The sequence below is a fragment of the Amycolatopsis sp. NPDC004079 genome (genome assembly GCF_040610415.1).
GTDB lineage: Bacteria > Actinomycetota > Actinomycetes > Mycobacteriales > Pseudonocardiaceae > Amycolatopsis > Amycolatopsis halotolerans.
This window is the reverse complement of record NZ_JBEXMH010000064.1, coordinates 1-48,410: the sequence shown is the minus strand read 5'-3', so window position 1 is coordinate 48,410 and position 48,410 is coordinate 1. Positions and strand designations below refer to the sequence as shown.

Here is a 48,410-nt window from a genome sequence, read left to right as displayed (position 1 = left end):
GATACGACGCCCCCCTGCGGTCTGGGGGTGCTTGTCAAGGCATCTTTCCCGCCTTGACAAGCACCCCCAGACCGTCAGCACAATCAAGCTTCGGGGTGCCCCACGCACGCCAGGACCGATGTCGCCGCCAGGCGACGAGCATCAAGCGTCAAAATCAACAGTAACCCGCTCAGAAACCGGATGAGACTGACAAGTCAGCACAAACCCAGCATCCACCTCAGCCTTCTCCAACGCGAAATTCCGCCGCATGTCAACAGAACCCTCAGTCACCCGCGCCCGGCAAGTCCCGCACACCCCGCCCTTGCAAGCAAACGGCAAATCCGGCCGAAACCGCTGCGCCCCATCCAACACCGAAGACTCACGCGGCAAGTTCATCGTCGTAGACCGACCATCCAGCACCAACGTGACCTCAGACGAAGCACCAGCCACCGAGGGATCGACATGCTTAACCGGCTCCGGCGGCACATCGTCCACATAGAACAGTTCCTGATGAATCCGCTCCCCAGGAACCCCCAGCGAGCCAAGAAGATCCTGCGCCGAAGTCACCATCCCAAACGGCCCGCAAAGCCAAAAATGATCAACATCCTCCACCGGCACGATCGACCCGAACAACGCACTCAGCTTGTCCGCATCCAGCCGCCCAGTGAACAACTCGGCCTCGCGGGGTTCACGGGACAATACGTGCACCAGCTCAAGCCGCGCCGGATACCGATCCTTCAAATCAGCCAGATCATCGGCGAACATCACCGTGTCAGTACGCCGATTCCCGTACAGCACAGTCACCGAAGCATCCGGCGTGGCCAGCAGCGAGGCCGCAATGGACAACACCGGCGTGATTCCGGAACCGGCGGCGATCAGGACATGGTGCCCACCAGCAGCAAGATCAGGAGTAAACGACCCGGTCGGCGCGGAAACCTCAACAGTGTCCCCAGAACGAACCTCATTGACCAGCCACGACGAGAAGACGCCGTCCGGCACGAGACGCACCCCAACCCGAGGCCGCGCCCCGGCCGGTGCGCAGATGGAGTACGACCGCCGCTCATCCCGCCCGTCCACCATCCGCCGCAGCGTGAGCGACTGCCCAGGCGCGAAGGCATAAACCGACGCAAGCTCGGAAGGCACGTCGAAGGTGACGGCCACGGCATCGTCACAAAGCCGCTCAACCTCAGCCACCCGCAACGGATGGAACCCGGTACGACGGGAAACGGTGGCAGTCACTCAAATCTCCTTGACGTGTTCGAACGGCTCCCAGCAAGACCGGCACCGCCGCAACGCTTTGCACGCAGTAGCACTGAACCGAGACTGCTCTTCCGTATCCAAAGACCCGCAATGCGGACAGGCAACCCGCCGCACAGAAGGCCCGAGCGTCAACGGAATCGGCCCCGCAACCCGCTGAGGCGCAGACCCAGGCGGGGCGATCCCAGCCTCAGCAAGCTTCCGCCGCCCGTCCGCACTGATCCAATCCGAGGTCCAAGCCGGTTCCAGCACAGTACGAATATCAATCTCGACATACCCAGCACCACGCAACGCGTGCTCCAGGTCGTCCCGCATGGTGTCCATAGCCGGACAACCGGTATAAGTCGGCGTAATAGAAACCGTAACCCGACCGTCCTCTTCGGACACCTCGCGCAACACCCCGAGATCCGCGAGCGTCAGCATCGGCAACTCGGGATCAGTGACCGTGGAAGCCACCGCAATGGCGGTCACCACGACGCCCCAGGCATAGCCCGAGCCACACTCTGCAACTCAGCCAGCAGGAAGCCCATCTGCTCTGTATGCACCCCGTCGCGCCCAGTACGACCGGAAACCCCGGCAATAGCCCCGATCTCCGGCCGGTCCAAGGTTGCCGCGGCCAACGCCTGATCCACCACAGCATCGAACTCCGGCCGCAGCAAAGCGACATCCGCCAACTCGACCGGATGCGTCGAGAACAACTCCTCGACATACGGCCACACCGCGGCCAGCCCCTCAGCCATCCGCTCCCGCGACAACGGCGTCCCATCCCCCAACCGCACGAGCCACTGCGCGGAATAATCCCGGTGATAGGCCAATTCCTTGACACCCTTGGCAGCGATAGCCGCCAGCACCGGATCCACACTGGACTCCAGCTGCTGGAACAACGCGAGCCGCCAAGTCGAAAACACGAACAGCTGCGCGATCAGATGTCCGAAGTGCCCGCCGCCCAGCTCAGCCAACCGAACGTTCCGGAACTCGTTCTCCGCCCGCAAGAACGCGAACGTGTCCTCAGACCGATCAGTACCGTCAGCCTTGCCGGACCGAGCAAGCAACAACCGCGCCTGACCCAGCAGATCGAGGCCGATGTTGGCGATCGCGACCTCATCCTCGAGCTCCGGCGCGTTGCTGACCCACTCCTGCAACCGATGCGAGAAGATCAACGCGTCATCGCCCAGCATCAGGCAATACGCGGCCAGTTGCGCACCGTCCACTCCGGACGGCACCGAGGTGTCCACACCGGACAGCGGATCAGCGAATCCAGTGCCGAAAGCCCACCGGGCGTCGTTGTCCTCGGTGATGGCTTCGTAGACGTTATCGAAGGACACAGCAAGACATCCCTTACATGTGGGGAACGTTGTCGGGAATGTCGTAGAACGTCGGGTGCCGGTACACCTTGTCCCCGCTGGGCGCGAAGAACGGATCCTTCTCGTCCGGCGACGACGCGGTGATGTCCGAGGCGCGAACGACCCAGATCGACACACCCTCGTTGCGGCGCGTGTAGAGATCGCGCGCGTGGTGCAGCGCCATCTCGTCGTCCGCCGCGTGCAGCGAACCCACGTGCACGTGGTTCAGCCCCCGCTTACCGCGGACGAAGACCTCGTACAACGGCCAGTCGTGCTTCATGCCGAAACCTCTTTCTTGGCCGCGTGCGCCGCAGCGGCTTCCCTAACCCAGGCACCGTCGTCGTGCGCCCGCCGACGGTGCGCGATGCGCTCCGCGTTGCACGGGCCGTTGCCCTTGAGCACGTTCTTGAACTCGTCCCAGTCGACCGCGCCGAAGTCGTAGTGCTCACGCGAGGCGTTCCACTTCAGCTCCGGGTCCGGGAAGGTCACGCCGAGCGCCTCGGCCTGCGGAACGGACATGTCGACAAAGCGCTGCCGCAGCTCGTCGTTGGTGTGCCGCTTGACCTTCCACGCCATCGACTGCGCGGTGTTGGGCGAATCCGCGTCCGGCGGGCCGAACATCATCAGCGACGGCCACCACCAGCGGTTCACCGCCTCCTGCACCATCTCTTGCTGCTGAGAGGTGCCCCGCATCATGGTCATCAGCAGCTCGTAGCCCTGCCGCTGGTGGAAGGACTCCTCCTTGCAGATCCGGATCATCGCCCGCGCGTACGGCCCGTACGACGACCGGCACAGCGGCACCTGGTTGCAGATCGCCGCGCCGTCCACCAGCCAGCCGATCACGCCGACGTCAGCGAAGGTCAGCGTCGGGTAGTTGAAGATCGACGAGTACTTCTGCCGACCGGTGATGAGCTTGTCGGTGAGGTCCGCGCGGTCCGCGCCGAGCGTCGCTGCCGCGGAGTACAGGTACAGCCCGTGGCCCGCCTCGTCCTGCACCTTCGCGAGCAGAATCGCCTTGCGCCGCAACGAAGGCGCGCGCGTGATCCAGTTGCCCTCCGGCTGCATGCCGATGATCTCCGAATGCGCGTGCTGCGCGATCTGGCGGATCATCGTCTTGCGGTAGCCCTCGGGAATCCAGTCGCGCGGTTCGATGCGCTGGTCCCGTTCGATGGTGTGCTCGAAAAGGGCTTCCAGTTCGGGCTCTGCCACAGCGGTCACGGCTGCTCCTTCGAGACAAGGGTGAGCACGTCGTACTTCGCGACCGAGTCGCCGTCCTGGTTGGTGACGTCGGCGTCCCAGCGGACTTCGCCGTACTCCTGGTCGATCCGCGGCGTGATCTGCTTGGCCGTCAGGGTGACCGTCAGCGCGTCGTCGACCTTCACCGGCGTGAGGAAGCGCAGGTTCTCCAGGCCGTAGTTCGCCAGCACCGGGCCCGGCTCAGGCGACACGAACAGGCCCGCGGCGAACGAGACGACCAGGTAGCCGTGGGCCACGATGCCGCCGAACAGCGGGTTCGCCGCAGCGGCCACTTCGTCGGTGTGCGCATAGAAGGTGTCGCCGGTGAAGTCGGCGAAGTGGTCGATGTCGGCGCGCGTGACGGTGCGCGGACCTGCCACCACCGAGTCGCCGACCTTCAGCTCAGCCAACGACTTCCGGAACGGGTGCACGTCGTCCTCGGTCCGCGGACCGCCCTCGACCCACCGGCCGGTGACGGCACCGAGCACCGTCGGGCTGCCCTGCACCGCCGTGCGCTGCATGTGGTGCAGCACGCCGCGGATACCGCCCATTTCCTCGCCGCCGCCCGCGCGACCGGGGCCGCCGTGGACCAGTTGCGGCATCGGCGAACCGTGTCCGGTGGATTCCTTCGCGTCTTCGCTGTCGAGCACGAGCAGCCGGCCGTGGTACGGCGCGACGCCCAGCACGATCTCGCGGGCGAACACCGGGTCGCCGGTCACGACCGACCCGGCCAGGCTGCCGCCGCCGCGCGCCGCGAACTCGATGACCTGTTTGACCGACGTGTACGGCATCAGCGTGGACACCGGGCCGAACGCCTCGACCTCGTGCGGCTCCGCCCGTTCCGGGTCGGCCTTGAGCAGGATCGGCGAGATGAACGCGCCGGTCGCCTCGTCGCCGTCCACGACGTCGACGTGCTCCGGGTCGCCGAAGACGATGCTGCCCGCGTCGAGCAGCGCCTTCAGCGAACGGCGTACCTCTTCACGCTGCTCCAGGCTGGCCAGCGCGCCCATCCGGACACCCTCGGCGTTCGGATTGCCGACAGTCACCTTCGCGAGCCGAGCGCTGACGGCTTCGGCGACGTCATCGAGCATTTCCGCCGGGACGAACGCGCGGCGGATCGCGGTGCACTTCTGGCCCGCCTTCACCGTCATCTCGGTGGTCAGCTGCTTGACGAAGAGGTCGAACTCCGGCGTCGACGGCCGGGCGTCCGGGGCGAGGATCGAGCAGTTCAGCGAGTCGGCCTCGGCGTTGAACCGCACGGAGTTCCGCACGATCGCCGGGTGCGCGCGCAGCTTCTGCGCGGTGGACGCGGAACCGGTGAACGACACCAGGTCCTGCGCGGTGACGTGGTCGAGCAGGTCGCCGACGCTGCCCGCGACGAACTGCACCGCGGCATCGGGCAGAATTCCGGATTCGACGATCAGCTCCACGAGCCGCGCGGTCAGGTACGCGGTCTGGCTGGCCGGCTTGATCAGGCTCGGCACCCCGGCGAGGAACGCGGGCGCGAACTTCTCCAGCGGACCCCACACCGGGAAGTTGAAGGCGTTGATCTGGACCGCGACGCCCTGCAGCGGCGTGGCGATGTGCTGCGCGACGAACGTGCCGCCGCGGCTCAGCGGCTCGACCGCGCCGTCGACGTACACCGTGTCGTTCGGCAGCTCGCGCTTGCCCTTCGAGCCGTAGCTGAACAGGACGCCGATGCCGCCGTCGATGTCGAACTTCGAGTCGCCGAGTGTCGAACCTGTGCGCGCCGACAGCGCGTACAGCTCTTCGCGGTGCTCGCGCATGTGCGAGGCGAGCGCCTTCAGCAGCGCGGCCCGCTGATGGAACGTCAGCTTCCGCAGCGCCGGACCGCCGACAGTGCGGCCGTAGTCGAGCGCCGCGGCGAAGTCGATCCCCTCCGACGAAATCCGGGCCACTTCCTCCCCGGTCGCCGCGTCGTGCAGCGGGGCGCCCTCGCCCGGCGCCGTGTGCCATCCCCCGGAGACGTAGCTGCGGAGCAGAACCATGCCGACCCTCTCGCCGAATTACCAACCGGACGTTCAGTAATTCGCAGGATAGCCGTTCTCCCCGCTGATCGGAACCCCCGCATTGCTTGACACCGCCGGAGTCGCGGCCTTTACTGGGCTCCAGCCACGATTACCGGCCGTTCGGTCAGTAAGTCACCATTCCGGAGGGCGAACTCGTGACCCGCAACGCCGCGCACACCATGTTCGACACCGACGAGGCGTCCCGTTCGCTCGGCATCGAACTCGTCGAGGCGGCCGACGGCCGCGCGGTGGCCACGATGAAGGTCACCGAGACGATGGTCAACGGCCACGACATCGCCCACGGCGGTTACGTGTTCCTGCTAGCCGACACCACTTTCGCCCTCGCCTGCAACACGTACGGACCGGTCACCGTCGCCGCGGGCGCGGAGATCTCGTTCGTCGCCGCCGGAAAACTGGGCGACCACCTCGTCGCGACGGCCGCCGAGCGCACCCGCTACGGCCGCAACGGCATCTACGACGTCACGGTGCACCGGGAGACCCCCGGCGGGCCCGAGGTCGTCGCCGAATTCCGCGGCCGCAGCCGCGTCATCGAGAAGACCCGGGAAGCACAGTGACCCCCACCCTCGCCGAAAACGTCAGCGCCGACGAGCTGGCCTCGCTCCAGCTGGAACGGCTGCAGTGGACCCTGCGGCACGCGTACGAGAACGTCCCGCTGTACCGCAAGAAGTTCGCCGAGGCGGGCGTGCATCCCGACGACTGCCGCGAGCTCGGCGACCTGGCGAAGTTCCCCTTCACCACCAAGGCCGACCTGCGCGACAACTACCCGTTCGGCATGTTCGCCGTGCCGCAGGACCGGATCCGCCGGCTGCACGCGTCGAGCGGCACCACCGGGAAGCCGACCGTCGTCGGCTACACCGAGGACGACCTCGACACCTGGGCCACCGTGATGGCGCGCTCGATCCACGCGGCGGGCGGACGGCCGGGGCACAAGGTGCACGTGGCGTACGGCTACGGCCTGTTCACCGGCGGGCTCGGCGCGCACTACGGCGCGGAAAAGCTCGGCTGCACAGTGATTCCGGCGTCCGGCGGGATGACCGCCCGGCAGGTCCAGCTGATCTCCGACTTCAAGCCGGAGATCATCATGATCACGCCGTCGTACATGCTGACGCTGCTCGACGAATTCGAGCGCCAAGGCGTGGATCCGCGGGCCAGCTCGCTGAAGGTGGGCATTTTCGGCGCGGAGCCGTGGACCGAGCAGATGCGGTCCGAGATCGAAGAACGGTTCGCCCTCGACGCGGTCGACATCTACGGCCTGTCCGAGGTGATGGGCCCCGGCGTCGCGCAGGAATGCGCGGAGACCAAGGACGGCCTGCACATCTGGGAGGACCACTTCTTCCCCGAGGTGATCGATCCGTTCACCGAGCAGGTGCTGCCCGAGGGCGAACGCGGCGAACTGCTGTTCACGTCGCTGACCAAGCAGGCGCTGCCGATCATCCGCTACCGCACCCGCGACCTGACCCGCCTGCTGCCCGGCACCGCGCGTCCCGCCTTCCGCCGGATGGAGAAGGTGACCGGCCGCAGCGACGACCTCATCATTTTGCGCGGCGTCAACGTTTTCCCCACGCAGATCGAGGAAATCGTCCTGCGCACCGAGGGATTGAGCCCGCACTTCCAGCTGGTCCGCTCGACCCGCGGCCGCCTGGACCACCTCACCGTGCGCGTCGAAGCCCGCGCCGACACGACGGCCGAGGGCCGGTCTTCGGCGGCATCCGCAGTGGCCGCCGGAGTGAAGGACGGTGTCGGCGTAAGCGTTTCGGTGGAGGTTGTGGACCCGGACACGCTGGAGCGCTCGCTCGGCAAGATGCGCCGCGTACTGGACGAACGCTCGTGACGACCCCCGCCCGCCGCGGCCGGCCCGGCTACGACCTGGAGTCGCTGCTCCAGGTCGCGGTCAAGCTGTTCAACGACCGCGGCTACGACGGGACCAGCATGGAGGACCTGTCGCGCAAGCTCGGCATCACGAAATCCGCGATCTACCACCACGTGCCGAGCAAGGAGGAACTCCTGCGGCTGGCGGTGGACCGGGCTTTGGACGGGCTGTTCGAGGTCGCGGAGTCCACCGAGGCAGTGGACGGTCGTGCCATTGACCGCTTGGAGCATCTGGTGCGCGGAAGTGTGTTGGTGCTGGCGGATCGGCTGCCGTTCGTGACGTTGCTGCTTCGGGTGCGGGGCAATACGAAGGCCGAGCGGGCGGCGTTGGCGCGGCGGCGCGAGTTCGATCATCTGGTGACGGACCTGGTGAAGCAGGCCGAGGCGGAGGGAGACGTCCGGCCGGACATCGACCCGGCGATCGCGGCGCGACTGCTGTTCGGCACGGTGAACTCGCTGATCGAGTGGTACCGGCCGCGGCGGGGGTCGTCTCCGGAGGAACTGGCGGACTCGGTGTGCAAGATGGCGTTCGACGGGTTGCGCGCTTGATCCGATTTCGTGCTGTGCGTAAGGATTTCTCGCTACGCTGGCGGCATGGATCTGGGGGAGATCGGGCGGACGTTGGCGGAACGGCTCCGAGACTGGGCAGGCGACGGCTGGTCCGAAGCGGTGTTGCAGATTTCGATGGGCGCCTGGGGGTCCGTCGAGGCGTGGACTGACGGATCGGATCGAGGCAATGGGCGCGATCTCCTCGATGCGATGCACGGGGCCTACCCGCGAGACCATCCTCCGGCAGTGTATGAGGTGCGGCTGCGCGCCGACGGCGCCTACCAATTCACGACCAGCCCCGACGTCGACCGTCTGTCCCCGGCCCGGCGCGTGTTCGATCCGGATTTCCGCTGCCCGCAGCGCCCGTCGCCGGGGATGCCGCGACCGGCGGGAGCCGAACCGACCAGTACGCCGACCGACCCGGCGGTGCTGCGGGAAGTCAGCGCGCTCGTCGCGGAATTCGCCGAGCGGTACACCGCGATCACCGGCCACGCGCCGGACTGGGAACCGGGGCGGAGCGAGGAGGAGATCGCGGCCGCCGAGGCGCGGATCCAAGCGCGGCTGCCGGAAGACCTGCGAGCGCTCTACCGGCTGATCGGCCGGGACTCCGGCGAAACCGGGCTGCTCGGCTACTTCGCCCACGACTCCCTCGACACGGTGGTCGAGGACTACCACTACAGCTTGCCCGGCGCCTACCGCGGAGCCGCCTGCGACGAACCGCAGTACAGAGCGGGCGTGGTGTTCGAGGCGATGCCACCGGGGCGGATCAAACGCGTCTCCCGCAACGACTGGTGGGTTTCTTTCGGCGGGAATCACAGCGACCAGTGGATCGCGGTCGATCTCGATCCCGCCGAGGGCGGCCGGTCCGGGCAAGTGATCGAACACGGCGAGGAGGTGGCTCAGCTGATCGCGTCGTCGGTCACCGAAATGCTCACCGACGTCGTGACCGCCCTTCGCGCGGGCAGATTCACCCGGCACGAAGGCGATCCCCGGCTCGAAGTCCAAGCGGCATTCCACGACGTCCCCTACAAGAACCACGTGCTTCTCGTCCGCGATGTCGCGAAACTGGACCTGACCGCCGAGATCGGCGCCGAGGATCCGGAAGTGATCCAATCCTGCCATCTCAGCGACGGCATCGACGTCGATCTGGCCGTGCTCGAACGGCTGGACGGGCTGCGCGAGGTAGGCGCCCATCGCATGAAAACCGTCGTCCCGAACGTCGCCGGGCTGCCGCTCCTGGAATCCCTCACCATCACCGCCGAGCAAACCGACCTCAACGCGCTCTCCGGGCATCCGACCCTGTGGGACCTCACCCTCAGCGGTCTCACCCACCCCGTCGACCTAACCCCGCTGGCCACTCTCCCGAACCTCACCCGGCTCACCATCGACGGCCTGAACATCCCGGCAATCGACCAACTGGCGCACCTAAAAGCCCTACGCATCCTCACCCTCGACGCCAGCCAGCTCACCCGTCTCCTGGCCTCCGGCAACCGCCTCCCCCAGCTGGCCGCACTCACCATCTCCGGCCGCGTCCTGCTGCCCGAAGCGGTCGGATTCCTCCGTCAGCTCCGCGGCACCGACGTCCATCTCGAAGAGTTCACCGGCTCGCTCAGCCCGTCCGTTTGACCCGTTTATCGCCACACGGCAGTGAAATCGGCGTCCGGTATCGCCGTCAGAAAGTCGGCAGCGTCGAACACCTCGCCCGGTGCCAGCGCGCCCGGGCCGCGGTACCTGCCGTCGAGGAGCCGGACTGTGGCTTCGGCCAAGATCGGTGCGGTCGTGGCGTAGATGTCGCGCCCGGTCGCGGTGGCGCGGCGAGTCTCCGTACCAAAGCCGACGGTGACTTCGACGGCGAAGCGTTGCGCCGAGCGTCCGTGCTCGTCGTGGGCTTGCGGGGCCGGGGTGTCCGGGTCGCGGAGGTCGTCGAGCGGGGCGGTGTTCAGCCAGGAGCGCAGGGTTCCCACCTTGAGATGCCGGTCGATGGTGACCGCCTCCGAGAACGGAAGCTCCACAGTGGACTGTGCGCCGATCGGCTCCGGGAAGTCCCATTCGCCGGTCGCCGGGTCGAAGATCGGGACGAGGACGCCGTCGCGGATGACCAGCCGGGGCGCGGTGTTGCGGGCGCCGGTGACCCGGGTTCCCTCCGTGGGCCACCACCGGTCGAGTCCGATGGCGATCTCGACCTCGTCAGCGGTCGTCTCGGGACCGAGTACGGCGGTGAGCAGCAAATCGGCCAGCCCGCCGTAGAACGCCATGGCGGGCATGACGACGGTCCCGGCCGAGCGGGCAGATGCGTCGAGTTCGCGGTAGAGCTGCTGGACGGCGGGCTGCTCAGCGGTGACGTCCAGGTAGTGGGTGCCGGTTTCGACGGCTGCCGTCGCGAGCGGGAGCGCGGTGTCCAGGAACGGGCCGGCGCAGTTGATCACCACCGCGACGTCGTTGAGGAGCGCACGTAAACCGGGGCCGTCGTCGATGCTTGCCGCGCGCCGGTCAAGATCCGCGAACTGCTGCAGCCGCGAGAGACTGCGCCCCGCGACGATCGGCTGAAGACCGCGTCGCAGCAACTCGTCGACCACGAACTTTCCGGTGTGGCCGCTGGCGCCGTAGACCAGGACACGCTGGGAATCTGTCATAAAGCTGATTCTGGACACTCTCGCGCGCCACTCGTGAGTGTCTGAAAGGACGAGTTGCGTACAGTATCGGACATGCCTCGACTGGTGCTCGTCCTGCACGAGCACGCGATGCTGTACGAGGTCGCGATCGCGGCCGAGGTCTTCGGCGTCGACCGTTCGGACCTCTCCCCCAGCGGCGCCTGGTACGACGTCGTCGTGGCGTGCCCGGAGCGGTCGCCGCGGCACTGGTTGCCCCATCTGCCCGCGATCGGCGTCTCGGAGATCGGCGTAGCCGCCGACCTGATCGTGGTCCCCTCCACGGATTCGCCCGGCGAGGAGATCGATCCGGCGCTCGCGGCCGCGCTCCGGGAGGCGCACGCGAACGGCGTCCGGATCGCGGCCCTGTGCACCGGCTCGTTCGTCCTGGCCGAGGCCGGACTGCTGGACGGCCGGATCGCGACCACGCACTGGATGCACGCCGACGACCTGGCCCGCCGCTATCCGCGCGTGAAGGTGCGCTCCGACGTGCTCTACGTCGACGAGGGCGACATCCTGACCTCCGCGGGCAAAACGGCCGCCCTGGACCTGTGCTTGCACCTGGTGCGCCGCGACCTTGGCGCCGCGGTCGCCAACGACCTCGGCCGCCGCCTGGTCGTCCCGCCGCACCGGCACGGCGGTCAGGCGCAATTCGTGTCCCCGCCGCCGTCCCCGGAAGGTTCCGCCCTGGCGCGCACCGCGGAGTGGGCACGGTCCCGGCTGGACCGACCGCTCACGGTCGCCGACCTCGCGCGCCACGCCGGTCTCAGCTCCCGGCAACTCGCCCGCCGGATGCGCGCCGAATTCGGGTCCGCCCCGCTGAACTGGCTGCACCGGCAACGCCTCGCCCGCGCACAGGAACTGCTCGAACGCACCGACTCCCCAGTCGAGCAGATCGCCGCGAGCTGCGGGATGGGCAGCGCCGCCACCCTCCGCCGCCACTTCCGCGACGCACTCGGCGTCTCGCCCTCCGAATACCGCGCGACGTTCCGGTTGACCTAAGGCGCTTCCCTCCGAGCCGGCGCAGGCATAGTCACCACGAACCCCGTACTCCGCCCCAAATCGTCCAGCAGCCAGCCCATCCGCTTGACCGTCCGCAGGATCAGCGCCGAATCCACCACCGACAGCGGCGCCAGATCCTGCTCCAGATGCTCCTGCATCCGCATCGACTCCTCGATCGAGCGCATCCACGTGGTCACCAACAGGTTCGCCGGACCGGGCAAACTCGCCATCTGCCGCACAGTCGGGTTGGCCCGCAACCGATCCACGCACGTCGACACGTGCGCCACCGGCACCTGGCACCACCAGTTCACGACAATCGGCGACGGCGTCAGCCCCTGCGCGATCTCGCAGCGGAACGTCAACGCGTCGGCGCTCAACAGGTGTCCGAGCTGTCGGCGGACAGTCGACACGGGGCGTCCGGTGATCCGCGCAAGGTCGGCCGCGCTGCGTCGGCCGTCCTCACCAAGGGCGACGGTCAGCGGGGCGTAAGGCTCTTCCCACGGCTGCAGCTTGGCCAGCCGCCCGCCGCCGATAGAGGGCAGTTGCGACAGGGCTTGCACGCGACGTCGGTCCAGCGCGCCGACTCGCCATGAGCTGCCTTCGACGTGCAGCCGCGACGCGAGGTGCGAGCGCGTGTTGAGCACGCCGGGCAGGCTGGGGATCGCGTCCAGCAGCAGGGCGGACAGGTCACGCAGGCCGAGACCGAAGACCGTCAGCACCAGGCTGTACTCGCGGGAAGCCTCCTCGATGCTGGCCACCGAAGGCCACGTCGACAGCTCCCGGATCAGCTCGCGCACCTGGCCGCTCGCGCAGCGGATTTCCACGTACGCCGCCTGCACCTGATAAAGCCCGGGCACGTGCGGATACGCCGTCACCCAGGCCGCTCCCCCGTCGCGCAGCCGCTCCCAGCGCCGCGCCAGCGTCACCGGGGAGGAGTCGAGGGCCACGGCCAGTTGCGTCCAGGTGGCACGGGGGCGCAGTTGCAGTGCGTGGATGAGCGAAAAGTCTTCCTCCTCCAGTGAGTCGATCATTGTTTCTTCTCCAGCGGGCCATCCTGCGAGCGATTCCGACAACTCTAACCCGATATCGGGCGTCGGTTCGCACACTCGACCACCAAGACGCCCGTTCCCCGACGAAGAGGAGCCGAGCCGGTGGACCTCCACGAAGACGCCCGCAGCCAGCAGGACGACCTGGCCCGGCTGCGCCGCGACCTGCACCGCGAACCCGAGATCGGTCTCGACCTCCCGCGCACCCAGGAACGGGTGCTGCGCGAACTCGACGGGCTCGGCCTGGAGGTCTCCACCGGCACCGATACGACGTCGGTGACCGCAGTGCTTCGCGGCAAAGGCTCCGCCCGCGATTCGGCTCAGCCGCGCACGGTCCTGCTGCGCGCCGACATGGACGCGCTCCCGGTGCAGGAGGCGACGGGCCTCGACTTCGCCGCTACCAACGGCGCGATGCACGCGTGCGGCCACGACCTGCACACGACGTCGCTGGTCGGCGCGGCGCGGCTGCTGCACACGCATCGCGACCGGATCAACGGCGACGTCGTCCTGATGTTCCAGCCGGGTGAGGAAGGCTGGGACGGCGCGGGCGTAATGCTGAAGGAAGGCGTGCTCGACGCCGCTGGCCGACGCGTCGACGCCGCGTACGGGCTGCATGTTTTCTCGTCGATGCTGCCCAGCGGCCAGTTCGCGAGCCGTCCCGGGACGCTGATGTCCGCTTCGCACAAGCTGCTCGTCACCGTGCACGGCGAAGGCGGCCACGGCTCGATGCCGCACCGCGCCAAGGACCCGATCTCCGCTGCGGCAGCGATGATTACCGCGCTGCAGACCATGATCACGAGGCGGCTGGACATCTTCGACCCGGCTGTGCTCACCGTCGGCGTCATCCGCGGCGGCACCAAGCGCAACGTCATCCCCGCGACCGCCGAGTTCGAAGCCACCGTCCGCTGCTTCTCCGACGACACCGCCGCCCTGCTGGACACCACGATCCGCGAGACGATCGACGGTGTCGCGCGGGCGAACGGCGTCACCGCGGACGTCGTGTTCGAGAACGAATATCCCGTGACCGTAACGGATGTCGACGAGACGGCGTTCGGAGCCGAGGTCGTCCGCGAGACGATCGGCGAGCAGTACTACACCGAATTGCCCAATCCGGTCGCCGGTTCCGAGGACTTCTCCCGCGTGCTCGCCGCGGTGCCGGGCACGTTCCTCGGCCTCGGCGCGCTGATGCCGGGCCTCGAACCGCACACCGCGCCCAACAACCACAGCCCGTACGCCGATTTCGACCCGTCCGTGCTGTCCCGTGCCGCCACCGTCTACGCAGAACTCGCCGTCCGCCGTCTCGACCGTTTCGCCGAAGGAGCAATGCGATGACTTCTGTGGTCTCAGACCGTCGCCGCACCCTCTTCGGGCTCGGTGCCGGCAACGCGATGGAATGGTTCGACTGGAACGTCTACGCCACCTTCGCATCCTTCTTCGCCGCACAGTTCTTCAATGCCCACAGCGCGGTTTCGGCCCTGCTGAGCACGCTGGCGGTGTTCGCGGTCGGGTTCGCCGCACGGCCGGTCGGCGGTTGGGTGTTCGGCTGGATCGCCGACCGCAAGGGCCGTCAGCTGGCGATGTCGCTGACGGTCGCGATCGCCGCCGCCGGCAGCCTGGTCATCGGCCTTTCCCCGACGTACGGCCAAATCGGCGTGTGGGCATCGGTGATCCTCGTGGTCGCGCGGCTGGCCCAGGGCCTCGCGCACGGCGGCGAGCTGCCGTCCGCGCAGACCTACATCGCCGAGGTCGCGCCGCCGGCCCGCCGCGGGTTGTGGTCGAGCCTGATCTACTTCTCCGGCACCTGCGGCGTCCTCGTCGGCACGCTGCTGGGCGCGGTTCTCTCCGGCGTCTTGACCCACGAGCAGATGCTGTCCTACGGCTGGCGCATCCCGTTCATCCTCGGCGGCGTCTTCGGGATTTACTCCCTCTACGTGCGGCTTCGCATGCGCGAGACCGAGGTGTTCCAGGCTTCGAAGAAGGACGCGGCGAAGGACAAGGGCCAGATCTGGCAGACGATCAAGCAGAACCCGAAACTGCTCGCACAGGTCGTCGGGCTGACGGTAGGCGCGACGGTCATCTACTACATGTGGGCCGTCGCCGCGCCGTCGTACGCGATCACCGTGCGCGGCGTCGCCCCGACCGGCGCGCTGTGGGCGGGCGTGTTCGCGAACGTCGTGTTCCTGATCGCCTTGCCATTGTGGGGAATGCTGTCCGACCGCATCGGCCGCAAACCGGTGCTGTTCATCGCGATCGCGGGCCTGCTCGTGCTGAGCTTCCCGCTGAACGCGATGGTCGGGCACGAGGCGTGGCAGCTGTTCGTGGCGATGTCGATCGCGCTGGTGTTCATGGCCGGGTTCTCCTCCATCGGCCCGGCCGTCTACGCGGAGATCTTCCCGACCCGCATCCGCGCGGTCGGCGTCGGCGTGCCGTACTCGATCGCGGTCGCGGCGTTCGGCGGCACGGCCCCGTACTTGCAGACGCTGTTCGCCGGGAACGGGCACCCGTCGCTGTTCGTCATTTACGGGATCGTGCTGATGGTGATCAGCGCGCTGGTCGTGTTCACGCTTCCGGAGACCCGGGGCGTCGATCTGCGGGAGAAGGCGGAGACGGCCGACCGGGCGGTCACCGGATCAGGAGCGTAAGGCCGGGTAGGGCTTCAGCGTGATGGCGTTCGCCGAGCGCTGAAGCCCGCCCAGCATCCGTTGCCGGCCTGGCAGGTGCGGCAATGCGCGCATGATCGCGTTGCGCACCCGGATGCCGTTCCGGGTCCGCGGGGCGAAACCCCTGGCCCCGCCGGGCGGGCGTTTCCGGTTCGCGGCCACGTAGTCCCGCATCTCGTCGGCGTAGCGGGCGAAGGCCGCTCGCGGGTCGTCCATAGTGGACAGTTCACCGGCGAGGACGTACGCGCCGACGACAGCCAGGCTGGTCCCCATGCCGAGCGAACCGCCGAAGGCCGAATCGCCGAGCAGGACCGTGCGGCCGCGGTGCCATTCCGTTAGCTGGACCTCCCTGGTGCGGGCGAAGTACAGGTCGTCCGGCAGTTGGTCGAGCAGGGCGGGAATCTCCCACCCGGCACCAGCGAACACCTCGGCCAGCGCGGCGGCCGGGTCTTCCCTCGACGAAAGCGGTTCCGGCGAAACGAAACCGAGCATGGCGCAGCATTCGCCAGCCGTGCCCAGCGGGTACAGCATGACGGCGCGGCCGCCGACCCCGTTGCCCGCGGGCAGGTTGTAAATCACCTCCCAGCCGGCCAGGTCGAGCTGGGTTCGGGCAGTGAAGTACGCGACGTCATAACCGAGGTCGCGCACTGATTTCGGACCGAAAACCATGGCCCGCACGCTGGATCCGATGCCGTCCGCGCCGACCACGACGTCGAACGTCCGCGCGGGGCCGTGAGTGAAGGTCGCGCGAATCCCTTCGGATTCCTCGGTCAGCGCGGCGATTTCGGTGCCGTATTCGATTTCAGAGTCTGCGGCGTCGTGCAGGATCCGTACGAGATCGCCACGCAGGATCTCTAGATCCGCGACCACTCCGCCAGAATCGCCGAAAGCATCCGCGGACATTTCGGCCACCCGACGGCCTTGTTCGTCGAGCCAGGCGATGCCGCGCGTGCCGGTGTGCACGGCACGGACCTCGTCCATCAGCCCCATGCGGGCGATCACCTCGCGGGCCGTGCCGCGAATGTCGATCGCCTGGCCGCCGGCGCGCAACGCGGGTGCGCGCTCGACCAGAGTCGGGTGAAAACCGTACTGCCGCAGCCAGTACGCGAGAGAAAGCCCGGCGACGCCCGCGCCGGAAATCAAAACAGTGCGCATGGGCAAACCGTACGAGCGTTTCTCCGTTCACGTACCTTTGCCCTAGTGCAGTTCTTCTCCGTTGCCGGAGGAGCTGTGGGAGCACTAGTGCACTGGGGAGTCGATGGATCCTGCGCCGTACCAGCGGATCGTGGCCGAGATCCGCGACCGCATCACGAGCGGACGGTTGCGGCCGGGCGACCGCGCGCCCTCGACCCGGCAGATCACCCGGGAATGGGGCGTAGCGATGGCTACCGCGACGAAGGTCATCGCCGAACTGCGCGGGCTGGGGCTGGTCGACACCAAACCGGGCGCCGGAACCGTCGTGCGGTCCGGCGAGCGGCAGCGGGAACCGGAGCTGAGCCGCGACCGGATCGTCCGCGCCGCGATCGGGATCGCTGACGCGGACGGGCTGCCCGCGGTGTCGATGCGCCGGATCGCCACCGAACTCGGCGTCGCGACGATGTCGCTGCACGGGCACGTCGGAGACAAGGACGAACTGGTGCATCTGATGGCCGACACAGTGGCAGGCGAAGCGATCCGCCGGGAACCGCCGATCCCGTGGCGGGCTTGCCTGGAAACCACCGTCCGTCTCTTGTGGACAGTCTGCAGGCGGCATCCGTGGGTGGCCGAGGCACTGTCCATGACCCGGCCCCGTCCCACGCCGAATCTGATGCGGTACTCCGAGTGGGTGCTGGCCGCCCTGCGCCGCGCCGGACTGCCCGCCGAAGAGCTGCTTCTGGTCCACCTCACCCTCTTCGGCCACGTCCGCGGCCTGGGGCTGACCTGGCAGTCGGAGGCGTGGGCCCGCCAGGACACCGGCGTCGCGAACGACGAATGGCTCGACGACCATGAGGCCGAGTTCCGGCGGATCGGCGCGACCGGCCGCTACCCCGCCCTGGACTACACGACCGCCCAGCCGGTCAGCCAAGACCTGGACCAGACCTTCGAATACGGCCTGCGCCTGCTCCTGGACGGCGTCGAACGGCGGCTGGGAAGTCCGTGAGGGGAACCCCGAGGGACTCTGATTCCCCCAGGGTTCCCCTCACGGACTTCTCGGCGGGTTCAGCTGTCCGCCTGGGTTTCGCCCAGTTGCCACCACAGCGCCGCCCGCAGCTGTTCGATCAGCGCCTCGTCGTCCTCCTCGCTCGGCTCGGCTCCGAGCGGGATCCACCGCTCTCCCACCAGTTCGCCGTCGTCGTAGCTGCTGATCAGTATCCCCGGATACGACACCGTCAGCTCGTCCTCCGGGCAGCCGGTCGCGCACGGCCGGTCGTCCATCCGGACGTGCCGGTAGTGCAACCGCACCCCGACCCACCGGCCGGGCGGCCGCGGCTGCTGGTCCGTGCCGTTCATCGCCCGCTCCCGCTCGCCCCACGTCCCCCGGCTGAAGGTCGCGGCCGGGGCGGCCGGAGTTACCGGCCGGTTGTTCCGGTTGGGTAACGGCATCCGGTGACCGCGCCGCCGGGGAGCCCGCACCGTGTTGACAACGACCTCGCCCGGCGGCGAGGCTGGCCCGGTGAGCAGCGGACCCCGGCGGCGGCTGGACCCCGCGCAGCGCCGGGCCGAGATCCTCGCCGCGGCCCGGCGGTGCTTCGGCGCGGGCAGCTACTCCTCGGTGTCCACTTCGGACATCGCGGCGGCGGCCGGGGTCGCCCGGCCGCTGATCAACCACTATTTCGGCGGCAAACGCGAGCTGTATCTCGAAGTGGTGCGGCAGATGACGATCGTGCCCGCCCCGGTCGTCGACGCGCTGCCCGACGGCCCGCCCCGGCTCCGGCTGGAGATCGGCATCGACCGGTGGATCGACGTCGTGGAACGCAACCGAGACGCCTGGCTCACGGTGATCGACGCGGCGCACGACCCGGAGGTCGAGCGGATCATGCGGGAGGCCGACGAGATCGCCGCCGACCGCGTGCTCGCTGCCGCCCAGCTGCCCGCGAACGGACATCCGCAGCTGCGGGCGATGATCCGCGCCTACGGCGGGATGCTGCGCGCCGCATCCCGGGAATGGCTGGTCCGCGGCACGCTCGAACGGGCCGAACTGCGCGCGTTCCTCGTGGAATCGCTGGTGCAGCTGCTGGAAACCACCTATCCGGCCGTATTGGCGCAGCAAACCTCCGGAACGGGCACCACCGGCTGAACCGCTCGACGACGGAACGCGGGCAGGATCGTCACAACCGCGGCCACGGCGATCGCGGCGCCGAGGACGATCGGCGCGCGCAGGCCGTACGGCTCGATCAGGCTGGCGCCGACAGACGAGCCGAGCATGACCCCGAGCGTGATGAACGACGAGTGCACCGTGTTGACCAGCGGACTGGTGTTCCCCGCCCGTTGCACTCGCACCGCCATCGCGGGGTTCATCGTCACGCCGGCCAGGCCGACCGCGAACATGAACGCCAGCGCCGCCGCGGGCACATCCGTGAACAGTGCGAAGCCGGTGAGGAAGACCGCGTTGAGGATGGTGCCGACGACGAGCGTCGCCACGGTGTGCCGGTCGGCGAGCCTGCCGACGACGTTGTTGCCGATGACCGTGGCCGCGCCGTAGCCGAGCAGGAGCAGCGGGACCGTGTCCGGCGAGAACCCGCTGAGCTGGGTAAGGATCGGAGTGAAGAAGCTGAACGCGGAAAACGTCGCACCGATGATCAGCGTGCTGGAGACGAGCGCGAGAATCAGCTTCGGGCGACGGAATACGCGGAAGTCCGCGGTTTCCCGCTGCTGAGCCCGCCCGGCATCGCGCACCTGGAACTGAGTCAGCAGCGCGGCGAGGACGGTCAGCAGGGTGATCGTCCAGAACGCCGCCCGCCAGCCGAAATGTCCGCCCGCGAAGGTCGCCACCGGCAGCCCGAGCAGGGTGCCGAGCATCAGGCCGTTCATCGCGACGCCGATCGCCCGGCCCCGCACGCGTTCGTCGACCAGCTGCCCGCACAGGGAAATCGCGATGCCGAAGAAGGCTTGCGACGCGACGCCGCCGATCACGCGGGCGACCACCATCACCGAGTACGTCGTCGCGAGCGCGGCCAGCACGTTGCCCGCCAAGAACACCGCGAAAATGACCATCAACGCCGCTTTCGGCCGGATACGCAGCAACGCCAGCGTCAGCACCGGGCCGCCGACTGCCATCGCGACGGCGAAGACCGTGATGAGGTAGCCGATCTGCGCGACGTCGACACCGAGTCCGGCAGCGAGCTGAGGCATCAGCCCGGCGACGGCGAATTCGCTGGTGACCATGGCGAAAATGCCTGCCGCCAGCACGTAGACCGCGGACGGCACTTGGGGCGAGGACATGAAAGACCCTTTTCTGTAACGATCGGTTCAAAACACGGTCAGCGTTCAACCGGGAAGGATGGGGGGGGTGTTACGGACGGAGTGCCCGGGTAGCGGCCTGGACGATGTCGGCCAGCCGGGCCAGCGGTGCGCCGCCTTGAGCGGAGATCCGCAGCCCGGCGACGCTGGCGTTCACATACGCGGCCAAGCCTTCCGCGGGAACCTCGGCGGTGACTTCGCCAGCCGCCCGACCTGCGCGCAACAGGTCGGTCAGCAGGCGCAGCCGGGCATCAGTGTCGCGGGCGACTTGCTCCAGAAATTCCGCGTTCTCGGTGTCGCCAGCCAGTTCCGCGACGGAATTCACGGCGAGACACCCGCTCGGCGCGCCGGTGCTCGACCGCTCGGCTTCTTCGAGGACCACCTTCGTCAGATAAGCCTCGATTCGCGCCACCGTGTCGCCCTTTTTCGCGATCACCTCGGCGGTGGCCTGCGCGGTGGTGTCGAGATAGCGGCCGAGGCATTCCGCGAACAGCGCACCCTTGCTGCCGAAGGTGTTGTACAGGCTGCTGCGGCCGAGACCGGTTGCCTGGCACAGCTCTTCGGCACTGGTCGCGTGAAAGCCCCGTCGCCAGAACAGCTCAGTGGCGGCGGTAAGGACTTGTTCGCGATCGAAGGTGCGAGGTCGAGCCATGCCGGCAGCCTACGGCATTATGTAACGAAGTGTCCATAACGGCTATCGGTTGCGACGGGCGTACGCGGCGGGCGTGGTGCCAGTCCAGCGTTTGAACGCGTAGATGAAGCTCGACGCCTCGGCGTAGCCCAGCCGGAGCGCGACGTCGTCAACGGACAGCACGCCGGTGTCGAGCATTTCCTCAGCGAGCGTCTGACGGACTTCGTCCAGCAGCTGGCGGTAGCCGGTGCCCGCCTCGGTCAACCGACGTCGCAGCGTTCGCGCGCTGAGCGTGAGCTGACGGGCGATCTCGTCCATCCCGGCATCCGCGCCGCCCAGCCGCACCAGCCGTTCCCGCACCAGCTGCGGGACCCCGGATCGCGCGCGGCGACGGGCGACGAGGGCATCGCACTGCGCGGCACACAACGCGACGGTCTGCTCGTTGGCCTGCGGCAACGGAAGGTTCAGCAGCTCCGGATCGAGGATGACCTGATGCTCGGCCGCCCCGAAAATCGGGCTCACCCCGAAGGCGGTCCGATATGCGTCCACAAAGGACGAAGACGGAAACCGGAACTCCAGCCGTTCCAAGGAGATCTCCGGCAAGAGATCCCGCATGACGGTGCAGATCGCGGACAGGTCGCGCAGTGCGAGGAAGCGCGCGACGTCTTCGGGGACCCGCGAATCGTCCAGCACCAGGCGGAGTCCGGCGGCGTCGAGCTCGACGTGCGGAATGCAGAAGGTGAACGACAAATCCAGATACCGCAAGGCGAACACCATCGCGTCGCGCATCGTCGGGCTGCTGATGCAGGCGAAGCCGAAGATCCCGAACGTCGTCGCGCGGTACCGGCAGCCGAGGCTGAGCGCGACGTCGTCGCCGGAGCCGACTGTCGACAGCAACGCGCGCACGACGGCCAGCTCCTGCCGAGCGTCGAGCTGCCGGTCCGGCGCGCGCAATTCCTCGACCGGCACACCAGGCAGCGCGACGCCGCGTTCCTCGGCGAACCGGTGCATGAGCAGCACACTCGCCGTGCCGCGCGGGTAGTCCCAGTCGCGGATGGCGGGTGCGGCTAGCTCGGCCATGGCCGGAATTATGGATCAACCGGCCGCCCGCGTGCCGATCGAGGGCCAAAACTGTCCGGGTTGCTCGTTAAGCTCCCGCCGTGCACCTTTCCCACCGCGTCCTCAACCGCGCGACCCTCGACCGGCAGCTGCTCTTGCAGCCCGCCAAGATGCCGGTCCTCGACGCCGTCGCGCATCTCGCCGGGCTGCAAGCGCAAGCGCCGTTCCCGCCGTATTACGCGCTGTGGTGCCGGTTGCCGGGGTTCCAGCCGGACGATCTCGCGAGCCTGCTGCTCGACCGCAGCGTGGTGCGGATGGTGCTGATGCGCGGCACGGTGCACCTCGTCCCCGCCGCCGACGCGCTGGCCTGGCGTCCGCTGACGCAGATCGTCATGGACCGCGCCCTGACAGCCGCCAACCAGCACCGGGAGCCGTTGTCGAAGCTCGACCACGACGCCGTGGCGAAGACGACCAGCGAGCTGCTGCGCGAGCGGCCGTATTCAAGCGACCAGCTCGGCAAAGCGCTGGTCGAGCACTACCCGGAGACTCCTGCCGCGTCGCTGATGTTCCTGGTCCGCGCCGTCCTGCCACTCGTGCAGATCCCGCCGCGCGGCATCTGGGGCAAGGCCGGGCAGCCGACCTACCAGGTCGCGGACCACTGGCTCGACGGCGTCGCCGCGCCCGAACCGTCCGCCGCCGAACTGGTGCGCCGCTATCTCGCCGCGTTCGGTCCGGCGACGGTTGCGGACGTGCAGGCTTGGGCTGGCGTCACGAAGCTCGGCGAGGTAATCGAGGAGATGGACCTGCGCACCTACCTCGATCCCGAAGGCCGCACGCTCTACGACCTGCCGGACGCCACGCTGCCCGACGAGGACACGCCCGCGCCGCCGCGGCTGCTGGGCCCGTTCGACCAGACGCTGCTGTCCTACGCCGACCGCACGCGGATGATCAGCGACGAGCACCGCAAACGCGTGATCACCATAAACGGCCTGGTCAAAGGCACCCTGCTGGTCGACGGCCGGGTCCGCGGGAGCTGGGAAACCACGACCACGCGCGAGTCAGCGGCAATGGCGCTGACGCCGTTCGAGCGCATCTCGAAGCGCGACACCGCCGCGTTGGAGAGCGCCGGACGGAAGCTGCTCGCGTGGGCCGAGCCCGGCAAGGCGCACGAGGTCCGGCTGATGAGCGAGTAACCGCGTCCGGTGGCCGGAATTCTCGATCGAGTGGCCGTTCGTGCCCTTCCGCACCGGCGGCCGCCTGCGTAGCTTCGGGCTATGGACGACACCCCGTCGGTGCTGGTAGTGGGCACCGGGTTCGGCGGAATCGGCGCCGCGATCGAGCTGAAGCGCGCCGGTTTCCCGAACGTCACGATCCTGGAGCGGGCGGCCGAACCGGGCGGCGTGTGGCGCGAGAACACCTACCCCGGCGCGGCCTGCGACATCCCGTCGCCGCTGTATTCGTTCTCGTTCGAGCCCAACCCGGACTGGCCGAAGCGGTACGCGATGCAGCCGGACATCCACGCCTATCTCAAGCACGTGATCGCGAAATACGGCATCGAACCGCACATCCGCTACAGCCGCGAGGTCACATCCGCGACCTACGAGGACGGCCGCTGGCGGGTCGAGACCGCACAAGGCGAAACCTTCGAGGCAGACGTCTTCGTGCCCGCCGTCGGCCAGCTCTCCCGGCCGGCTTGGCCGTCGATCCCGGGCCGCGAGACCTTTACCGGCGAGGCGTTCCACTCCGCCGAGTGGAACCACGAAATCCCGTTGGCGGGCAAGCGGATCGCGGTGATCGGCACCGGCGCGAGCGCGATCCAGTTCGTGCCGGAGATCCGCAAGGAAGCCGCGCACGTCACCGTCTTCCAGCGCACGCCGCCGTACATCATGGGCAAGAACGACGGCCGCTACAAAGCCTGGCAGAAGCGGCTTTTCCGCCGTCTGCCGAAAACACAGCTGTTCGGTCGCGCCCGGATCTTCCTGCTCGCCGAGTACGCGACCTACGGCATGACGCGATATCCGTTGCTGACCAAGATCTTCGAATTGCGCACCGCTCAGCTGCGCCGTCGCCATCTCAAGGACCGCACCCTGCGCCGCAGTGTGCGGCCCAACTATCCGTTGGGCTGCAAGCGGATCTTGTTCACCAACGACTACCTGCCCGCGCTCGCCCAGCCGAACGTGAGTGTCGAAACATCCTCGATCAAGGAAATCACCCCGCGCGGCATCCGCACCGCGGACGGCGTGGAGCACGAAGCGGACGTGCTGATCTACGGCACCGGTTTCAAGGCGACCGAATTCCTCGGCCCGATGAAGGTGCTCGGCCGCGACGGCCGGTCACTGTCCGAGGCGTGGCGTTGCGGCGCGCGGGCGTACCTCGGCATGACAGTGCCGGGATTCCCGAACCTGTTCTGCGTGTACGGCCCCAACACCAACCTCGGCGCGGGCTCGATCATCTACATGATCGAGCGGCAAGCGCGCTACCTCCGCCAGGCCGTCGAGCACCTCGCCCGGCCGGACGTGGCGTCGCTGGAGGTGCGGGCAGAAGTCGAGGAGCGCTACGACCGCGAGGTGCAAGCGCGGCTTTCGCACAGCGTCTGGAGCGGGTGCACAAGCTGGTACCGGCAGGAAAACGGCCGGGTGAGCACCAACTGGCCCGGGCTGGTCACCGAATACGACCGCCGGACCAGGGCACTCGACCCGGCCGACTACCTGGTGCGTTCGATCAGGGCAGGTTCTTCAGGCCCGCGCTGACCGTGTTGGCGAACCCGTACCCGTTCGACGCGTCCCAGTTGATGGACCAGGTCATCGCGCCGCGGAACTCCGGATACGCCGCCGACGGCTTGAACGAGCTGCAGTCGGTGCCCTTGGCCATGCAGTTCATCGCCGACACCACGTTCGACGGCGACTGGTACCCGCCGCCCGCGGCCGAGCCCGAGGACGGCAGCCCGAACGCGACCTGGTCGGCCCGCAGGCCGCCCTGCAGCTGGATGCACGAAAGCCCGGTGAGGAAGTCGACCGTGCCCTGGGAGTAGACGTTCCCGTTGCAGCCGAGCATCGCGCCCGAGTTGTAGTACTGCATGTTGACGACGGTGAGGATGTCCTTGACGTTCAGCGCCAGCTGGAAGTAGCCGCCCTGGGTGGACTGCATGTCGATCGTCTGCGGCGCCATGGTGATCACCGAGCCGCCGCCGTCGTGGATGCTGCGCAGCGCCTGGCCCATGTAGGTGGCGTTGATGCCGTTCTCCAGGTCGATGTCGACGCCGTCGAAACCGTAGGTGGAGATCAGCTGCTTCACCGAGTTGGCGAAGTTGCTCGCCGAGGAGCTGTCGCCGACGCTGATCGTGCCCTTCTCGCCGCCGACCGAGATGATCACCTTCTGGCCGCGCGCCTGCACGGTCTTGATGTCGTCGCGGAACTGCGCGTCGGTGTAGCCGCCGAGCTTCGACGACAGGCCCGGGTCGAGCGTGAAGCTCACCGCGCCGGGCGTGCTGGTGGCGTCGGCGAAGGCGACCGCGATGACGTTGTACGTCGTGGGCACGTCAGCCAGCCTCAGCGTCTTCGCGCCGTTGTCGAAGTTCTGCCAGTAGCCAGTGAGGATGTGCTTCGGCAGGTCGCCGTTGTGCGGCGGCGTGCTGGTCGTGGTGGTCGTCGTCGGCGAGGTCGGGGTCGTCGGAGTGGTGGACGTCGGCGAAGTCGGGTTCGTGGACGTGGTGGGCGGGGTGCCCGGGCCGTCGAGGTTGACGTCGTCGGCGAGGTAGGCGGGCTGGCCGTACCAGCCGTGCAGGTACACCGTGAGGCTCGTGGACGAGCCGGTGGTGAAGCTCAGGCTGAGCTGCTGCCAGCCGGTCGCGCCGGGCGTCCAGGTGTTCTGCACCGCGGAGCCGGAGACACCGAGGTAGACGTAGCTGCCCTGGACCCACGCGGACAGCTTGTACGCGGTGTTGGGCTGCACAGTGACCTGCTGGGAGCACTGCGCGGTGTCGGAGCCCGACGGTGCCGCGCTCAGCGAGTGGCTGCCGTCGTGCGCTTGGGTCGAGACGACCGACGAGGTGCCGGTGCAGGTCCAGCCCGACGTCGAGCCGGTCTCGAAGCCGGGATTGGCGAGGATGTTCGCGGCCGACGCGCTGCTGGTGCCGAGGGCGAGCGTGACACCGAGCGCGAGCGCGACCGAGGCCAGCAGGGACACCAGGGCAGGCAGCCGCCGGGGGGACGGGTGTGGGGACACGGGCAGACCTCCGCACGACAGTGAGCCAGGTCACCTCAAAATGGACTAGACCAATACGGATGTCAAGGAACTTCCGGAGGGGCTTCGGCGGGCCATCCGCAGCGGGCGGGGCGGGCAGCGGCACAATGCAGGCTCGGAGCAACCCGAGACGAAGCAGGAGCCTGGTTTTGAGCGTGCAGTCGGTCGAGCAGCGGATCGCCGAAGAGCTGGGGGTGCGCGAAGGGCAGGTCAAGGCCGCCGTCACCCTCCTCGACGAGGGGTCCACGGTGCCGTTCATCGCCCGGTACCGCAAGGAAGTCACCGGAGAGCTGGACGACGCGCAGCTGCGCACGCTCGAGGAGCGGCTGCGCTACCTGCGCGAGCTGGACGAGCGCCGCGGCGCTGTGCTGGAGTCCATCCGGAGCCAGGGCAAGCTGGACGAGGCGCTCGAGGCGCAGATCCTCGCCGCGGACACGAAGTCGCGGCTGGAGGACATCTACCTGCCCTACAAGCCGAAGCGGCGGACCAAGGCGCAGATCGCCCGCGAGGTCGGTCTGGAGCCGCTGGCCGACGGCCTGCTGAGCGACCCGACGACGGATCCGCAGGCAGCCGCCGCAGTGTTCGTCGACGCGGACAAGGGCGTCGCGGACGCACAGGCCGCCCTCGACGGCGCGCGCGCCATCCTGGTCGAGCGCTTCGCCGAGGACGCCGACCTGATCGGCGAACTGCGCGAGAAGATGTGGACCGAGGGTCACCTGGCGTCGAAGGTCCGCGCCGGCAAGGAGACCGACGGGGCCAAGTTCTCCGACTACTTCGACTTCTCCGAGCCCTACACCAAGCTCCCCTCGCACCGGATCCTCGCGATGCTCCGCGGCGAGAAGGAAGAGATCCTCGACCTGTCGATGGAGCCTTCCGAGCCGGTCGCCGAGGACGCTCCGCCCCGCGTCGGCCCCACCGAGTACGAGCAGCGCATCGCCGCGCGCTTCAGCATCAGCCAGCAGGACCGTCCCGGGGACAAGTGGCTCGGCGACACCGTGCGCTGGGCCTGGCGCACGAAGATCCTCCTGCACCTGGGCATCGACCTGCGGATGCGGCTGCGCCAGTCGGCCGAGGACGACGCCGTGCGCGTGTTCGCGGCGAACCTGCGCGACCTGCTGCTGGCCGCCCCGGCGGGCACCCGCGCGACGATGGGCCTCGACCCGGGCTTCCGCACCGGTGTCAAGGTGGCCGTGGTCGACGCGACCGGCAAGGTCGTCGACACCCACGTCATCTACCCGCACCAGCCCGCGAACAAGTGGGACCAGTCGATCGCCGAGCTGGCCGTGCTGGCCGGGAAGCACAACGTCGACCTGATCTCGATCGGCAACGGCACCGCCTCGCGCGAGACCGACAAGCTGGCGATCGAGCTGATCAAGAAGCACCCGGAGCTGAAGCTCACCAAGGCCGTCGTGTCCGAGGCGGGCGCTTCGGTGTACTCGGCCTCGGCGTTCGCTTCGCAGGAACTGCCGGGCATGGACGTCTCGCTGCGCGGCGCGGTCTCGATCGCGCGCCGGCTGCAGGACCCGCTGGCCGAGCTGGTGAAGATCGACCCGAAGTCGATCGGCGTCGGCCAGTACCAGCACGACCTGTCCGAGGTGTCGCTGTCGCGTTCGCTGGACGCGGTGGTCGAGGACTGCGTGAACGCGGTCGGCGTGGACGTGAACACCGCGTCCGCCCCGCTGCTGACCCGGGTTTCGGGCATCACGACGTCGCTCGCGGAGAACATCGTGGCGCACCGCGACGGCAACGGCCCGTTCCGCTCGCGGACCGCGCTCAAGGACGTCGCGCGGCTCGGCCCGAAGGCGTTCGAGCAGTGCGCGGGCTTCCTCCGCATCCCGGACGGCGACGACCCGCTCGACGCGTCCTCGGTGCACCCGGAGGCCTACCCGGTCGTGCGGCGGATCCTCGACCGCACCGGCAGCGGCATCCGCGAGCTGATCGGCAACGCCCGGACCCTCCAGGCGCTGAAGCCCACCGAGTTCGTCGACGACACCTTCGGGCTCCCGACGGTCACCGACATCCTGTCGGAGCTGGAGAAGCCGGGCCGCGACCCGCGTCCGGCCTTCAAGACCGCGACGTTCGCCGAGGGCGTCGAGAAGATCGGCGACCTCAAGCCGGGCATGCGGCTGGAGGGCGTGGTGACGAACGTGGCCGCGTTCGGCGCGTTCATCGACGTCGGCGTGCACCAGGACGGTCTCGCGCACGTTTCGGCGCTGTCGAAGAACTTCGTGAAGGACCCGCGCGACGTCGTGAAGCCGGGCGACATCGTGAAGGTGAAGGTGCTGGAGGTCGACGTGCCGCGCAAGCGGATCTCGCTGACGCTGCGCCTGGACGACGAGCCCGGCGCGGGCACCAACCGCGGCGGTGGCGGCGGTCGCGACCGTGGCCAGGGCGGCGGTCAGGGTGGCGGCGGCCAGCGCCGGAACCAGCCGCAGCAGCGCGGCGGTGGTGGCGGCGGTGGCCGGGACCGTCGCGACTCCGGCGGCAACGGCTCCATGGCCGACGCGCTCCGGCGGGCCGGATTCGGCAAGTAGAACGCCCCAATGCCACATTGGGTGCGTCTGACGCACCCAATGTGGCATTCGGTGCGCTCAACGCACCCAATGCCACATTGGGGCGTTCTCAGCAGCGGGTGCGGCGGCCCAGAGGACCGCTCTAGTGAGTGATGCGCGTCAGGGATTCATCTCGTACGCGCCGGAAAGCTCGCGCACGATCGACCACACGCGGCCGAACCGCTCGTCGTCCACCACCGGCTTCCGCAGCCCGGCCAAAGCCAGCTCCTGCTGCTTCTCCGTGGAACTCGGCTTGCCGTGCAGATCGACCGCGGCGACGCTGAAGTCCTGCACCAGCACGGCGAACAGCTGGTCCAGCACATCGTCTGACACGCCGGTCAGCTCAGCCTGCTCCAGGATCAGCTGCCCGTACACGACGAGAGTGAACAGCTCGGTCAGCGCCAGGCCGAAGTCCAGGTCCTTCTGCTGCGCCTCGTCCGGCGTCGCCTCCGACAGGAGGCGCACCAGCACATTGGCTTGTTCGGTGAACCGGGCGACGTTCGGCAGGTGCTTCGCGTTCTCGTACACCGGTTTCCAGTCGTGGAACCGGATCTTGGACAGTCCGCGCGCGGGGCCCTGGCGGAACAGGAAGTCGTCGTCAGCGGCGTCGTCGCGGGTGGGCACCGCCGGGTATTCCTGCGGCGCGAACAGGTATGCGGGCATGAACTTCGCGATCAGCGCGAGGTTGACCGCGACCGTGCCCTCCAGCTTGGGCAGGCCGTCGATGTCGTTCTTGGCCATCGCGAGGTAGGTGTCGGCCTCGAAACCCTTGGCCGCCACGACATCCGCGACCAGCCCGATCACCTTCTGCGCCTCGGTGGTGACCTTCATCTTGGTGATCGGGTTGTACAGCAGGTAGCGGCGGTCCTGCTGGTTCGCCGAGCGGAAGTAGTCGATCGCGCGGTCGGAGAACAGCTTCATCCCGGTCAGCCGCGCGTAGGCCTCGACGAATTCGCGGCGCACGTGCGGGAAATCGGTGACCGGGTTGCCGTACAGGATCCGGTTCTGCGCGTGCGTGACCGCCTCGTACAGCGAATGCGTCGCCATCCCGATGCCGCCGAAGCACAGGTTGAACTTGCCGATGTTGACCGTGTTCAGCGCGGCGCTGAAGGCCTCCGGCCCGGTGTGGAGGAGGTCCTCGGCGCGCACCGGGTAGTCCTCAAGCCGGAACTCCGCGACGTACATCTGCGACGGCACGATGTTCTTCACGACGTGGTAGTTCGGGTGCTCGGAATCGGCGTAGAAGAACACGTACTGCTCGGGTCCTTCGACGCCCTCGATCCGGCCGAACACCGAAACCGTGCGCGCGCAGTTTCCGTTGCCGATGTAGTACTTCGACCCGTTGGCGCGGTAGCCGCCCTCGCCGTCCGGGGTGAGCACGAGGTCGGACGAGTAGATGTCCGCGCCGTGTTCCTTTTCGGACAGTCCGAACGCGCCTACCCCGCCCTCGGCCAGCGCTTCCGCCGCGCGCTTGCGGGCGGCCGCGTTTCCGCTCTGCCACACCGGTCCGAGGCCCAGAACGGTGACCTGGAACGGGTACCAGTAGTTGAGGCCGTAGAAGCCGAGGATTTCCGCCAGCGCGGCGATCCGGCTGGTGTCCCAGCGCTTCTCGGCGTCCCCGGCCGAATCCGCGGCCGGGGTGAGGAAGGTGGCGAACAGGCCCTCCTTGCCCGCGAACTCCAGGAAGTCGGCGTAGAACTCGCGGTCGTGATACGCCTCCGCGAGCCGGCGCTTGCCGCGCGATTCGAACCAGTCGATCGTCGCCCGCAGCAGCCGCTGGGTCTCCGGGTCGAACTTCCGGGCGTCGTAGTCGCGCGGGTTCAGCAGCGCTGTCGCCGTTTCGCTCATCGCATCTCCAGGTCAGCCGATATTACTGCCCGGTAACTTTAGCGCGGTGCGGCCGCCGAATTCCACCGCGTCCACCCGGCCGTGGTCATCCCGGCGGAAACGCGCACTCGGCCTGCGGGTGTCGGAGGCGCGGGCCAGCACATCCTCGGCGACGAAGACGACTTCGAACGGCGGGGCCGAGAGGATGTCCGGCTGATCGGTGTCGAGGATCATCTGCGCCCAGAGCGCGCCGTCACGTTCGGTCACCTCGAAGATGAGCGAGCCCGTCCGGTACCGCCCAGGGCAGTCGCCCGGGTCGATCGCCCTGGACGGACGCCCGTCCAGTTTCGGCAGGTCAGCGAGGTTCTCGAGACACCAGTCGACGATCCCCGGACCGAGCGCGCCGCCGCCCGCGCTGTTGGTGAGCACGGTGACCGCTAGGTTCTCGCTCGGCGCCATCACGAACTCCGACAGCTGCAGGTTGCTGACGTTCCCGCCGTGCCGCACCAGCTGCGCATCGCCGTGGCTCAGCCGCAGCCAGGACAGCCCGACCTCCTCGAACGGCAACGCGCCCTTGCGCTGCGCGTTGTGCATCAGGCGACGGGTCTCGTCGCTCAGCACCTCCCCGCCGGCCAGCTGGAATCGAGCCCATTTCAGCTGGTCACGGGCAGTCGACCAGAGACCGCCGGCCGGAGCGTCCGCCCGGACGAGGCCGACGGTGTGCGCGACCGCCGGACCTTCCTCGCGCAGCGCGTGCCCGACCGCGTGCCGCCGGGTGAGCACGTCCCAGGGCTGGAAGTACGAGTCCGTCATGCCGAGCGGCTCCAGCAGCCGGGTGCGCACCAGGTCCTCGTAGCTGCCGCCGGACACCGCCTCCGCGACGCGTCCGGCCAGCAGGAATCCGGCGTTGCAGTAGGAGAACACCTCGCCGACCGGGAACACCTGCGGCAGCTCGTCGAACTGCCGCACGGCGCGGGCGAGCGCGTCGTCGCCCCAGCCGGTGTTGACCTCGATGTCGCCGAGGAAGCCGGACGAGTGCGTGAGGAGGTGGCGCAGCGTGACGGTCTTGGTCGCGAGCGGGTCGGACAGCCGCAGCTCCGGGAGGTACTCGACCACCGGCCGGTCCAGTTCGAGCACGCCGTCCTCGACCAGCACGAGCACGGCGGCGGCGGCGAACGTCTTGCTGGTGGAGCCGATCATGAACAGGGTGTCGTCGTCCACCGGCGTTCCGGTGTCCACACTGGACACTCCCGCGGTCAGCAGGATTTCCTTGCCCTCGTGGAGAATCCCGGCCGAGACACCGGGAACTCCCGCTTCCCGCGCCCATTCGCCCAGCAGTCCCCGGAGTTCGTCTGCGCTCATGCGGCCAGCCTCGCACCCCCGGACGCGGCGGCGATGGTGGAAACGAACGAACATCGCGCACCCGCTTCGTCGGTTCGCGCGTGGCGGCCTGCGGGCGATATCACGTAGCCCGCTGGATCTTGGGACGGTATAGTGGACGGTGCGGTCCGCTCAGTTCTGCCTCGGACCGCGTTTCACTGTTGTCGACGACCACGCGCCGCAGCCACCCGAGGCCGCGCCGGGCAGGACAACCGCGCTACGTACGGAGATACGGGACGCTTTCGCGTCCGCACCAACCATGACGACTTTCACTGAACTCGGCCTGCCCAAGACTCTTGTCGACGCGCTCGCCGCACAGGGCGTCACCGAGCCCTTCCCGATCCAGGCCGCCACGCTCCCGCACACGCTCGCGGGCCGCGATGTCCTCGGCCGCGGCCGCACCGGCTCCGGCAAGACCTACGGCTTCGTGCTGCCCGTGCTGGCCCGCCTGGCCGCGGGCCCGACGCGGCGGCGCCCCGGCCGGCCCCGGGCGCTGATCCTCGCCCCGACGCGCGAACTGGCCACCCAGATCGAGGCCGCGATCGTGCCGCTGGCGCGCCCGCTGGGCCTCAAGGCCACCACGATTTTCGGCGGCGTGAGCGCGAACCCGCAGATCACCCGCCTGCGCGACGGCGTCGACATCGTCGTCGCCTGCCCCGGCCGGCTCGCCGACCACATGCGCTCCGGCGAAGCGAAGCTGGACAAGATCGAGATCACCGTGCTCGACGAGGCCGACCACATGGCCGACCTGGGCTTCCTGCCCGAGGTCCGCCGCATCATGGCGGCGACCCCCGAGCGCGGCCAGCGCCTGCTGTTCTCCGCGACGCTCGACAACGGCATCGACGTGCTCGCGAAGCGCTTCATGAACGACCCGATGCTGCACAGCGTCGACTCGGCGCAGTCCCCGGTCTCGACCATGACGCACCACGTGCTGCACCTCGAGGAAACCCACCGCCTGCCGGTCCTGGTCGACCTCACCGCGGCTCCCGGCCGCACCCTGGTCTTCACCCGCACGAAGCACCGCGCGAAGGCCCTCACCCGCAAACTGGTCGCGAGCGGCGTACCCGCTGTCGAACTGCACGGCAACCTCGGCCAGAACGCGCGCACGCGCAACCTGGAAGCGTTCTCTTCCGGTGCCGCGAAAACCCTGGTGGCCACGGACATCGCCGCCCGGGGCATCCACGTGGACGACGTCACGCTGGTCATCCACGCCGACCCGCCGGTCGAGCACAAGGCCTACCTGCACCGCTCCGGCCGCACCGCTCGCGCGGGCGCTTCGGGCACCGTGGTGACGCTGATGACCGACGAGCAGGTCTCGGACGTCCGCGCACTGACCCGGAAGGCGGGCATCTCGCCGACCACCACGCGGATCTCGCCCTCGCACCCGCTGCTGGCCGAACTGGCCCCCGGCGACCGTTCGTTCACCGCATCGCCGCGCCGCCCGGTAGTGGACAACCGCCCCAAGACGGTGACCGCTTCCGGCGCCGCACCGGGAACCGGCCGCCGCCGAGGCGCTCCTTCGGAAAACCGAGGCGGCCTCGGCGCCCGGACCGGCTCGCAGCCCCGCCGCTCCGGTGGCGGCCGCGGCGGACCTCGTCAGGGCACGGAGCCACGCGCCGCGCGGGCCGGGTCCCCGGCTGGTTCGGACCGGCAGGCAGGCCAGGCTCGCCGGGAAGACCAGCGCCGCGGTACGGGTGCCGGCCGCCGAGGCACGGAGGGCACCGGCCGCCGCGCTGCCGGCGGCGACCGTCGCGGATCGGGCCAGCCGCCGCGAAACCGCCGCAACGGCTCCGGCGGACGGCGTCAGACGGAGTCCTGAGTTTGCTCTGGGCGGGTCGGGGATCAGCTTGTTTGGTCCCCGATCCGCCCAGAACTTCCTGGCTTTCGACTCCCGAACGATGCGAGACGCTTACTCCTCTTCGTCTGCAAACCAATCGCCGATGAATTTCCACTGAAAAGACGCTTTCCAGGAATCATCGTCGGCGAGCCAGCCAACAATAGCGGCACAGACCTTTTCCCGGGACACCGTCAAGGTCTGATAGTGCCGAGTCGGCCTCCCGTCGCGGTATTCCAGCTGGTACACCCCGTTATCGCGAAGCCATACCTGGATGAAGACCACTTTCGGTTCTCTGTCGCTGGAGATGACCGCGTTTCCGCCGCGCGCCATCGACTCGAGGACCGCGATAACATTCGCTTCCACTGGGTTTCCGATGGCGACGCCATTCGAAGCCTGCAGTGTGGCCTTCATATTGTGACGCCTCCCGTCGTGCGGCCAACACATCGCAACCAGCCGGACATCAGCCCGCTAAGGCAGCACGACCACAGGCAGCACGCCCACGATGTCGTATCCGGCCGCCCCACCGTACCCCTTCGCCACGTTGCCCGCGCCGACCCAGGCGTCAAAAGCCTTTTGCCAGGGCTCCACCCGGTAATCCACCGTAGGCTTTACTTCGATGCCAAGGTACTTGCCGTTGCCAAGGTCGACCGCGCCGTCGTAGACCCGCACCTGCATGCCGTTCCCCCGGGTGTAGATCCGACCCCGGACCACTGTCATTCCCTCCGACGCCAGCTGATCCCACGCCTGCGCCTCTTTGGCCGCGCCAACGACGGAACCGGTGCTTCCTGCCCATTTTCCGTCAATTCTCACAGAACCGTCGTCGTACAGCTTCACTCCGTTCCCGAGGTCCTTGACGCACATAGCGCCGTTATGCACAAGAATCGGGGTACGACCGGCAAGAACATAGAATGTCGGAGTTACCGAAACAGTCAGGTTGTAGGTCCTGAGATGGCCGACGTACCCATGTATGCCGGAGACCTTCGCCCGGCCGCCGCTCGGCACGTGGAGGTAGTCGCCCGCCTTGAAACTCGCCGCCGGCATCCACTTCTTGGAGGTGTCATTCCACAGCAGATGTCCGGAAGTAACGTTGACGATCCCGTTCCCGGTGTCGGTGGAAACGCTCAGCCGGACGAAGCTCTTGTCATCCTCGGATACGTGCACACCGGTGACGACGTGCTTCTGCAGGTGCGCGGTGTACGGCCTGGAGTTGGCAATGACATCGCCGGGTTTTACCAAGCCGATCCGCTTAGTGGTGCCGTCGGCCAGAAGGACTGGAGTTTCACCCGGGAAGCTGTTGCCCACGCACGGAATGGGCTCTTCCGAGAGTTCCTCTGCCGTCTTGGCCAGTTGCGATTCCTCCGCCGCCGCCTCAGCAGCCAGGTCTGCTGCTTCACCTCCTTCGGCGGTCGCGCGGACGCTCGCCGCGTCCAGTGCGCTGCCCATGGTCACGTCGAGCAAGTCGCCTGCGAAGATCTCGCCGAGCCCGACTCCGTCCGCCAGGTCGGCGACCGCCCCGCCCAGAAGCTCGACCAAGTCGCACTCCGGACAGGCCAATGCGACCAAGCCCATCAGGACGAAGCCGCCGTACTCGGAGAGTTCCTGGCCGGAACCGTCGAACGGCCGGGCCGCGAAGTTGGCGCTCAGCAGGTTGTGCGGGTCGAGACAACGGGCAGTGTCGGCGCTGCCTGCCGGGTTCATGTTCCGGCAGACCTCCTGCAGGTGCGCCAGAACCCGCTCCTGGTCGGCTTTGCTGCCGGAGAACAGCAGGTTGCAGTCCTGGTTGTTCAGGTAGAGAAGCGAGTCATGCGACCGGTACTGGTCACGACAGGACGCTTGCCGGTCCTGGATCGCTTGCTGCTTCTCCGCCTTCGCCTTGGTGGCGACGGCCTCCCAGGCCTGCTGGGCGGCGACCGCGGCGTCGTGGGCGTCCTTGCCCGCGTCGACCGCCATCTGGTGTGCGGTCGCGGCTGATTCCATTGCCTCGCGGGCGTAATTCGCGGCTACCTGCGCGGAGTGTTGCGCCCACGCGGCCGAGCGACCGGCGGCGTCGGCCGAAGCAACCGCGGACGCGGCCGCCCGGGCCGCGGCGTTCGCGGAATCCTGTGCCTGCTTGGCCGACGCCGCCGCCCGGTCGGCTGCTGCCTGCGCTGTCTTCGCGTAGCCATCGGCCTGGGAAGCGGCCGCGGCTGCCTGCTGTGCGTACCCGTTCGCTTCGTCGGCGGCATTGCGAGCACGAGCGGCGGCCGCCTGCGCTTCGTTGGCGTCGTGCGTCGCGTTCGCTGCCGCACGCGACGCCTGGGCCAGCAAAGAATCGATGGCCGCGTTGTGCGCGGCGGTGTTCTGGTCGCGCCGGGCCGCGCTGTACTGCCCGACCATCAGGAACTCGTGGAGCAGCGTGGGCGGACCGTCGAGCGCGGCCTGCGCACCGGCGACGACCTCGCGTTGCCCGGCCGTCCGGGCGCCGGACATGACCTGGTTGACCTTGACCTGGTCGTCGATGCCGAGCGCGGTGTACTGGCCGGTGTCGAGGAAGTCGCGCAACGCCTGATCGGTGTTGGCGTCCAGCGCCTTCTGCGCGTACTGCACGACTATCGCGCGTCCGGCCGCGCGAGCGCCCGACATGACCTGGTTGACCTGCAGCGCGTCGTCCTGCTCACGGCCGGCGTAATCCCGGCTGCGCAAGAAGTCGCGTACCCCGGTATCACTGCCGGCGAGCGCGGTGTTCGCCGCGTTCTGGAAACCGGTCGTCGCGGTTTCGCACAACTGCCGGAGGATCGACCGGTCGTCCTGCCCGGCCGCGGCTTGCACGCCGGTGGTGACGAAGTCGACCGCCTCGTCGTCGGTCGCGGCGAGGGCTGCCTGCGCGGCCGCCTTCGTCCACTGTCCTCCGGTGTCCGCAAGAGTCAGCGCGACCTTGCGCGCGTCGGTCAGCACCGTGGCCCGGGGAGCGCCCGCCGCAGTCGCCTCGGCGATCAGCCGGGTCGTCTCCGCGTCCCAGGTGCTGACCTGGTCAACGTCCCATCGCTTCGGTTTCGGGTGCGCGGCATAGGTGGCCAAGGCAGATTTGGCGGCGTCGTCCGCGGTTTGGCTGGCCTGCGCGATGCGGTCGTCGTCAGCCTTGCGGGCGGCCTGCGCGATCTGGATGGCCCGGTTGGCGGCGGCGACAGCGGTGTTCGCCGCGGCCGTCGCGGCATTCGCGTGCTCGGTTGCCTTCTTCGCCGCGTCGGCTGCCTGCCCGGCGTGTGCTGCTGCGTCGTCAGCGGCTTGCGCGGCAGCGGTCGCGTCGACGGCGGCCGCATCAGCGGCAGTCGCGGACTGCTCCGCCGCGTCGCTCGCCTCGTGCGCCCAAGACTGGCTCGCGTTCGCCGCCGAAACCGCCCGTGCGGCCTGCGCGCGAGCCGTTGCCGCCGCGGCTTGCGCCTGACGTGCGTCCGCGCCTGCGGCAGCGGCGTTGTTCGCGGCATCGGTCGCCGCGGCGGCGGCATTGCTCGACTGCAACGCGGCGTCGTGAGCGGCGGCGCCGGCGTTCTCTGCTTGCTGTGACGCCGTTCGCGCAGCGCGTGCCGCACCCGCGGCCTTTTCCGCGCCCAGTGCAGCGTCGCGCGCCGTCTGAGCAGACTGCCGCGCTACGTCCGCGTGTTCCTTGTCAAGCGTGGCTTGTGCTGCTGCGTCATATGCGTTCGACGCGGCCTGCCCTGCCCGGGAAGCCGCCGCAGCGGCGCGCGACGCGGCGGCGGCGGCGGTGTGCGCGGCTCGCGAAGCAGCGTTCGCCGCACCGATCGCTTCTCTCGCGGTGATCGCGGCTTGATTCGCGGCGTATGCGGCCTGTTCCGCAGCTTCGGTCGCCTGACCGGCGTGCCCCTGCGCGGCCGCAGCCGCGTCCTTCGCCGCTTGCGCCGCCTTCGCCGCCGCTGCCGCTTCCGTGACTGCGCGGTCGGATTCCTGCTTCGCCAGCTGAGTTTGAGTCGCGGCCTGGGCGGAAGCCGCGTTGGCGGTGGCGACGAGGTCCGCGATGGTCGCGGTCTCGGCGTCACGCGCCTGCGCCACTGGGAGATCGATGGCCAGGAACTGGGTGAGGGCATCGTCGCTATTGGCGTCCAGCGCCTGCTGCGCGGCCTTCTTCACCTCCGGCCCGCCTGCAGCCATTTCCTGATTGACCCTGACAGCCTGATCAGTACCGAACGGCACCTTCCACCCGGTGGCGAGGAAGCTTCGCAACGCCTCCTCGCTGTTGGCGTCCAAGGCTTTCTGTGCGGCCTGCTTCAACTGCGGGCCGCCCGCGGCCATCATCTGGTTGACCCGCAGCGCGAGATCGTTCTCGTGCGCGCCTTGCCAGCCGGTGTCGAGGAACGCTTCGAGCGCGTCGTCGCTGTTGGCGTCCAGCGCCTTCTGCGCGGCCGTCCGGGTCGCGACGCCGCCAGAAGACATCAACTGGTTGACGTGGATGCTCCGGTCGATGGACGCGTCGACATCCTTCTGTGCGGTGAGGAATCGCGTGACGTCCGCGTCAGAGCCGACCAGCGCGACCGCCGCGTCCCGTTTGGTCGCCGGGCCGCCGAACTGCCACAGCCGCCCGACCTTGGCGCGATCGGTGTCCGTGCTGCCGGTCGACGCGGCGGAGGCTCCTCTCGGCCGATCGACCGCGGCGGCGGGAACTTGCACCGTTCCCGCGACCAAGGAAGCAGTCAAGAACGTCATCAGAGCAGCACGAAAGCGGGCTTTCGCCGTACGCATCGAATCCCCCTGTGAAATGCCACGCGATACCGGTGACCGCCCGATCACCACGCGTCTCCGGCCGAGACTAGCCAGTCGCGACCGCCCGGGAGCGATTTCGAATTCATAAAGTTACCAACGGGCACTCATTCAAGGAGTATTTACTGTTCCTTTTATAAAAGAATATAAGTGAACCGCATCACATTATTGTTAACGCACTGGCCGGTTCCGCCGAAAAACGCCCGCCAGGATCGTCCACGCAAGCACGCTGAACCGGGTTCACTACTCGCTTTGCCACGGTTCGCTAGTCCGCAAGGGGGAATTTTGAGCTTGTCGACCCGAACGAAGTCGGGCATCGCGGCCGCGGCGGCGGCCTGCGCCGCGGCGGCGGCAGTGACGCTGGGCACCGGGGCCGCCGCCACCGCCGAGGACCAGCAACCCGCGATCGTGGAGGACTTCCATTACCCAGGCGCAGAACAAATTCTCGCGGACTACCACGTCCAACTGCTCTCCGGCGACGGGCACATCCTGTTCGCAGCCTGCCCGTCCGGCCCCGACACGGTAGGCCTGATCCAGGTACGGACCAGCGAACCGGTCGGACAGGGCAGCGACGGGCGCGTGTGCTTCCACGTGATCGCGCCGACCGGTCATCTCACGATGAAAATCCCGGCCGTCTATTCCATCCGCGGCGACGGGATCAATTCCGGAGCAGGGCACAAGGTGCGGGCGGAGCTGACCACCGACAGCGGGCAGCACAGCACTGTTGACGTGAATCCGACCGGAACGACTCAGGTCGGAGTGGGGACCAACCCGCCCGGCGCGCCGACCACTTTGCTCCAATTGGACGCATCCTCGTGATTTTGGAACGGCCGGCGGAAACTGTTTCGCCGGCCGTTTCCGCTCTGCGGTCTCGACAACCGGGAAGATCGCTCCCGCTCACCGGCACATCCCAGTAATGCCGCATCCGGGACGCCGGCCAGCTCGGTCACCGTCACGGCCGGCGGCGGGCCGATGGCTCCCCAGCAGTCCACGATCGGCACCGGCGGCCGGAACAGCTACGTCCGCCTCCTCGCCGGACCCGGCGGCACCGACTGGCCGGGTTCGACGATCCGGCCAGCCGCAACCGCATCACCGGCGGCACCGACGAATTGCTCTGCCGCTACACCTGGGACGAGGCCACGCACAAGCAAGAAGCTCGTCGGCAACGACGGCTGGAACACGTCCGCCCGCATCACTTCCGCGGGCGCGGACGTCCTCGACACCGTCACCGGAGCGGGCGAAACCGCTACCTGCCCCACAGCGACACCTTGTCCCCCGCCGGCCGTGATCGGCGACGGCCGGGGCAGGAGTTCTCCGACGTCACGGCGCGGCTCCTGCACCTTGGTCCAGTAGCACCAGCTCGTCATACCATGCCGAAATTCTCAGCGCGGCACGGCGATCTTTTCTAGACTGGCCAAGATGGAGCATCGCGGAAAAGTCGTGCGCTGGGAAGTCGACGAAGGCTGGGGAATCATCGAATCCACCGCCGTCGACAGTCCGGTCTGGGCGCACTTCTCGATGATCGACCAGAACAGCCGCGGGGTGCGCGAGGCGCACGGGTTCCGCAAGCTCGAGGTCGGCGACGACGTCAAGTTCACAGTGGAGCGCGCCGAACAGGACGGCTGTCACTGGCGCGCGATCTGGGTCTGCACCGCCTGATCACTACGAGGACAAGAACAGCAAAAACGGCCCCACACCCAAGAACAACAACACCGCCGCGTTCGTCTTCCGGTACTGCAGCAGCAACGCCACGAACTCCCGCAAGAACGCGCTCGGCACAAAATACGAAGCCGTCCGCGCCCCGATCACGTTGAGCCGCAGCCCCAGCTGCCGGGCCAGCACCGCCGTCCGGAACACGTGGTAGTTGTTCGTCACGGCGAGAATCGGGCCGGAAAACCCGCGCTCGGCAAGCAAAGCGACGCTGAACCGCAGGTTCTCGCTGGTGGTCGTCGCGCGGTCCTCCAGCACGATCTGTTCCGCGGGAACCCCGGCCGCGATGAGATACCGCGCCATCGCGTCCGCCTCGGAGGTCAGTTCGTCCGCTCCCTGCCCGCCGGACACCACCAGCAGCGCTCCCGGCGACCGCTGCTGGACCTGCACCGCGCGGTCGAGCCTGCTGGCCAGCAGCGGCGGCACCCGGTCGCCCTGCAGCCCCGAACCGAGAACGACCACCGCGCCAGCGCGAGCGCGTCGGGTCACCCGGCTGTAGAGGATCGAGTACAGCAGCAACGCCGTGAACAGGAACGCCAAATAGCCGGTCACGAACAGCACTGCCATCGCGGCCACGCGCAGCAATGGCTGATCGTCGAAAACCAGCGAACTCACCGCGAGCGCGAACACCGCCAGCAGGCCCAGCCCGGCCAGCAGCGACAGCAGGTTCGCCAGCCGCCGGCCCTCTCGCCGCAGCATCACGACGCCGTTCGCGATCAGCGCCCACGGCAGCGCCAGCGCGCCGAGCCCGCCGACGATCATCACCACCGCGATGATCGCGATCTGCGCCCATTCGACGTGGTTGAAGAACGACAGCAGCCACAACCCGGTGAAAAACAGCGCGACCAGGAACCACACCGCGTTGCCGACCCGCCGCGGCTCGCGTGCGAACCGTACGACGAACACCAGCACGGAAGCGATCGCGAAAAGCCCGGACGTCATGGTCGTGCATTCTGTCTGGCACGCCTGAGCGTCGCGCGGGCAGGTACTCAGAGTGACGTCGTCAGACCCCGCGCGCGCAGCACCGACCGCTCCAGCGGACGGAACACGATCAGCTCGATCGCCACCCCGACGAACAAAATCAGGAAAATCGCGGCGATCACCATGGGCATCGAGTTGTACGACGAACCGTCGTTCAAATACGTCCCCAGCCCGACGCCGAGACTCGGCGAACGCGCGATGAGTTCCGCCGCCATCAGCGAACGCCACGAGAACGCCCAGCCCTGCTTGAGCCCGGCGAGGAACCCGGGCAGCGCGGCGGGCAGCAGGATGTGCCGGGCGGCGGCGAAGCGCCCCGCGCCCATCACCTTGCCGACGCGCGGCAGGATCGGCGGGATCTGGTCGATGCCCGACACGAGGCCGTTCGCGATCGACGGGACCGAGCCGAGCAGCACGACGAAGTAGATCGCCGCGTCGTTGATGCCGAACCAGATCACCGCGGCGGGCACCCAGGCCACCGACGGCAGGCTCTGCAACCCGCTCAGCAGCGGACCGATCGCGGCACGCACCACGCGGACCTTCGCCACCAGGATGCCCAGCGGCGTCCCGATGACCACCCCGGCGGCGAAGCCGAGCGCGGCGCGGTGCACGGAGGTCCAGATGAAGCCGAACACCGAACCGTCGGTGACCGTTCTCCAGAACTCGGCCCAGACGTCCAGCGGCGCGGGCAGCGTCGTTTCCGGCCAGAACGCGGCGGCCCACAGGATCTGCCAGAGGACTATCAGCAGCACGAGCGCGCCGACCGGCGGCAGGAATCCGCGCACGAACCGGCGGCGCAGCGACGTCGGCCGCGCGCCGGTGGGGGTGTCGAGCCGGTCCAGGCCGGCGCCGACGGCTTCGTCTAGGTCGGGGGCCGCCTGGTCAGGCTGCGGCATGGGTGCTGATCACCTTTCGCAGATCGGCCGTGATCTCCTCGGCCAGCAGTTCCCCGTCGGCGGACGGGACGTCGTGCCACTCGCGGACCACGCGGCCCGGACGCGACGACAGCAGCACCACCCGCTGCCCAAGCCGGACAGCCTCGCGCACGTCGTGCGTCACGAACAGCACCGAGGTACCCGTGCTGCGCCACACCCGCAGCAGCTCGCTCTGCAGCACGTCGCGGGTGATCGCGTCGAGAGCCGCGAACGGTTCGTCCATGAGCAGCAACGCGTTCCCGTCGTCGCCGCCGACGCGGTGGGTCGCGGCGAGCGCGCGGGCCAGCGCGACCCGCTGCCGCATCCCGCCGGACAGTTCGTGCGGACGCTTGCGCGCCGCGTCGCTCAGCCGCACCAGGTCCAGCAGCTCAGCGGCCTTTTCACGGCGCTCGGAACGGCCGAATCCGGCGAGCCGCAGCGGCAGTTCCACGTTCCGGGACGCGGTCAGCCACGGCATCAGCGCGGCCTCCTGGAACATCACCGCGGGCCGCGAAGTGGTGAGAGTGATCTCACCGGCGGACGGCTGGTCGAGACCGGCGACGAGGTTCAGCAGCGTGCTCTTGCCGCAGCCGGACGCGCCGAGCAGGCAGACGAACTCGCCCGGTTCCACGGTCAGGTCGACCCCGTCGAGCGCGGTCACCGCGCCGCCGCCGGAGCCGAACACCTTGCCCACACGGTCGAGGTGCACGGCGGCGGTCACTGGTCGGGCCAGGGTGGTGGTCATCGCGGATCGCCTTCCGGTCGGGACGTCACTTGGCCAGTTCGGGCGCGTTGACGGCGGGCAGCTGCTGTGCCTTGAGGACCTCGTTGAGCGGGCCGAAGTCAGCGAACCCCTTCAGGTCCACCACCTTGTCGACCACGCCCGCGGTCACCGAGTCCTTGGCCAGCTGCGGGAACTGCGCGGGCACCGGGTCGGTGGTCAGCTCGATGTTCGAGAACGCGCGGTCGAGCACCGCCGGGCTGAGCGAGCTGCCGGACAGCTCCTTGAGCGCTCCGTTGACCACGGTCTTCGCCTCGGCCGGGTTCTTCTTCGCCCAGTCGATCGCCTGCAGCTCGCCCTTCAGCAGCGCGCGCACGGTGTCCGGGTGCTGCTTGAGGAACTCGCTGCGCACGATCGCGACGGTGGTCGGGAACCGGCCTTCCGGCCACAGTGTCTTCTCGTCCACCAGCACCTTCGCGCCCGCGTCGGCCACCAGCCGCGAAGACCACGGCTCGGGCAGCCAGCCGCCGTCGACCTCGCCCTTCTTGAACGCGTCGAACGTCTTCGGGTTGTCCAGGTTGGTCACGTTGACCTGGCCGGTCAGGTGCTTCTCGGCGAGGAACTTCTTGAGCGCGACGTCCTGGGTGTTGGCCAGCTGCGGCGTCGCGATGGTCTTGCCCTTGAGCTGGTCGACCGACGTGATCCCGGGCTTCACCACCAGCTGCGCGCCGCCGGTGACCGCGCCGGACACGAGCTGGATCGCGCCCTTGGACTTGGTGAAGGCGTTGATCGCCGGCCCGGAGCCGATGAACGCGACGTCGAGCGAACCGCCGAGCAGCGCGTTCACTTCGGACGGACCGGCGTTGAACGTCTGTGTCGTGAGTTTCGTGCCGCCGAGGTTCTGCGCGAAGAAGTTCTTCTTGACTCCGATCAGCGCGGGCGTGTGCGTCACGTTCGGGAAGAAGCCGACGCGCACCTCCCCGGCGGCGCCCTGGTTGGTCGCGGCCTCAGTGCGGTCCGCGCGGGAACACCCGGCGAGCGCCCCGAGCACCGTCAGCGCGGCGAGCGCGGAAGCAAACAATCGGGTTCGCGGAAATGTACGCACAAATGGCCCTTTCGCGGTCAGCGGAACGGGGCGAGAATGACACGTTCACCCGCGAGACTGCATATGCATCCGCATCCCGGGAAATTGTGTGGGATTACTTGACAGGCCCGGGCCTCACCTGCTTGCCAGGAGCGAGACGTCGCCGAACTCGTGCCACAGATACTCCCGTCGCACCGCCGCGTCGTAGGCCCGCTGCACCAGCTCGGGACCCACGACCGCCTCGAGAAGCAGCAGGTGAGAGGCCTCCGGCGTATGCAATCCGGTGATCAATCCGTCGACCGCGCGGGCTGGCCGGTCCGGACCGAGCACAAGTTCGGTCCATCCCGCCGCCGCGGTGACGAGCCCGCCGGGATTCGCCGCCGATTCGATCGCGCGCACCGCCGTTGTCCCTACTGCGATAACGCGTCCACCCTGGTCACGCACCCAATTGACCAACGCGGCAGTCGTCGCCGGAACGCGAAAACGCTCTCCGTACGGCGGTTCTCCGGCTTCCGGCGACGAGACGCCGGTGTGTAACAAGATCGGTGCGAACAGCACTCCCCTCGAGACCAGTTGAGTCACGAGCTCCGGAGTGAACGGCCGCGCCGCGCTCGGCATCTCCGCCGAACCCGGATCGAGCGCGAACACAGTCTGGTAATTCGGCAACGGCCACGCGCGCGGGACATAGCCGTAGCGAATCGGCCGACCGACCTTCGCGAGATACCGCGCAACCTCGCCTTCCACTTCGATCTTCGCGCGCCACAACCGTTGTGCACCGGCGACGTGCGGCTCGCGCAGCGTGACGACAGCTCCGGCGGGCAGGCTGAGCCGCTCCCCCGCGCGGCCGTCGAGGAGCGGACCGCCAGGCGCACGAAGCTCGATGACCCAGGTGCCATCGTCGAGTTCGGTGGAGAAGTGGACGGTGATGACGCGTTCGTCCCGGACCGCGTCGACGGCGGCGGGCAACGTGCCGGAAGTATTGACTACCAACAGATCGCCGGGATTCAAGAACGCGGGCAGGTCGCGAAAAGTGGCGTGCTGTACGCCCGCCGGACCGGCCGCGAGCAGCCGCACCTCGTCCCGCTCGAGGCCGCGCGCTTCGGGCGGAGCGGACGCGCTGCGATCCTCGGCCAGGTCGAACCGGGTGTGCGGCGCGTTCACGACCGCACCTGCAGATCCGCCGCCTTGAACCGGCCGCTCGGCGGACGTTCCTCCAGCAGCCGCAGGAAAGCCGGTACCGCGGTCTCCGGCAGTGGCCGGTCCGAAATGTCCTCGCCCGGGAAAGCGGCCTGGTGCATGGCAGTGCGCAAATCCCCGGGATCGACGGCATACACCGCGATTTCCGGGTTTTCCACGCCGAGCACCGCGCTCAGGTGGTCCAGCGCGGCCTTCGCCGAACCGTAGCCGCCCCAGCCCTCGTACGCCTCCACGGCGGCGTCGGAGCTGATGTTCACCAGCACTCCCTTGGCCGCGGTGAGCGCGGGCAACAGCAGGCGGGCGAGCGCTAGCGGCGCGAAAACGTTGGTGCGGAAGACAGTTTCCAGCTCGTCCGGCGGGTACTCGGCCAGCGGCGGCAGCGGGCTGACGCCGAGCGTGCTGGCGTTGTTGACAAGCAGGTCGAGCCGGGGTCCGGCGGCTTCGGCGAGCCGGGCGCGGTGCCCGGGATCGGTGACGTCGCCGGGCACCGGGGTGAATCCGGCCTCCGCCGCGGCGGCGCGCAGCGTTCCCGGGTCGCGTCCGGTGCCCAGCACTGTCCATTCGCGACGGACGAGAGCCGCGGCGAGTGCCCGGCCCAGACCGGCGGAAGCGCCGGTGACAACAGCTACTGGCATGGGTTCCTCCAGAAGTAGGCACCTGCCAGCGTGCGACCTCTACCTTACTGGAGGTCAACCGGTCGGCGGCCGCGCAGCAGCGTGTACGCCACCAGCGAAACCACGAACCCGGCGTAGTAGGCCAGATCCGCACCGTGCAGCGCCGCGGCGACCGGTCCGGTGTAGACGGTCGTGTTCATGAACGGCACCGCCGCCGCAAAACCCACCACGAAGGCCACCAGCGCGGCCCAGCTGCGCACCGGACGCTGCAGTTCAGCGAGCACATCGATCTCGCGTCCACCACGCCTGCGCCGCAGCCAATCCGGCACGACGACACCGAGGAACGGCGGGATCCAGTAACTCACCACCAGCAGCACGTTCTGGAATTTCGCCGCCAGATCCCCGGTGTGCATCCAGAGAATCAGCGCGAACGCCAGCACCGTCACGACCACCGCCGACACTGGCCGGCGCACCCGCACGCCCACAGTCTGCAGCGCGAGCGAGCCGCTGTAGTCGTTCATCGCGTTGGACGACACCGCCGCCAGCGCGATCACCAGCAGCGCGACCGCACCCAGCACACCCCCGCCGAGCAGCGTCGACACTCCAGCGGCGGTCTGGTCGCCCAGCGCAGTACCAAGCGCGAGGCCGATGCCCTCGCCGAGCGCGTACGAGGCGGTCAGGCCGAGCAGCGTGAACCAGAAGACGCCGCTCGGGCGCGTCGAAGCAGGCAGGTAACGGCTGAAATCCGACGCATAAGGAGCCCACGAAATAGCCAGACTGAGCGTAATGGTGGAAAAGAGCACGACGGCACCGGCGAAATCGCCGCCGGTCGCGGAATCGGTAAACGTGATCGGGTGATCAAGCACCACCTTTACGGCGAGCGCGACAAATGCGACAACCAGCACCACGCTCATCACGGCCTGGACCCGGTGGATCACCGCGTAACCGAATACGCCGAGCGTGCACTGCAGCACCAGCACCACGAGCACCGCGGCCCAGAACGGCAGCCCGGTGAGCTGCGCCAGCGCTTCGCCGCCGAACAGCCCGACCAGCGCGTCCCACGCGATCGAGCCGAGCCATTGCACCAGGCCGGGCAGCACGACGCCACGGCCGAACGGGAGCCGCGCGAGCGGCAGCTGACCGGTTCCGGTGCGCGGACCCCAGGTGGACAGCCACGCGACCGGCAGCGAGCCGACCACGGTGCCGATCAAGGCGATGACGAACCCGGTGGTGAAACCGAGCCCGAGCGTCGCGCCGAGGGTGCCGGTGAACACGGCGGTCATGGTGAGGTTCGGCGCGAACCACACGCCCGCGAGCCGCCACGGCCTGCCGAACCGGTTCGCGTGCGGGATCGGGGTGATTCCGTGCGTTTCGATCGCGAAATCCCCTGCTCCGGACGGCATCCGGCCACCGAAGACCTCGGCGTCGATCCCGCTCATGCGCTGCCCTTTCTCCCGGCTGACCCGTGAGTCTGAACCGGAGTGCCCGGCCGCGCCAATAATCTGTGGCGTTCCCGACCCGTCCCAGACAAGATCGCCGGGTGGGGGAAGCACCGTTGCGCCATCGCGCGTTCGCGATTTTCTACGCCGGACGACTGGTCTCGCTCCTGGGCAGCGCCATGACCCCGGTCGCCCTGTCCTTCGCGGTGCTGGGCAGCAGCCACAGCCCGACCGACCTCGGCATCGTGCTCGCCGCCGGGATCGTCCCGCTGCTCGCGTTCCTGCTCGTCGGCGGCGCGGTCGGCGACCGGTTCCCGCGCAACCGCGTGCTGCGGCTGTCGAACCTCGGCGCCGGTGCGGCCCAGCTGGCGGCCGCGGCCATCCTGCTCACCGGCAACTACTCGCTGGCCGCCCTCGTCGTCACCGAGTTCCTCGGCGGGATCTGCACGGCGTTCACCACGCCGGTGCTGCGCGGGATCGTGCCGCAGATCGTCCCGGCGGAATCGCTGCGGCAGGCGAACTCGCTGCTGGCCACCGGACGGAACATCACGAAGGTGGCCGGCCCGGCCGTCGCCGGGGTCCTGGTCGGCACGGTCGGCGGCGGCTGGGCGATCGCCGCCGACGGGGTGTCGTTCGTGCTCGCCGCCTTGCTCTACCAGGCGATCACGCTGCCCCCGGCGGAGAAGTCCGAGCAGAACAGCGTCTTGCACAGTGTGCGAATCGGCTGGCGGCAGTTCTGGCGGATCCCGTGGCTGTGGCGGGTGGTCACGGCGTTCACCGTCTACAACATCGTCTTCACCGGCGGCTGGCTGGTGCTCGGGCCGGGCATCGCGCAGGACACCATCGGCGCGGCCGGATGGGGCGCGGCGCTGAGCGTGCGCGCGGTGGGCGCGCTGCTGGCCGGGCTGGTGATGTACCGGTTCGCGCCGAAACGACTGCTGCCGGTCGGACTGGTCGGCGCGGCCCTGACCGCGCTGCCGCTGTTCGCGCTCGGCACGCACGCGAACTTCGCCGTGCTGGCCGGGACGACGTTCGTCGCCGGGTTCTCCGCCGGCGTCATGGGCGTGGCCTGGGACACGACGTTGCAGGAGAACATCCCCGGGCATCTCCTGTCGCGGATGGCCGCGTTCGACGATTTCGGCTCCTACGCGGGCATTCCGATCGGCGAGCTCCTCGCCGGCCCGCTCGGCGCCGCGTTCGGCGCGCCCGCGGTGCTGCTCGTCGGCGGGTTCGTCCTGGTCGCCACCTCGCTTTCCCCGCTGCGCTCCCGCGCCGTCCGCGCCCTGCGGCACCCGCCGGTCCCCGTGCCGTGAAGGACTCCTTGAGGGAATCAGATTCCCTCAAGGAGTCCTTCACGGACCCCACGCAAGGAAGGGCCAGCCCGGGGGTCGGA

41 protein-coding genes are annotated in these 48,410 nt (G+C 68.6%); 16 read left to right on the top strand and 25 right to left on the bottom strand.

Annotation, left to right across the window (positions count from 1 at the left end; all coding sequences use genetic code 11):
• Positions 1 to 141: 141 nt before the first annotated feature.
• The 6 genes from paaE to paaZ are packed head-to-tail and all read right to left on the bottom strand — an operon-like array spanning position 142 to position 5,824.
• A complete protein-coding gene (gene paaE / locus ABZX37_RS40405) occupies positions 142 to 1,218 on the bottom strand; it encodes a 1,2-phenylacetyl-CoA epoxidase subunit PaaE (RefSeq protein ID WP_354748837.1) in 1,077 nt (358 codons plus the stop codon).
• Positions 1,219 to 1,710, bottom strand: coding sequence for a 1,2-phenylacetyl-CoA epoxidase subunit PaaD (paaD, locus tag ABZX37_RS40400; RefSeq protein ID WP_354748835.1), 492 nt, complete (start codon positions 1,708 to 1,710; stop codon positions 1,219 to 1,221).
• Positions 1,704 to 2,561: a 1,2-phenylacetyl-CoA epoxidase subunit PaaC gene (gene paaC, locus ABZX37_RS40395; RefSeq protein WP_354748833.1), complete on the bottom strand. Its 858-nt coding sequence runs from the start codon at positions 2,559 to 2,561 to the stop codon at positions 1,704 to 1,706. Before paaC ends, paaD begins: the two co-directional genes overlap by 7 nt.
• Before the next feature lie 13 nt (positions 2,562 to 2,574).
• A complete protein-coding gene (gene paaB / locus ABZX37_RS40390) occupies positions 2,575 to 2,859 on the bottom strand; it encodes a 1,2-phenylacetyl-CoA epoxidase subunit PaaB (protein WP_009073848.1) in 285 nt (94 codons plus the stop codon).
• Positions 2,856 to 3,797, bottom strand: coding sequence for a 1,2-phenylacetyl-CoA epoxidase subunit PaaA (gene paaA / locus ABZX37_RS40385; protein WP_354748831.1), 942 nt, complete (start codon positions 3,795 to 3,797; stop codon positions 2,856 to 2,858). The genes paaB and paaA overlap by 4 nt, the downstream gene beginning before the upstream one ends.
• Positions 3,794 to 5,824: a phenylacetic acid degradation bifunctional protein PaaZ gene (paaZ, locus tag ABZX37_RS40380; protein ID WP_354748829.1), complete on the bottom strand. Its 2,031-nt coding sequence runs from the start codon at positions 5,822 to 5,824 to the stop codon at positions 3,794 to 3,796. Before paaZ ends, paaA begins: the two co-directional genes overlap by 4 nt.
• 200 nt (positions 5,825 to 6,024) lie before the next feature.
• On the opposite strand from paaZ, the gene paaI reads away from it, so the two are divergent.
• Genes paaI through ABZX37_RS40360 form a run of 4 tightly spaced genes read left to right on the top strand, consistent with a single transcriptional unit; the run spans position 6,025 to position 9,910 of the window.
• Positions 6,025 to 6,420, top strand: a complete 396-nt coding sequence (gene paaI, locus ABZX37_RS40375) for a hydroxyphenylacetyl-CoA thioesterase PaaI (RefSeq protein WP_208720501.1) — start codon at positions 6,025 to 6,027, stop codon at positions 6,418 to 6,420.
• The gene (gene paaK, locus ABZX37_RS40370) at positions 6,417 to 7,697 is read left to right on the top strand and encodes a phenylacetate--CoA ligase PaaK (protein ID WP_354748827.1); all 1,281 of its coding nucleotides are present in this window, start codon (positions 6,417 to 6,419) and stop codon (positions 7,695 to 7,697) included. The genes paaI and paaK overlap by 4 nt, the downstream gene beginning before the upstream one ends.
• On the top strand, positions 7,694 to 8,284 hold the full coding sequence (locus ABZX37_RS40365) for a TetR/AcrR family transcriptional regulator (RefSeq protein WP_354748825.1): 591 nt from the start codon (positions 7,694 to 7,696) through the stop codon (positions 8,282 to 8,284). Before paaK ends, ABZX37_RS40365 begins: the two co-directional genes overlap by 4 nt.
• Before the next feature lie 45 nt (positions 8,285 to 8,329).
• Complete coding sequence (locus ABZX37_RS40360; RefSeq protein ID WP_354748823.1) at positions 8,330 to 9,910, top strand: SMI1/KNR4 family protein; 1,581 nt, start codon at positions 8,330 to 8,332, stop codon at positions 9,908 to 9,910.
• 5 nt (positions 9,911 to 9,915) lie between these two features.
• On the opposite strand, the gene ABZX37_RS40355 is transcribed toward ABZX37_RS40360, so the two are convergent.
• Positions 9,916 to 10,917, bottom strand: coding sequence for a saccharopine dehydrogenase NADP-binding domain-containing protein (locus tag ABZX37_RS40355; protein ID WP_354748821.1), 1,002 nt, complete (start codon positions 10,915 to 10,917; stop codon positions 9,916 to 9,918).
• 72 nt (positions 10,918 to 10,989) lie between these two features.
• On the opposite strand from ABZX37_RS40355, the gene ABZX37_RS40350 reads away from it, so the two are divergent.
• Positions 10,990 to 11,934 carry a helix-turn-helix domain-containing protein gene (locus ABZX37_RS40350; protein ID WP_354748819.1) on the top strand — a complete coding sequence of 315 codons (945 nt, stop codon included), beginning with the start codon at positions 10,990 to 10,992 and terminating at the stop codon, positions 11,932 to 11,934.
• Here the strand turns inward: ABZX37_RS40350 and ABZX37_RS40345 are convergent.
• Positions 11,931 to 12,965, bottom strand: a complete 1,035-nt coding sequence (locus tag ABZX37_RS40345; protein ID WP_354748817.1) for an Lrp/AsnC family transcriptional regulator — start codon at positions 12,963 to 12,965, stop codon at positions 11,931 to 11,933. The genes ABZX37_RS40350 and ABZX37_RS40345 overlap by 4 nt on opposite strands.
• Before the next feature lie 120 nt (positions 12,966 to 13,085).
• Between ABZX37_RS40345 and ABZX37_RS40340 the strand changes: the two genes are divergently transcribed.
• Both ABZX37_RS40340 and ABZX37_RS40335 read left to right on the top strand, forming a co-directional pair.
• Positions 13,086 to 14,312, top strand: coding sequence for a M20 family metallopeptidase (locus tag ABZX37_RS40340; RefSeq protein ID WP_354748815.1), 1,227 nt, complete (start codon positions 13,086 to 13,088; stop codon positions 14,310 to 14,312).
• On the top strand, positions 14,309 to 15,622 hold the full coding sequence (locus ABZX37_RS40335; RefSeq protein WP_354748813.1) for an MFS transporter: 1,314 nt from the start codon (positions 14,309 to 14,311) through the stop codon (positions 15,620 to 15,622). Before ABZX37_RS40340 ends, ABZX37_RS40335 begins: the two co-directional genes overlap by 4 nt.
• On the opposite strand, the gene ABZX37_RS40330 is transcribed toward ABZX37_RS40335, so the two are convergent.
• Positions 15,611 to 16,795: an FAD-dependent monooxygenase gene (locus ABZX37_RS40330; RefSeq protein ID WP_354748811.1), complete on the bottom strand. Its 1,185-nt coding sequence runs from the start codon at positions 16,793 to 16,795 to the stop codon at positions 15,611 to 15,613. The two genes, ABZX37_RS40335 and ABZX37_RS40330, sit on opposite strands and share 12 nt — an antisense overlap.
• A 103-nt stretch (positions 16,796 to 16,898) precedes the next feature.
• Here ABZX37_RS40330 and ABZX37_RS40325 point away from each other — a divergent pair, with 103 nt between their 5' ends.
• Entirely contained in the window at positions 16,899 to 17,780 is an 882-nt protein-coding gene (locus ABZX37_RS40325; RefSeq protein ID WP_354748809.1) for a TetR/AcrR family transcriptional regulator C-terminal domain-containing protein, read from the top strand.
• A 59-nt stretch (positions 17,781 to 17,839) separates the two neighbouring features.
• Here ABZX37_RS40325 and ABZX37_RS40320 read toward each other — a convergent pair whose 3' ends face one another.
• Entirely contained in the window at positions 17,840 to 18,130 is a 291-nt protein-coding gene (locus ABZX37_RS40320; protein ID WP_354748839.1) for a hypothetical protein, read from the bottom strand.
• Positions 18,131 to 18,293: 163 nt separating this feature from the next.
• On the opposite strand from ABZX37_RS40320, the gene ABZX37_RS40315 reads away from it, so the two are divergent.
• On the top strand, positions 18,294 to 18,917 hold the full coding sequence (locus ABZX37_RS40315; protein ID WP_354748807.1) for a TetR/AcrR family transcriptional regulator: 624 nt from the start codon (positions 18,294 to 18,296) through the stop codon (positions 18,915 to 18,917).
• On the opposite strand, the gene ABZX37_RS40310 is transcribed toward ABZX37_RS40315, so the two are convergent.
• From ABZX37_RS40310 to ABZX37_RS40300, 3 genes are all read right to left on the bottom strand, one after another.
• Positions 18,866 to 20,062 (bottom strand): MFS transporter, encoded by a 1,197-nt coding sequence (locus ABZX37_RS40310; RefSeq protein ID WP_354748805.1) that lies wholly within the window; start codon positions 20,060 to 20,062, stop codon positions 18,866 to 18,868. The genes ABZX37_RS40315 and ABZX37_RS40310 overlap by 52 nt on opposite strands.
• 70 nt (positions 20,063 to 20,132) lie before the next feature.
• A complete protein-coding gene (locus tag ABZX37_RS40305) occupies positions 20,133 to 20,732 on the bottom strand; it encodes a TetR/AcrR family transcriptional regulator (RefSeq protein WP_354748803.1) in 600 nt (199 codons plus the stop codon).
• A 42-nt stretch (positions 20,733 to 20,774) separates the two neighbouring features.
• Positions 20,775 to 21,791 (bottom strand): AraC family transcriptional regulator, encoded by a 1,017-nt coding sequence (locus ABZX37_RS40300; protein ID WP_354748801.1) that lies wholly within the window; start codon positions 21,789 to 21,791, stop codon positions 20,775 to 20,777.
• Between the two features lie 80 nt (positions 21,792 to 21,871).
• Here ABZX37_RS40300 and ABZX37_RS40295 point away from each other — a divergent pair, with 80 nt between their 5' ends.
• Positions 21,872 to 22,963, top strand: coding sequence for a winged helix DNA-binding domain-containing protein (locus ABZX37_RS40295; RefSeq protein WP_354748799.1), 1,092 nt, complete (start codon positions 21,872 to 21,874; stop codon positions 22,961 to 22,963).
• 81 nt (positions 22,964 to 23,044) lie between these two features.
• A complete protein-coding gene (locus tag ABZX37_RS40290; RefSeq protein WP_354748797.1) occupies positions 23,045 to 24,520 on the top strand; it encodes an NAD(P)/FAD-dependent oxidoreductase in 1,476 nt (491 codons plus the stop codon).
• On the opposite strand, the gene ABZX37_RS40285 is transcribed toward ABZX37_RS40290, so the two are convergent.
• Positions 24,492 to 25,994: a glycosyl hydrolase family 18 protein gene (locus ABZX37_RS40285; protein ID WP_354748795.1), complete on the bottom strand. Its 1,503-nt coding sequence runs from the start codon at positions 25,992 to 25,994 to the stop codon at positions 24,492 to 24,494. The two genes, ABZX37_RS40290 and ABZX37_RS40285, sit on opposite strands and share 29 nt — an antisense overlap.
• A 125-nt stretch (positions 25,995 to 26,119) precedes the next feature.
• Here ABZX37_RS40285 and ABZX37_RS40280 point away from each other — a divergent pair, with 125 nt between their 5' ends.
• Positions 26,120 to 28,546 carry a Tex family protein gene (locus tag ABZX37_RS40280; RefSeq protein WP_354748793.1) on the top strand — a complete coding sequence of 809 codons (2,427 nt, stop codon included), beginning with the start codon at positions 26,120 to 26,122 and terminating at the stop codon, positions 28,544 to 28,546.
• A 138-nt stretch (positions 28,547 to 28,684) separates the two neighbouring features.
• On the opposite strand, the gene ABZX37_RS40275 is transcribed toward ABZX37_RS40280, so the two are convergent.
• Together ABZX37_RS40275 and ABZX37_RS40270 are read right to left on the bottom strand one after the other, a co-directional pair.
• Positions 28,685 to 30,412 carry an acyl-CoA dehydrogenase gene (locus ABZX37_RS40275; RefSeq protein WP_354748791.1) on the bottom strand — a complete coding sequence of 576 codons (1,728 nt, stop codon included), beginning with the start codon at positions 30,410 to 30,412 and terminating at the stop codon, positions 28,685 to 28,687.
• A gap of 12 nt (positions 30,413 to 30,424) precedes the next feature.
• Positions 30,425 to 31,753 (bottom strand): serine hydrolase domain-containing protein, encoded by a 1,329-nt coding sequence (locus tag ABZX37_RS40270; protein WP_354748789.1) that lies wholly within the window; start codon positions 31,751 to 31,753, stop codon positions 30,425 to 30,427.
• Between the two features lie 277 nt (positions 31,754 to 32,030).
• Between ABZX37_RS40270 and ABZX37_RS40265 the strand changes: the two genes are divergently transcribed.
• On the top strand, positions 32,031 to 33,590 hold the full coding sequence (locus tag ABZX37_RS40265; RefSeq protein ID WP_354748787.1) for a DEAD/DEAH box helicase: 1,560 nt from the start codon (positions 32,031 to 32,033) through the stop codon (positions 33,588 to 33,590).
• Positions 33,591 to 33,680: 90 nt separating this feature from the next.
• Here ABZX37_RS40265 and ABZX37_RS40260 read toward each other — a convergent pair whose 3' ends face one another.
• On the bottom strand, positions 33,681 to 34,019 hold the full coding sequence (locus ABZX37_RS40260) for a hypothetical protein (RefSeq protein WP_354748785.1): 339 nt from the start codon (positions 34,017 to 34,019) through the stop codon (positions 33,681 to 33,683).
• Positions 34,020 to 34,076: 57 nt separating this feature from the next.
• Positions 34,077 to 38,306, bottom strand: coding sequence for a hypothetical protein (locus ABZX37_RS40255; protein ID WP_354748783.1), 4,230 nt, complete (start codon positions 38,304 to 38,306; stop codon positions 34,077 to 34,079).
• Between the two features lie 204 nt (positions 38,307 to 38,510).
• Between ABZX37_RS40255 and ABZX37_RS40250 the strand changes: the two genes are divergently transcribed.
• The gene (locus ABZX37_RS40250) at positions 38,511 to 39,179 is read left to right on the top strand and encodes a hypothetical protein (protein WP_354748781.1); all 669 of its coding nucleotides are present in this window, start codon (positions 38,511 to 38,513) and stop codon (positions 39,177 to 39,179) included.
• A 600-nt stretch (positions 39,180 to 39,779) separates the two neighbouring features.
• Entirely contained in the window at positions 39,780 to 40,019 is a 240-nt protein-coding gene (locus ABZX37_RS40245; protein ID WP_354748779.1) for a cold shock domain-containing protein, read from the top strand.
• A 3-nt stretch (positions 40,020 to 40,022) separates the two neighbouring features.
• On the opposite strand, the gene ABZX37_RS40240 is transcribed toward ABZX37_RS40245, so the two are convergent.
• The 7 genes from ABZX37_RS40240 to ABZX37_RS40210 all read right to left on the bottom strand — a co-directional run bounded on the left by ABZX37_RS40240 (position 40,023) and on the right by ABZX37_RS40210 (position 47,017).
• Positions 40,023 to 41,012 (bottom strand): YdcF family protein, encoded by a 990-nt coding sequence (locus ABZX37_RS40240; RefSeq protein ID WP_354748777.1) that lies wholly within the window; start codon positions 41,010 to 41,012, stop codon positions 40,023 to 40,025.
• Between the two features lie 47 nt (positions 41,013 to 41,059).
• The gene (locus tag ABZX37_RS40235) at positions 41,060 to 41,944 is read right to left on the bottom strand and encodes an ABC transporter permease (protein WP_354748775.1); all 885 of its coding nucleotides are present in this window, start codon (positions 41,942 to 41,944) and stop codon (positions 41,060 to 41,062) included.
• A complete protein-coding gene (locus ABZX37_RS40230; protein ID WP_354748773.1) occupies positions 41,931 to 42,707 on the bottom strand; it encodes an ABC transporter ATP-binding protein in 777 nt (258 codons plus the stop codon). The genes ABZX37_RS40235 and ABZX37_RS40230 overlap by 14 nt, the downstream gene beginning before the upstream one ends.
• 25 nt (positions 42,708 to 42,732) lie before the next feature.
• Entirely contained in the window at positions 42,733 to 43,788 is a 1,056-nt protein-coding gene (locus ABZX37_RS40225) for an ABC transporter substrate-binding protein (RefSeq protein WP_354748771.1), read from the bottom strand.
• A 114-nt stretch (positions 43,789 to 43,902) separates the two neighbouring features.
• Positions 43,903 to 44,928, bottom strand: a complete 1,026-nt coding sequence (locus tag ABZX37_RS40220; RefSeq protein WP_354748769.1) for an S-adenosylmethionine:tRNA ribosyltransferase-isomerase — start codon at positions 44,926 to 44,928, stop codon at positions 43,903 to 43,905.
• Positions 44,925 to 45,599 (bottom strand): SDR family NAD(P)-dependent oxidoreductase, encoded by a 675-nt coding sequence (locus tag ABZX37_RS40215; protein ID WP_354748767.1) that lies wholly within the window; start codon positions 45,597 to 45,599, stop codon positions 44,925 to 44,927. The genes ABZX37_RS40220 and ABZX37_RS40215 overlap by 4 nt, the downstream gene beginning before the upstream one ends.
• 44 nt (positions 45,600 to 45,643) lie before the next feature.
• Positions 45,644 to 47,017: a cytosine permease gene (locus tag ABZX37_RS40210; RefSeq protein ID WP_354748765.1), complete on the bottom strand. Its 1,374-nt coding sequence runs from the start codon at positions 47,015 to 47,017 to the stop codon at positions 45,644 to 45,646.
• Between the two features lie 101 nt (positions 47,018 to 47,118).
• Between ABZX37_RS40210 and ABZX37_RS40205 the strand changes: the two genes are divergently transcribed.
• Positions 47,119 to 48,330 carry an MFS transporter gene (locus ABZX37_RS40205; RefSeq protein ID WP_354748763.1) on the top strand — a complete coding sequence of 404 codons (1,212 nt, stop codon included), beginning with the start codon at positions 47,119 to 47,121 and terminating at the stop codon, positions 48,328 to 48,330.
• The last annotated feature ends 80 nt before the right edge of the window (positions 48,331 to 48,410 follow it).

Coding starts and splice junctions, on each gene's coding strand:
- ABZX37_RS40235 (WP_354748775.1), bottom strand. CDS start 41,944: ATGCCGCAGCCTGACCAGGCGGCCCCCGACCTAGACGAAGCCGTCGGC.
- ABZX37_RS40330 (WP_354748811.1), bottom strand. CDS start 16,795: ATGCGCACTGTTTTGATTTCCGGCGCGGGCGTCGCCGGGCTTTCTCTC.
- ABZX37_RS40345 (WP_354748817.1), bottom strand. CDS start 12,965: ATGATCGACTCACTGGAGGAGGAAGACTTTTCGCTCATCCACGCACTG.
- ABZX37_RS40290 (WP_354748797.1), top strand. CDS start 23,045: ATGGACGACACCCCGTCGGTGCTGGTAGTGGGCACCGGGTTCGGCGGA.
- ABZX37_RS40255 (WP_354748783.1), bottom strand. CDS start 38,306: ATGACGTTCTTGACTGCTTCCTTGGTCGCGGGAACGGTGCAAGTTCCC.
- paaI (WP_208720501.1), top strand. CDS start 6,025: ATGTTCGACACCGACGAGGCGTCCCGTTCGCTCGGCATCGAACTCGTC.
- ABZX37_RS40300 (WP_354748801.1), bottom strand. CDS start 21,791: ATGGCCGAGCTAGCCGCACCCGCCATCCGCGACTGGGACTACCCGCGC.
- ABZX37_RS40275 (WP_354748791.1), bottom strand. CDS start 30,412: ATGAGCGAAACGGCGACAGCGCTGCTGAACCCGCGCGACTACGACGCC.
- ABZX37_RS40215 (WP_354748767.1), bottom strand. CDS start 45,599: ATGCCAGTAGCTGTTGTCACCGGCGCTTCCGCCGGTCTGGGCCGGGCA.
- ABZX37_RS40305 (WP_354748803.1), bottom strand. CDS start 20,732: ATGGCTCGACCTCGCACCTTCGATCGCGAACAAGTCCTTACCGCCGCC.
- ABZX37_RS40325 (WP_354748809.1), top strand. CDS start 16,899: ATGGATCCTGCGCCGTACCAGCGGATCGTGGCCGAGATCCGCGACCGC.
- paaZ (WP_354748829.1), bottom strand. CDS start 5,824: ATGGTTCTGCTCCGCAGCTACGTCTCCGGGGGATGGCACACGGCGCCG.
- ABZX37_RS40230 (WP_354748773.1), bottom strand. CDS start 42,707: ATGACCACCACCCTGGCCCGACCAGTGACCGCCGCCGTGCACCTCGAC.
- ABZX37_RS40260 (WP_354748785.1), bottom strand. CDS start 34,019: ATGAAGGCCACACTGCAGGCTTCGAATGGCGTCGCCATCGGAAACCCA.
- ABZX37_RS40210 (WP_354748765.1), bottom strand. CDS start 47,017: ATGAGCGGGATCGACGCCGAGGTCTTCGGTGGCCGGATGCCGTCCGGA.
- ABZX37_RS40355 (WP_354748821.1), bottom strand. CDS start 10,917: ATGACAGATTCCCAGCGTGTCCTGGTCTACGGCGCCAGCGGCCACACC.
- ABZX37_RS40270 (WP_354748789.1), bottom strand. CDS start 31,753: ATGAGCGCAGACGAACTCCGGGGACTGCTGGGCGAATGGGCGCGGGAA.
- ABZX37_RS40350 (WP_354748819.1), top strand. CDS start 10,990: ATGCCTCGACTGGTGCTCGTCCTGCACGAGCACGCGATGCTGTACGAG.
- ABZX37_RS40310 (WP_354748805.1), bottom strand. CDS start 20,062: ATGTCCTCGCCCCAAGTGCCGTCCGCGGTCTACGTGCTGGCGGCAGGC.
- paaB (WP_009073848.1), bottom strand. CDS start 2,859: ATGAAGCACGACTGGCCGTTGTACGAGGTCTTCGTCCGCGGTAAGCGG.
- ABZX37_RS40245 (WP_354748779.1), top strand. CDS start 39,780: ATGGAGCATCGCGGAAAAGTCGTGCGCTGGGAAGTCGACGAAGGCTGG.
- ABZX37_RS40265 (WP_354748787.1), top strand. CDS start 32,031: ATGACGACTTTCACTGAACTCGGCCTGCCCAAGACTCTTGTCGACGCG.
- ABZX37_RS40240 (WP_354748777.1), bottom strand. CDS start 41,012: ATGACGTCCGGGCTTTTCGCGATCGCTTCCGTGCTGGTGTTCGTCGTA.
- ABZX37_RS40320 (WP_354748839.1), bottom strand. CDS start 18,130: ATGAACGGCACGGACCAGCAGCCGCGGCCGCCCGGCCGGTGGGTCGGG.
- ABZX37_RS40335 (WP_354748813.1), top strand. CDS start 14,309: ATGACTTCTGTGGTCTCAGACCGTCGCCGCACCCTCTTCGGGCTCGGT.
- ABZX37_RS40280 (WP_354748793.1), top strand. CDS start 26,120: ATGCAGGCTCGGAGCAACCCGAGACGAAGCAGGAGCCTGGTTTTGAGC.
- ABZX37_RS40360 (WP_354748823.1), top strand. CDS start 8,330: ATGGATCTGGGGGAGATCGGGCGGACGTTGGCGGAACGGCTCCGAGAC.